The sequence below is a fragment of the Streptococcus oralis genome (assembly GCF_016028255.1).
GTDB lineage: Bacteria > Bacillota > Bacilli > Lactobacillales > Streptococcaceae > Streptococcus > Streptococcus oralis_AC.
In genome coordinates this window covers 1,327,057-1,384,727 of record NZ_CP065707.1, presented here as the reverse complement: position 1 = coordinate 1,384,727, position 57,671 = coordinate 1,327,057, and the positions used below count along the sequence as shown (strand labels likewise).

The window sequence follows — 57,671 nt, the reverse complement described above, 5'->3', positions numbered from 1 at the left end:
GATATCTTGCCAATTTTCTTCCTCCTGAAAATTATTAAGACTTATTTTATCAAATTTTCAGAAAATTACAACCCTTTTTGTGAAAAAATTGAGATTTTTTTCACAATCTTGATCCTTCAAATTATTTGAAACTTAATTCTACTCTTCATTAAAAATCTCATAAATGACAAAAAGGATTAGATAATCTAACCCTTTTTACTACATTAATTTATGAGAGCACTTTTAAAACTGCGACACTAATATCATCAATAACATTTTCTCGTTTTGAACGACTGTTGGTAAGGAACATTTCAAGCTTACCTGCATTTTCAAAGTAGAAGGAGGTTCCCTTAGCATTAAATACCACTAATAGATGTTCTGATCCACCGTGAATCTCGTAAACAATCCAGCCACTATTCTCAGCAGCTGTATGGACAAAGACATGACGGTAAATTTCTTCATATGTTGGATAAGAGAAGGCACTGATTTGCGTTTTTAGGCGGATAATCTGACGAATAAACTCAATGCTGTCTTGGCGTTCATTGATCAGATCCCAGTTGACTTGGTTAACACTGTCCGGAGCATTATAGCTATTCATAGCACGTTCTCGGTCTGCAGGAGTTAGTTCTCCATGTTCACCAGTTGGAATCAACTTAGTTCGTCCAAACTCTTGACCTAGTTCTATAAAGGCCATTCCTTGCATGAGAAGATTCATAGCTGTCGCTGTCTCAACCTTGCGCATAATCTGGTCGGAACTCTTATCAGGATGAAGGGTTGCTAGCAAGTCATGAAGATTGTAATTGTCATGAGCTTCAACATAGTTGAGAACCTGGTTTGGACTGAGATAAGATCCCAACTCTCGGCTACCAAGAATGGCCTTGGCGACGATTGGTTCTGTAGCAGCACCACTCACAAATCCTGATTTGATTGCTCCATAAACTTCTCCTCCTTTGATCGCATCACGCTGATTATCGTTAAAGAAACCTATATTTGGCATCTGATAGGCGTTATCCTTCTTAGCCTTGTCATAAGGAGCAAGACCTGTTCCCATATCCCAGCCTTCTCCATAAGTGAGAATACGCGGATCGACCTCATCCAGTGCCCAACGAATTGCCTGCATAGTTTTGACATCATGAATGCCCATCAAGTCGAAACGGAAACCGTCAATATTGTATTCTTTCACCCAATAAAGGATGGAATCAATCATATACTTGCGGAACATCTCGTGTTCACTTGCAGTTTCATTTCCTACTCCCGTACCGTTTTGAAAAGTTCCATCACGATTCATACGATAGAAATAATCGGGAACAGTTGTCTGGAATGGAGCGTCAACTGTTGAAAAGGTATGGTTGTAAACGACATCCATAATGACACCGATTCCTGCATCATGATAAGCCTGAATCATGGTCTTGAGGTCTCGAATAACTTGTCCAGGATCATCTGGATTGCTAGAGAAACTCGTTTCTGGTGCGTTGTAGTTTTGAGGGTCATAACCCCAGTTATATGTTACATTTCCGTTCTCGTCATATTCCTTATGGTGATCAAATATCGGTTGAAGTTGAACATAGTTGCATCCAAGTTCTTTGATATAGTCAAAGGCGGTTGCTTGGCCGAATTGGTTAGTCGTTCCTGTCTGTGCAGCCCCAAGGAAGGTTCCGCGGAGTTCTTCAGGAACACCAGATGTAGGCGATTTGGTAAAATCACGAATATGCATTTCACAGATAACTGCTTTACATGGATTCTCCAAACGCCATGGAGCTTCTGTCCCATGTTTGACTTTGAATCCTTCTACTTGTCTGTCTTGATGAGAAAGAATTACGGAACGTTTTCCGTCAGGACTTGTAGCAATCGTGTAAGGGTCTCTCGTCAAAGTCTGGTGGTGAGGAAATTCAATTTGATACTGATAAGCCTTACCAGCAAGATTTTCATCTAAGTCTAGACTCCAAACACCAATGGTATTGTACTTATGACTGTATGAATAGCTATTACCACGCTCTAGATTAAAGGTTTTCCAAATCGGTGCATCGTTACTAGTGTTTTCATAGACAACCACCTGAACAGCTGTAGCTGTTGGAGCCCAAAGTTTAAAGCTTGTCTGATAATCTGAAAGGCTGTAACCTAGTTCTCCTTGGTATCCCCAGTGATGATCAAAGCTTGCGCTATGGATGGCTTTATCAAAGGCAAATGGATTCTGATCCTTATAATATGGACTAGCAATAGCTGGATTTTCTGAGTAATACACAGTCTCGTCTCCCTCTAAAATCCATGCTTCTGTCAGCAAGGGATAGTAGTTAAAACGTACAAGATATTCTTTTAATACACCATCTATCTCGGCTTTGAAGGTGAAACTATCCACCTTCTCCTGACTGGTCACGGTAAAAGAAAACTGAAGACCAAAATAAGTGGTCTCTGAAGTTAAAGAGCTTTTGTTTTCATCTCGGTCTGTGCTGAATGAGCAAGCTGTATAATCTCCATTTTTTCTATGAAAATGGAGAAGAACGGGATAATTGTACATGTTTTTTCCTAATTTCTAATTTCTATTTTAATTTTATTTGATTCTGATGGATTCAGTTGGCATTTCATCACGATGGACAACAGATTTTAACCATGTCAAAACACATCAGGAGAGACAGTTCCAGACTATCTAACATCTAGTTTTCAACTATTCTTTACAAACTTTCTAGCCAAGCTTCATCACGAACCTCGATACCAAGTTCTTGCGCTTTTTGGAGCTTGCTTCCTGCATCTGCTCCTGCTACGACAAGATTCGTTTTCTTAGATACACTGCCTGTGACTTTGGCACCCAGACTTTCGAGTTTACTTTTGGCTTCAGAGCGCGTGAGACGTTCCAATTTCCCCGTTAGCACAACGGTCAAACCTGACAAGGCTGCATCTGCTACTACTGTCTGTCCTTTGTAGTCCAGATTAACTCCAGCTTCTTTCAACTCGTCTAAGAGAATCTTCGATCCTTCTGTTGCAAAATAAGTCTGAAGACTTTGAGCAATCACCCCACCCAAGCTCTCGATACTTGCTACTTCCTCTGGATCAGCTTGGGCTAGATTTTCAATAGAGTGGAAATGTTGGAGCAAGAGCTGACTAGCCTTGCTTCCAACATGGCGAATTCCCAGACCAAACAAGAGCTTTTCAGCAGAGTTTTCCTTAGATGCTTGAATGGCCTGATACAGTTTAGAGGCAGACTTTTCCTTGACACCTTCTAAAAGGAGGAAATCTTCTTCTTTCAAACGGTAAATATCCGCCACATCCTTGACTAGATTGGCAGCAAAAAGTTTTTCAACGATAGATGGACCAAGTCCTGTAATATTCATAGCATCTCGAGAGGCAAAGTGAATCAAACCTTCCATGATTTGAGCAGGACAGCGAGGATTGATACAACGAAGAGCCACTTCATCTTCAAAATGAAGCAATTTACTGTCACAACTTGGACAATCAGTCGGAATATCTAGTTTTTCTTCAGAAACACGCTTGGACGCTACCACACGCAAAACAGCAGGAATGATGTCCCCCGCCTTATAAACGATAACTGTATCATCTTTGCGGATATCCTTTTCAGCAATATAATCTACATTGTGCAGTGTTGCACGGCTAACAGTTGTCCCAGCAAGCTGAACAGGTGTTAGATTGGCAGTTGGAGTCACAACACCCGTACGACCTACTGTCCAGTCAACTGAAAGGAGCTGGGCTTCTTTTTCTTCAGCAGGAAATTTGTAGGCTACAGCCCACTTAGGCGCTTTAACAGTAAAACCGAGCTCTTCTTGACCTGCTAGGTCATTGACCTTGATCACCACTCCATCAATGTCATAAGGTAAATTATCCCGTTCTTGTCCAACTTCTTGGATGAAATCCCATATCTCATCTATGCTTTCAGCCAGAATTCGTTTAGGATTAACTACAAATCCAAGCTGTTCAAGATGCTTCAAGACTTTTTCTTGGCTATCACGAGTAGAAGGGCTGGCTTCTTGATAGAGGAAAGTGGCAAGATTGCGCTTGGCTACTACTGCTGTATCCAGCTGACGCAAGGTTCCCGCTGCCGCATTACGAGGATTGGCAAATTCAGGCTCCCCATTTTCTTGGCGAGCTTGGTTGACCTGATCAAACGAAGCGCGTGGCATATAACACTCTCCACGAACGGTGATATCTAGTTCTTCTGGCAAGGTCAAAGGAATGTCCTTGACACGCTTGAGGTTCTCTGTGATATTCTCTCCAATAGAACCATCCCCACGTGTCGCACCGACAACCAAAATCCCCTTTTCATACGTGAGCGAGATAGATAAACCATCGATTTTCAGCTCACAGATATAGATTGGATGGGGTAATTCCTTTCGAACACGCGCATCAAAAGCTTCTAACTCTTCACGTGAAAAAGCATCCTGCAAACTATAAAGAGGATACTGATGACTGTATTTTTCAAAACCATCTAAAACCTTACCACCAACACGATGAGTCGGACTGTCCGCTAAAACTTGATCTGGATAGGCAGCTTCCAACTCGACTAACTCTCGGTAGAGACGATCATACTCGCTATCTGACACCGAGGGATTGTCACTCGTATAGTACTCGGTCGCATAGCGGTTGAGCAAGGCAACTAACTCATTCATTCTTTCATTCATAAAACTATTCTACCATAAATCAAGCCCTCCTCACAATAGAGAAGGACTGAAAAATGATTCGTAGTGAAATATTTTCTTAAAAAAAGAAATTATAACTCTTTTTTAAAATGACTTCGCACATAAACGAGGGATAAACAAGACAAGATGATAACACCGCTTCCAATTATCAGAAAAGAAGAGAGATGTACACTTGGTAGCACTGTCATAAAGCCTTTTGCAATCGGCATAAATAGGATGGCTAAGGTAAAAATGGTGCTTAGTACTCTTCCCAAGTATTCCCCCTCAACCTTTGTTTGCACCTGAGTAAAAAAGTGAATATTAAATATCGTCATAAACAGTTCACAAACTAAATTTCCAGAAAAGGAAAGAAAAGTTGGCAATGGTAACCCCATCATAAAAACCCCAACTCCAGTCAAGGCCAATAGAATCAAAAGATTATAAACACCTGCCTTTATTTTGCTAGCTAGAAGAGCTCCGATAATCGAACCAATAGCGCCCATAGTCAAAATAGTTGCATAAGCTCCTTCTATCCCGTATAGTCGATTTGAAAAAGGGAGGAGAAATTCAAAAGCTGCAAAAAAGAAATTAACACTGGAAGCAACTACCAAAAGGAAAAAGATTTCTTGCTGGTGCCAGATATAGCCGAGTCCTTCTTTCATATCAGCAAAAATATTTTTCCAGCTGAAAGTCTTTTTCTCTTGTTCCTGAGTCTCTTTTTTGGGGAGAAAAGCTACTAAGGTAAATGCGATGAAAAAACTAATGGCATCTAAAACGAGCGTAATATGGAGACTGGCAAATTGTAAAACGATGAAAGAAAGTACAGGGGAGCTAACACCTACAACCTGCAAAACTAACTCCAAGCGAGAGTTATAGGTCACTATCTCGTCTTTCTCTACAACCTCAGTTATAATGGCTTTGTTGGCTGTACGAGAAAATGCAAAGGCAACCGCCTGAACAATATTGGCAAAAATCAAGGCAGCAATCATCAAGTTATCATCTCTGATGAAAGAAATAGCTAAACAGAGAATGCCGCAAATCAAGTCCGTCGTCATCAAAATTTTGCGACGCGAAAAACGGTCTGAAATCACTCCGCCAAAGGGATTGACCAGAATCGATGTGACGAGTTCAGAAATCTGATAAATCCCAAGAACAGTCTGTCCTATCGTTCCCATTGACGCCAACCAAACACTGTTTCCATAATCATAGAGCATATTCCCTATCTTATTAATAGCCCCACGACTAATCAACTGGATTGCATGTCGATTCATATAAAAAGCTCCTCTCAAATTTTGAAACTATTGTATCAAAACTGAAAGGAGTCTCTTTATTTTTCCCTTATTTGGGAAATTTAAGCATTTACAAATTTTTCATAATGTTCCTGATAGTAAGCCACTTGCTCTGGAAGTCCAAGCACATCAAAAATATGCATAGCCTCCTGCATCTGACTACAACCCTCTTCTTTCAAGTCTCTCTGGTAGAGGGCGAAACCTTTGAGATAATGGAAGATATTGCGCTCATAAAGCTTGATACCATTTCCAATCAACTTCTCCACATAGCCCTCAAAATAGTCCGCATCCGTAAAGGTACGGTTTTCCAAACAATGCTGGTAACAGTTAAGAGCTAAAATCAAAACAAGTTTTCGATGCCGACCAATTTCTTTGTAGTAGTCTTCTCGCTCCATGACTTCTCTGCCAATCCGAGCCACATAGTCCACATTGTAGAAAGTATAGAGATTTCCGAAAAGAATCAACTCATACATAGTCCATTCTTCTGTTTGAAAAAGATAATCTGCTACCTTTTCCAAATCACTCTGCCTCATCGCGTAACGAGAATCTCTTTGGCAAATCAGACCTTGTAGCAGAATCCAATTCAGCTCAAAATAGAGGGGATTGGTCGAACTCTTCGCTTTCTTGAGCTGTTCATTTTGAAGTTTTTGAAAACCTGCAATATCATTTGAGTAGTAAAGCGGAATAATCTGTGCCATCAAGGCAACATGTTCATGATTTTGAAAATCCCTAGCCTTGTCCATGAAATTTTCAATAGTCACATGAATATTATCCAGTATCTCAAAGAAACGGGAAACTGCTAGATCAGACTCCCCAAGCTCGAAGCGAGATAACTGAGATGTTGAACACGATTCACCTGCCGCCTCTTTCAAGGAGTACTTCCCACTTGTTCGAAATTCGCGAAATACCTTTCCAAGATGTTCCATTTCTTACACCTGCTCCGATAATTCTTCCCATTCAAGCATAGCCTCTTCCTGACGGTGACTGATTTTGTCCAGTTCAGCCTGCAACTCCATGAGTTTTTCAGCATCGTTGGTTTCCAGCATTTGTTCAGAAATAGCTTGACTTTGAGTTTCTAACTCTTCGATTTCAGCCTCTAAACTCTCTATTTGACGCATGAGCTTACGGGCTTCTTTTTGACTTTCTTTCTGAGCTTGGTAGTCATTAACTGAACTTGTTTCTTTTGCTTGATTACTAGTTGAAACTTCTTCTGTCTGGCTGACTTCCATTTCAGCCTTTTTATCAACATAGTAGTCATAATCTCCCAAGTAAAGAGTCGAACCATTCTCAGACAATTCCAGAACATGAGTGGCGACACGATTGATAAAGTAACGGTCGTGGCTGACAAACAGCAAGGTCCCATCAAAGTCAATCAGGGCATTTTCTAACACTTCCTTGCTATCAATATCCAAGTGGTTGGTTGGCTCATCCAGAATCAAGAAGTTATTGTTTTCCATTGAAAGTTTGGCAAGCAACAAACGAGCTTTCTCGCCACCTGAAAGCATGCCGACTGACTTTTTAACATCATATCCTGAGAAAAGGAAGGCACCAAGGCGGTTGCGAATTTCAACTTCTGGTGTTAGTTTAAAATCATTCCAGAGTTCGTCTAGAACCGTATTGCTTGGTGTTAACTTGCTTTGGGTTTGGTCATAGTAGCCAACCTCAACATTGGCACCAAAACACTTTTCTCCCTTGATAAAAGGAATCTGATCCACAATAGACTTGATAAAGGTTGACTTTCCAATGCCGTTTGGTCCGACAATCGCAACAGCATTCATCTTACGAAGGTCTAGGTTGATAGGTTCTGACAATATTTCCCCATCATAGCCAATAGCCGCATTTTCAACAGTCAATACAACATTACCCGACGTTTTTTCTGACTGGAAGGTCATGTTGGCTGATTTCTTACCAGCTTCTGGCTTGTCCAAACGCTCCATTTTTTCCAGTTGCTTACGCCGAGATTGGGCACGTTTGGTCGTTGAAGCTCGTACTAGATTGCGATTGACAAAGTCTTCCAGAGCAGCGATTTCCTTCTGCTGCTTTTCATAGTTTTTTGCCTCAGTTGCTAACTTTTGCTCTTTTTGTTCAACAAAACGAGAGTAATTCCCCACATAGCGATCTAAGGAATGCTTAGTCAAATCAAGTGTAACCGTCGCAACCTTATCCAAAAAGTAACGGTCGTGACTGACAATAATGAGTGCACCGCTATAGTTCACCAAGTAATTCTCCAGCCAGGCAATGGTTTCGATATCCAAGTGGTTGGTTGGCTCATCTAAGACCAAAAGATTTGGTTTTTCAAGGAGCATTTTGGCCAAAGCCAGACGGGTATTTTGACCACCTGAAAGCTCAGCAATTTTCATCTGCCACATAGATTCATCAAACTTGAAACCATTCAAGATCGCTCGAATATTAGCTTCGTAGGTAAAGCCACCAGCCTGACGGAAATTCTCTGATAAACGATCATAATCCACCATCAGTTTATCCAAATCCTCACCAGACTTTTCACCCATTTCCAATTCCATCTGACGTAGTTGTGTCTCTGTACAACGTAAATCATCAAAAACATGTAGCATTTCATCGTAGATGGTATTTTCAGACTCAAAACGGCTATCTTGGGCTAGGTAAGACAGAAAAACATCTTTTTTCTTATTGATTTCTCCACTAGTCGGCTCCTCTTCTCCAACTAAAATCTTCAACAGAGTCGACTTTCCTGCACCATTTTTCCCAACAAGAGCAATTCGGTCTCGTTCATCTACTTGCAGGTTTATATTATCAAACAAAAGCTCGCCTGCAAAAGAACGTTCAATTTTATTGGCTTGTAAAATAATCATATAGGTAGTATAGCATGTTTCCCTAAGGGGTTCAAGACTATAGAATCCATTTCATTTCAAACCTTTTCAGAAAGTTATGCTAACGTTTTACTAAAATGATAAATCGTGATATAATGAAAGCGATTAAAAGAATTTACAAAAAAGGAGACACTTTATGACTTACCAAGAAAATTATCAAAAATGGGTCGATTTTGCTGACCTTCCAGACTACCTTCGTCAAGATTTGGAAAATATGGATGAAAAAACAAAGGAAGATGCCTTCTATACCAATCTTGAATTTGGTACTGCTGGTATGCGTGGATTGATCGGAGCTGGTACAAACCGCATCAATATCTATGTTGTCCGCCAAGCAACTGAAGGTTTGGCTCGTTTGATTGAGTCAAAAGGTGGAAATGAAAAAGAACGCGGTGTGGCGATTGCATACGATAGCCGCCACTTCTCTCCAGAATTTGCCTTTGAATCTGCTGCAGTTCTTGCAAAACATGGTATCAAATCTTACGTATTTGAAAGCCTCCGTCCAACTCCAGAACTTTCATTCGCTGTTCGTCACCTCAACTGTTTCGCAGGTATCATGATTACTGCCAGTCACAACCCTGCTCCATTTAACGGTTACAAGGTTTACGGTGAAGACGGTGGACAAATGCCTCCTCACGATGCAGATGCTTTGACGACTTACATCCGTGCAATCGAAAATCCATTCGCAGTTGAAGTTGCTGATGTGGAGGCTGAAAAAACTTCTGGCTTGATTGAAGTCATTGGTGAAGCTGTTGATGTAGAATACCTTAAAGAGGTCAAAGATGTTAACATCAACCCAGCCTTGATCGAAGAATTTGGTAAAGACATGAAGATTGTCTACACACCACTTCATGGTACTGGTGAAATGTTGGCTCGTCGTGCTCTTGCCCAAGCAGGATTTGACTCTGTTCAAGTTGTTGAAGCGCAAGCAACTGCTGACCCTGACTTCTCAACTGTTAAATCTCCTAACCCAGAAAACCAAGCAGCCTTTGCACTTGCTGAAGAACTTGGTCGTCAAGTTGGTGCTGATGTGCTTGTCGCAACTGACCCTGACGCTGACCGTGTCGGTGTCGAAGTTCTTCAAAAAGATGGTAGCTACCTCAACCTTTCAGGTAACCAAATCGGTGCCATCATGGCTAAATACATCTTGGAAGCCCATAAAAACGCTGGAACACTTCCTGCAAATGCAGCCCTCTGCAAGTCTATCGTATCAACTGACTTGGTAACGAAGATTGCTGAAAGCTACGGCGCAACTATGTTTAACGTCTTGACTGGTTTCAAATTTATAGCTGAAAAGATTCAAGAATTCGAAGAAAAACACAATCACACTTACATGATGGGATTTGAAGAAAGCTTCGGTTACTTGATTAAACCATTCGTACGTGATAAAGACGCCATCCAAGCCGTTCTTGTCGTTGCTGAGCTTGCTGCCTACTACCGTTCACGCGGCTTGACTCTTGCTGACGGTATCGAAGAAATCTACAAAGAGTACGGTTACTACGCTGAAAAGACTATCTCTGTAACTCTCTCAGGGGTTGATGGAGCTGAGCAAATCAAAGCGATTATGGCTAAATTCCGTGACAATGGTCCGAAAGAATGGAACACAACAGCTATCACTGTCGTAGAAGACTTCAAGGCTCAAACTGCTACTGCTGCTGACGGTACTGTTACAAACTTGACAACTCCTCCAAGTGATGTGTTGAAATATACACTTGCTGACGGTTCATGGATTGCCGTTCGCCCTTCAGGTACAGAACCAAAGATCAAATTCTACATTGCCGTTGTGGGTGAAAGCAACGAAGATTCACAAGCTAAGATTGCCAACATCGAAGCAGAAATCAATGCCTTTGTAAAATAAAAATCTATATAAGATGAGACCAACCAATCTCATCTTTTTTTCGTATCAAATCTAAGCATTTTTGGAAACTTTATGGCATACTAGACTTATCAATGAAAGCGAGGTAATCTCATGGAACAATTTTTAGAAAACATCAAAGACCTTGAAGTCACTACAGTTGCGCGTGCGCAAGATGCTCTTGATAAAAACGAAACTGCGACCTTCTTTATCGGTCGCAAAACTTGCCCTTACTGCCGTAAATTTGCCGGTACTTTGGCTGGCGTTGTAGCTGAAACCAAATCCCACATCTACTTCATCAACAGTGAAGAACCAAGTCAGTTGGAAGCCTTACAAGATTTCCGTTCACGCTATGGAATCCCGACTGTTCCAGGATTTGTTCATGTTGCAGATGGCCAAATCAAAGTCCGTTGCGACTCTGCAATGTCAGCACAAGAAATCAAAGATTTCGCAGGATTGTAAAAGGCTGGGTGATAATTCAACTTTTTGAAATTATACTCAAATTAAAATCAAAGTGCACTTTTTTGTTAACAGACTTGTTTAAGAAATATCGTGGTCCAAGTATTACCTTGGAATTTTACCAGCTAATCAATGTACTCTACTGTATTCTAGAAGATCAACGAAAGGTTTTTAGCAAAAAATATAATATATCTGTTTGCTCGGTGAAAATTTCTGCTCTTTTTGATTTTAAATGAGTATTAATCTAATAAGTATGTTCACGAAAAAACGCATAACATCAGAGCGGTAAGCACCTGATGTTATGCGTTTTTAGGATTACGAAAACTTTTTTGAACCTCGTATTATCAAAATTAAATTTTGTTATCTTGAATTCCCCAATAGAAAAGACGCTATTAAATTTTAAATAATGGTATTACAAAAAATAAATTATCTATAATTAGCATTAAGAGTCGTATTCTCAAGTTTTTTAAAGTTTGTCCCATAAGTAATGTTTTTCCGCCAATTAATTTTTAATATATTGCCCTCAATTGAACTAAAGCTATTATTTGGTCCTCCAACAAAAATCCTAAATTCTTTTTGATTTTTATAAGAATCTTCCTTTGCCAGTATTAAATAGTTTGGGTCTTGTTTAATTTGATTAATAGTAAAAGGATACTTATCCCTTGCATAATACTCTATTGGCCCACAATTAAGATTGGGATACTTTCGAAATAGTTTACCTAAAAGAGGTGGTGGCAACATTATCCAGGGTCTTTCTTTCTCATTTTCATCATAAGCTATACTTCCTCTTTCTGAATCTCTTTTTTTTAAAGATTCCAAAAACTCCGTTTTTAATTTTCTATCTAGTGTTATATCATTCTCAGTAATCATGACAAAACAACATATCTTCCAATTAGCACTATCACTTTGAAACTTGATGTTAATTTTATCGAATTCATAATGATTTTTTGATTCGTCTTTTTTTTTATAAACTTCAGGATAGATAACAACATCACTATCTGGGAAGAGTGTACTCATAATCTCTTTCACCTTATCCTTTTTAACTAAATCTCTTTCTCTTAAGGAATATAGCATTGTAGAATTAATTATAATTTCTTCAGAACTCTTATATTTTATTCCAATAGGATTTACCATTGAATATCTTGGATTAATCGTTACAGAACTTCCGGCAACTTTTAAAAATTCAACTCTTTCAGCACTTCCTTCTTTTGCCATCTGTGCTTTTGTACCATTTTCTCCAAACCATGAATAATTGGCAAAAAAGAGTTCACCATCTATCAGTTTCTCAAAATGATTTTTTTTACATCCTTTTTCAACATTAAAATCCGAAAATTTTAAAAAACCTATTACTTTTTCTTTTTCCATTCATTTCATTTCCAGTCTATATATCTGTCAATGGTGTTGCGGTATCTGGAGAAGTGTCGTAAACCTTAAAGTCAACTCCGACTCCCAGATCAGCTTGTGCTAGCTGGTTGACCATAGTCATATGAGCCAGCTCCTTAATATTGTTCTCTTTGGACAAGTGACCAAGATAGATTTTCTTGGTTCGATTTCCCATTGCACGAATCATGGCCTCAGCACCGTCTTCGTTAGAAAGGTGACCGATATCCGATAGAATTCGCTGTTTGAGTCGCCAAGCATAAGAACCTGCTCTCAAGATTTCCACATCGTGGTTGGACTCGATGAGATAACCGTCAGCATTCTCGACAATCCCTGCCATACGGTCACTAACATAACCTGTATCGGTCAACATGACAAAACTCTTGTCATCTTTCATAAAGCGATAAAACTGAGGTGCGACTGCATCATGGCTAACACCAAAACTCTCGATGTCGATGTCACCAAAGGTTTTGGTTTTACCCATTTCAAAAATGTGCTTCTGCGATGAATCCACCTTGCCGAGGTACTTGCTATTTTCCATAGCCTGCCAAGTTTTCTCATTAGCGTAAAGGTCCATACCATACTTACGAGCCAATACACCGACTCCATGAATATGGTCGGAATGCTCATGCGTAATCAAAATCGCATCCAGATCCTCAGGTTTGCGGTTGATTTCACTCAAGAGACTGGTAATTTTCTTACCAGACAAGCCTGCATCCACTAAGATTTTCTTTTTTGGGGTTTCCAGATAAAAGGAATTTCCACTGGAACCTGATGCTAAAATACTGTATTTAAAGCCTATTTCACTCATTCTAGTCTTCTATTTCGTCCTCCCATATTTCTTCTTTTACGGCATCCTTATCATAAGGGAGCACTATGGTAAAGGTTGAGCCCTTACCGTATTCACTTTTGGCCCAAATAAAGCCATTGTGTTGTTTGATGATTTCCTTGGCGATAGCTAGACCTAGACCAGTTCCACCTTGAGCACGACTTCTTGCGCGATCCACACGGTAAAAACGGTCGAAAATCTTCGGCAAATCTTGCTTTGGAATACCTAGACCTTGGTCTTTTATGGATAAAATCATCTGGTCATCAGTAGTTTTCATGCTGACAGTGATTTTTCCACCATCTGGTGAGTACTTGATGGCATTGTTGAGAATATTATCAATCACCTGGGTCATCTTATCAGTATCGATTTCGATCCAAACTGAATTGATTGGGTAATCTCTAACCAGCTCATATTTTTTCTCTTCATCCTGGCTCCTCATCTTATCGAAACGATTGAGGATAAAGGTGATGAAGGCTGTAAAATTAATCAATTCCACATCCAATTGAGTGGTCGCATTATCAATACGAGAGAGATGCAAGAGATCTGTCACCATCCGCATCATACGGTTGGTTTCATCAAGCGAAACCTTGATAAAATCAGGAGCAACAGGATCATATAAGGCTCCCTCGTCTAAGGCTTCAAGATAAGATTTAACACTCGTCAAAGGAGTCCTCAACTCATGGCTAACATTGGACACGAAGAGTCTCCGTTCGCGCTCCTCCTTCTCCTGTTCGGTCGTATCGTGCAAAACGGCAACCAAACCAGAGATGAATCCAGACTCACGACGAATGAGTGCAAAACGCACACGAAGGCTAAGATATTCTCCATTAGCATTTTGGGAATCAATCATCAATTCGGGAATCTGTGTAATGAGGTCACGCAGTTCATACTCTTCCTCTATCTTAAGCAATTCGAGGATGCTTTTGTTCAATGCTTCTTCTTTTACGATACCCAGCTGTTTCTTAGCCATATCGTTAATCATAGTAATCTGACCACGGCGATTGGTTGCAAGAACTCCATCTGTCATATAAGAAAGAATACTGTTAAGCCTTTTTGTTTCTTGCTCCAGATTTTCCTGCGTTAAACGAATGACCTCAGACAAATCATTGAGGTTATTGGTGATGTTGGTAATTTCAGAGCTTCCCTGCATATCCAAAACTCGAGAATAATCTCCTGCAATTAAATCTTTAATCTTTTGATTAATCTGCTTTAGTCGAATATTATCACGGCGATTTTCTAGCAATAGCAAGGTGACCACCAAGATAAAGCCCAGCAAAATCAAAATAAAGATAAAATCACTGGTCAGAATCGTTTGTCTAATATCTTCAATCATTATTTCTCATATAGTACCCCACACCACGACGTGTTAGGATGTATTCTGGACGGCTTGGAGCATCTTCAATCTTTTCACGCAAACGTCGGATGGTCACGTCTACTGTACGAACATCACCAAAATAATCATAGCCCCAAACAGTCTCAAGTAAGTGTTCACGAGTAATGACTTGTCCAATATGGGAAGCCAAGTGGTACAAGAGCTCAAACTCACGATGAGTCAACTCTAATTCCTCACCATATTTTTTGGCTACGTAAGCGTCCGGCAGAATTTCCAAATCGCCAATCTGTAGGGGTTGGGATTTCTTTTCATCAGACTCTTGACTATCAGCTGAAGCGAGATCTGTACGACGGAGTAATGCCTTGACACGCGCCTGCAATTCACGGTTTGAGAAAGGCTTTGTGACATAATCATCTGCACCTAACTCCAAACCAATAACCTTGTCAAACTCACTATCCTTGGCTGAGAGCATAATGATAGGCACACTACTCGTCTTACGAATGGCTTTGGCTACTTCTAAACCATCAATTTCAGGTAGCATCAAGTCTAGGATAATAATGTCTGGTTGCTCTGCCTCAAATAGCTCGATAGCTTCTCTACCGTTAAAGGCCGTTACAACCTCATAACCTTCCTTGGTCATATTAAACTTAATAATATCTGAGATTGGTTTCTCATCATCTACAACTAATATTTTTTTCATATGTTCACCTTTTCTCTATCTATTATAACAAAAAAATGTAAAGAAGGCACAAATGGCTAATTCCAGCCCTCATCTTCAAGAACTGTTTTATAAGCCTGCCAAATCTTTTGTTGAGGTTTAGCAAATGGATAATCAGAAAATTCCTGAGAAGAAACCCAGCGAATTTCTCTGTCAGAAAACTGTTTTGATTCTGTCACCTGACCCGCTAGGATTTGAATATGCCATTTCCGATGACTAAAGACATGCTTGACTTGATCAAATACTTGATGGGACCAATCAACTTCTAAATCATAATCTTGCTCAAAACTTTCTTGGGGTGTTGGACCGAAAGCAACGCTTTTTTCAGCGACCTGAGCAAATAGATTCAGCTGTTCCTCTTCCTGTGAAAACTCCTCTACTTCTATCAAGGGGAAATGCCAAAAACCACCTAGCAGTTTCTCACTTTCGTTTTTCTCAAGTAGATATTGACCGCGGCCATTGCGCACAACCAAAGCCTTGAGATAGATTGGGAGAGGCTTTTTCTTGGGTTCTTTAATCGGATAAATATCCATTGTGCCATTCTGATAGGCTGCGCTAAATTCCTTAACAGGGCTTTCTTCTGGTCTAGGATTAACTGGTGCCTCTATGTCAGAACCCAAGTCCATCAAGGCTTGATTAAAGTCACCTGGCCGTTCTGGATCAATCAAGATTTCCATCATAGCTTGGAAGATCTTTCGATTGCTGGGAACTCCGATATCATGATTAACCTCAAACAAGCGAGACAAAACTCGCATGACATTGCCATCAACTGCTGGCTCGGGTAAATTAAAAGCGATACTGGAAATTGCTCCCGCAGTATAAGGACCAATCCCTTTCAGACTGGAAATTCCTTCATAGGTGTTTGGAAATTGACCACCAAAGTCAGCCATAATCTGCTGAGCCGCAACCTGCATATTACGCACTCGGGAATAATAGCCCAGCCCCTCCCATGCTTTTAGCAGACGCTCTTCAGGCGCATTAGCCAAACTTTCCACAGTTGGAAACCAGTCCAAGAATCGTTCGTAGTAGGGAATAACTGTATCCACTCTGGTCTGCTGGAGCATGATTTCAGATACCCAGATGTGATAAGGATTTTTACTTCTCCGCCAAGGCAAATCTCGCTTGTTTTCATCATACCAGTTGAGGAGTTTCTCGCGGAAAGAGGAAATCTTCTCCTCCGTCCACATGTCAACACCGTATTCTTTCAAATCTAACATATATCTAGTATAACATAGAAGCTTCTAACTGTCCTTTTCTTTGTGCTAAAAAAGCCTCTTCTACTAGAGGAAGAGACTCCATTTCTTTATTGATTGATCGCCTGAGCTGCTGTGATGAGAGTCAATTTGTAAACATCATCTGGGTTACATCCACGTGATAGGTCGTTGACTGGTTTATTCAATCCTTGTAGAACGGGACCGATAGCTGCAAAACCACCTAGACGTTCAGCTATTTTGTAGCCGATATTTCCTGCTTCGATACCTGGGAAGATGAAGACATTTGCTTGACCTGCTACATTGCTACCTGGAGCTTTTAGTGCTGCTGTTTCTGGGACGAAAGCTGCGTCAAATTGCAATTCCCCATCAATCTCAAGGTCTGGACGTAGATCGTGTGCTAATTTAGTTGCTTCAACCACCTTATCAACACTATCACCAAAACCAGAACCTTTTGTAGAATAGCTTAGCATAGCGATTTTGGGTTGAATCCCAAACATTTTGGCAGTAATTGCAGAGTTAATAGCAATTTCAGCCAAAGCTTCTGCATCAGGATTAATATTAAGGGCACAGTCACCAAACAAGTAACGTTCTGTACCACGCACCATAAGAAAAGCTCCTGAAGTACGAGTTACATTTGGACGCGTTTTGATAATTTGAAGAGCAGGACGAACTGTTGAAGCTGTTGAGTGAATAGCACCTGATACCATTCCATCTACCAAGCCCATATAGACAAGCATAACACCAAAGTAGTTGACATCTTCTAGTAAAACCTGACGTGCTTCTTCTTCCGACATTTTTCCTTTACGACGTTCTACGAGTGCAACCACCATGTCTTCAAATTGAGGATAATGATGTGGATCAATCACTTCATAACCATCCATGATCCCTTCGATTTCAAGATAAATTTTAATTTTTGCAGGGTTTCCAAGCAAAACAGGAACAACTTCCGTTTCTTTTACTAAGCGTTTTGTTGCTTGAAGGATACGTGGTTCTTCCCCTTCAGGTAGAACAATACGAGCATTTTTGCCAACTAAACTGGCTTTCAGACTTTCAAAAACTTCCATGAGTTTCTCCTTTAAGATAATTAATTATACTCAAAATAGATTTTAAAGAGTATTAGTTGATAACTGAATAATAAGATTGTTAAAATCATCTGGCAAAGGGCTTTCCAGCTCCAGCTGACGCCCTAAGAAGGGATGATAAAAGGATAAGGAATGGCAATGCAGAGCCTGGCGTTGAATACCATCTTCTAGGCTGCCACCATAGAGATCATCTCCCAACAAAGGAAAGCCGATATGAGAAAAATGCACTCGGATCTGATGAGTTCGACCAGTATGCAGGCGAATATCGACTAGGTGAATATTTCCATAAGACGCTACAACTTTGTAAGACGTATGAGCGTATTTCCCACCTTTGGCGACCCGTCTCGTGATAATGGAGTCCACATCACGCGCAATCGGGGCAATAATTTCCCCTTCTGGCTCCAAAAACCCATCGCCCTTAACCAAAGCGAAATAACGTTTTTCGATAGACTTTCGTTGCAGTTGCTTGTCTAAACGTGCATGAGCATAGCCGTGCTTGGCAAAGAGCATCAATCCAGAAGTATCTCTATCAAGCCTAGTCACGATATGAACCTGCTGGTTTTCATATTCCCGCTTGACATAGTAGCCCTTGATGAAATTTGCAATGGTATTAGAGTGATTGACACTGGGGATGGAAGCAACTCCATAAGGCTTATTTAAAACCAGAAAATGGTCATCTTCATACAAGATATCTAGAGGACGATCAATGGCTTCAAGAGTTTCAAAGCCTTCCTCTGCTGGAATATCAATGGTAACCCTGTCTCCAACATCTAAGAGATAAGTTGCATTTTGAGGTTGATCATTGACCAGAATATCCCCACCTCGAAACTTTATCTTAGCCAACAGTCCTTTAGAAACCTCGTGTTTCTTCAGAAAAGTTTTGACTTTGACATGTTCATCTGTGATAAATTCGAACCTCATTCGTCCACCTCGCCGATGAAGGCATCTTTGACGCGATTCCAGAAACTAGTGTGACTTGGCGTCGCTACGAAGTGTATCTTGTGATGGTCGATTTGGTACTCAATCCGTTCTATATTTCGGAAAGAATAGATGCTATTGTCAACCGATAACGTGTGATAGTCATTACGAGTCGGTAAAAGCTCGATTTTATCTTTCTTCGGAACGATTATCGAAGAACCAAGTGTTCGATAAACTCGGTTGTTTAGACTCGCAATTTCAGTCAGTTGCAAGGCTTCAATAGTAGGATGCAAGACAGTTCCTCCCAAGGACTTGTTATAAGCAGTGCTTCCAGTCGGGGTTGAAACAGTCACACCATCTCCACGAAATCGCTCAAACGGAACGTGGTTAATAATGATATCCGCAACCATGGTGCGATCAGACCTGCGGATGCTGGCTTCGTTTAATGCACGGAAGGTCTTAACTTCTCCGTTTTCAAGTGTCACCTTGACATTCAAAACAGGATAGGAAACCTTGGCACCAGTATCCAGTTGGAGATTGGTAACCAACTGATCCAACTCAAAATCGCGATAATCTGTGTAAAATCCCAAGTGTCCTGTATGTACGCCAATAAATCGAACTTTATCTAACTGATTCTCATACTTGTGAAAAGCAGACAAAAGCATCCCATCCCCACCAATTGATATGACGATGTCAGGATTGGTGTCGTTGAGTATAAAATGATGTTTTTTCAACTGGTCTTTCAGCTCATACAAAACCTTTTGACTCTGGGGTTTTCTATTTGCAATCAGATCAATTCGTTTACCTGTATTCTTCATCTGTATCGTCACTATTTCCTACACCGTCGTTTAGTTTTCTACTTAAAGGATCAAAGAGAGCCTGTGCTTCCTGAATATCATCACGGATTTTCCCCATTTCTTCATCCAATTGATGAGAAATTCTAGCTGTAATCTCCAAACGTTTCTTGATCTCCTCTGGGAAATCCCCCTGATACTTATAATTGAGCGAATGCTCAATCGTAGCCCAAAAATTCATGGCTAAAGTCCGGATTTGAATTTCCGCCAGAATCGTCTTAGCCCCGTTAATTGTATCAACCGTGTATTCGACAACCACGTGATAAGAACGATAGCCCGAAGCCTTCCGATGCGTGATGTAGTCACGTTCCTGTACTACTCTCATATCATGGCGTTTGCGTAAAATCGCAACAACTTCCTGAACATCATCGACGAACTGCACCATGACCCGCAAACCCGCGATATCCTGTAAGTCATGCTCCAAAGTATCGTAGCCAATACCTCTGCGATTCATTTTTTCCTTAATACTTTCAATCGGCTTCACCCGTCCAGTAACAAACTCTATCGGAGAATGCTTGTTTTGTTTACGATACTGTTTGCGAATCCCACGAAGTTTAATCTTCAATTCACCAACAGCTTGAATGTAAGGATCTAAAAATTCTTCCCATTCTATGGTCATATTTTCTCCCTTTTGGTATGTGATTGTGTTGTTGAAAATTTTTGATTTTTTCACTACAATCATATACAATAAATACATTGTCCATTATACCATAAATCGCTTTCAAAGATAGAAAAAAGGTTAGAAAAATGAAACATTTAGAAATTGAACTGAAAACACTACTGAAAAAAGAGGATTACGATCATTTAAAAGAACAGTTTTCCCATATCCAACCCGTCCTTCAGAAAAACTACTACATTGATACACCTGATTTTCAATTGCGTGAAAAAAAGGTTGCCATGCGCATTCGCACCTTTTCAGATTGGGCGGAGTTGACCTTGAAGGTGCCACAAATTGTAGGAAATATGGAATACAATCAGAAACTGAATCTTCCAGAGGCTGAATCTTACCTAGAAAAACAAATACTTCCTCAAGGACTTGTTCTAGAGGAACTTGCTAAGATTGGTATTGAAAGCCAAGACTGGTTTGTTCTGGGTTGTCTTGCAACTATTCGTTACGAAATGGAAACGTCGATTGGTCTAATGGCACTAGATGAAAGCCACTACTTTGATCATACAGACTACGAACTGGAGCTAGAAGTTACTGACCACGAGAAAGGAAAACGAGATTTTCAGCAATTTCTTTCAGAAAATAATATCACTTACCAAAAAGCTCCTTCAAAATTAATTCGTTTTATTAAAAGCATGAAAAAAAGCTGAAATAATCTCCTTTTTTTGGTAGAATAGAAAAGATAAAAATAAAAGAATCTCCCTTTGAAAAACAGAACTTTCTCAAAGGAGATTCACAAAGTTTACAGAGGACGGTCTATAATGTCAGATAGAAACAACATGAAACTTTTCACCCTAAACTCTAACCCAGAAATCGCTCAAAAGATTGCGGATACAGTTGGTGTACCTCTCGGAAAATTATCTTCTCGCCAATTTTCTGATGGTGAAATCCAGGTCAATATTGAAGAAAGTGTCCGTGGTTACGATGTTTACATCATCCAGTCAACCAGCTACCCCGTTAGCAACCACCTAATGGAGTTGTTGATCATGGTTGACGCTTGTGTACGTGCAAGTGCTCATAGTATCAACGTTGTCCTTCCTTACTTTGGTTATGCTCGTCAGGATCGTATCGCTTCTTCTCGCGAACCCCTCACTGCAAAACTAGTTGCCAATATGCTTGTCAAGGCTGGTGTAAGTCGTGTTCTAACGCTTGACCTCCACGCTGTTCAGGTTCAAGGTTTCTTTGACATTCCTGTGGACAATCTTTATACAATTCCTCTTTTTGCTAAACACTATTGTGACAAGGGCTTACTTGGACCAGATGTGGTTGTTGTTAGTCCTAAAAACTCTGGTGTCAAGCGCGCTCGTAGCTTAGCCGAATACCTAGATGCACCAATCGCAATCATCGACTATGCTCAAGATGACTCAGAGCGGAGCCAAGGTTATATCATTGGAGATGTTGAGGGCAAGAAGGCTATCTTAATTGATGATATCCTAAACACTGGCCGTACTTTCTCAGAAGCGGCAAAAATCGTTGAGCGTGAAGGTGCAACTGAAATCTATGCGGTATCCAGTCATGGTCTCTTTGTAGAAGGCGCTGCTGATCTTCTTGATGCTACTAACATCAAAGAAATCCTTGTGACAGACTCAGTAGCCACAAAAGAAAGAACTCCGAAAAATGTGTGCTACATTACCGCTAGCGAATTGATCGGTGATGCGATCGTCCGCATCCACGAAAGAAAACCAGTCAGCCCACTCTTTGCATACAACAAAAAGAAATAAGGTGATTCTTTGATTTATTTGGACAATGCTGCTACTACTCCTATGTCAGCGACAGCCATAACAGCAATGACCAAGGTCATGCAGGAAACCCATGGGAATCCTTCAAGTATTCACAGTCATGGCCGCCGTGCTGGTAAACTGCTCCGTGAAGCCCGTCAGGAGTTGGCTCACTTACTTGGAACCAAGCCACAACGAATCTTTTTCACATCTGGCGGTACAGAAAGTAACAATACCGCTATCATCGGCTATTGTCTCCGTCATCAAGAACGTGGAAAACACATCATCACGACAGCTATTGAACACCATTCCGTGCTTGAGACTATCGATTACCTAGTTCAACATTTTGGCTTTGAAGTGACCATTATCCAACCAGTAAATCAAGAGATTACAGCGGGGCAGATTCAAGAAGCCTTACGTGACGATACCATCCTAGTTTCTACTATGTATGCCAATAATGAAACGGGCAGTCTCTTACCTATCGCTGAAATTGGACATATTTTAAAAGAGCATCCTGCTGCTTATCATGTTGATGCTGTTCAAGCTATCGGAAAAATCCCTGTCCATCCTGAAAAATTAGGAATTGATTTCCTCAGTGCTTCTGCCCATAAATTCCATGGGCCAAAAGGAATCGGCTTTCTTTACGCTTCGTCTGTGGACTTTGACTCTTACCTTCACGGTGGCGATCAAGAACAAAAGAAACGGGCTGGAACAGAAAACCTTGCTGCCATAGTCGGTATGGTTGCTGCCCTCAAAGAAGACTTGGATCATCAGGCTGAGCATTACCAAAAACTAGAGGGATTAAAATCTGCTTTTCTAGGAGAAATTGCAGGTCTCAACTACTATCTCAACGAAAGCAAACACCAACTTCCTTATGTTTTCAACATTGGCTTCCCTGGTCAAAAAAATGACTTACTCTTGCTTCGGTTAGACCTGGAAGGAATTTCAATCTCAACTGGTTCAGCCTGTACTGCTGGTATTGTGCAAACGAGCCATGTCCTAGAAGCTTTTTATGGAGCGGATTCCCATCGTTTAAAAGAGTCTGTCCGTATCAGTCTGTCCCCTCTTAATACTGATGAGGAACTGAAACAACTGGCACAAACCTTAAAAAATATTATTGGAGATTAACCTAATGGCATTCGAAAAAACCATTAAACTACAAAACTGCCGCTACGACTATACACTTAGTCCATCTGTAAAAAAATTCACACTAAAAGACAATACTTTCTTTGAAACAAAGGTAGGAAACTATGAACTGACTCGTCTACTTGAAAAAGTTCCTAATAGTGGTGAAGGTTTCCTACTAAAAATTATCATCAACAAAGAGCTTACAGGTGTTAAAATTAATATCACTGACAAATCAGGTCTTCGTTTGGTCAATATCTTTAAATCTGAAGAACACCATATCCACCAAGAGAAATTCTACTTCCTCATGGACAGTCTTGTAGAACGCGGAATCTTCACAAAAGAAGAGAGATGATTGGCTATGTTTCGTTTGACTTATAAAGATAACTATCACGTAGAACGTACACTTGAGTTTGCTGATTACGAAGAACTCATGTTATCCCTATCAGGCTGTGTGACCCTGCCCGACACTCTCCTAATCAGCTCCTTAACACTGAATGATAAAGTGATTTATCAAGGATTAGTTGGCGATCTCTACCGTTTTTTATCACAAACTAATTTTTCAGATTAAAACTAAGAATTCTCTTAGTTTTTTCTTGTTTTTGTTGATTTTTTCACAATGTTTCTATAAAATAGAAGAATAGAAAGGTTGTGATTTTGTGAAAGATAAACAGTCTGCTATTCCAAAAGCAACAGCAAAAAGACTCTCTCTTTACTATCGAATTTTCAAGAGATTTCATGCAGAAAAAATCGAACGTGCCAACTCTAAGCAAATTGCAGAGGCTATCGGTATCGATTCTGCGACTGTCCGTCGAGATTTCTCCTATTTTGGCGAACTAGGTCGTCGTGGTTTTGGTTATGATGTCAAAAAATTGATGACGTTTTTTGCTGATCTCCTAAATGATAACTCGATTACTAATGTTATGTTGGTTGGAATTGGAAATATGGGGCATGCCCTTCTCCACTACCGCTTCCATGAGCGCAACAAGATGAAAATTATCATGGCCTTTGACCTAGATGACCATCCAGAAGTTGGCACCCAGACACCTGACGGGATTCCAATCTATGGCATCTCTCAGATTAAAGAAAAGATCAAAGAAGCAGATGTCAAAACTGCTATCCTAACTGTTCCAAGTGTTAAATCACAAGAAGTTGCCAATCTTTTGGTCGATGCGGGTATAAAAGGTATTCTTAGTTTTTCACCCGTCCATCTCCACCTTCCAAAAGATGTAGTCGTTCAGTATGTCGATTTGACAAGCGAACTCCAAACTCTCCTCTATTTTATGCGTAAAGAGGATTAGAAAGCGAAAGCATTTATGAAAAAACCAGTTATTGGGATTACAGGAAATGAAAAAGCTCATCCAGATGATGATGTCATGATGAGCTATGCGGCAAAAGGCTTTGTTGAAGGAGTCAAGGACGCTGGCGGAATTCCCATCATCCTTCCGATTGGTGATCAAGAAATGGCAAGCCATTACGTCGCTATGATTGATAAACTCATCCTTACGGGTGGGCAAAATGTTGATCCAAAATTCTATGGTGAACCTAAAACCATTGACAGCGATGACTACCATCTTCAAAGAGACCAGTTTGAATTAGCCCTTATCAGAGAAGCCATCAAGCAGAAGAAACCAATTTTCTCTGTTTGTCGGGGTACCCAGCTTTTCAATGTCGCTATGGGAGGTACGCTTCACCAAGATATCGAGGATCATTGGCAGGACTGTTCAGCCGAATACACGACCCAACGCCTCGTAACGGAGCCTGATACAATTCTCCGAGAAATCTATGGAGAAATCTCTCATATCAACTCCTTCCACCACCAGAGCATAAAAGATCTAGCTTCAAATCTTAAGGTTGTAGCACATGATCCTAAAGATGGAATCATTGAGGCTGTAATAACTACGGACGGCTTTCCTTATCTTGGTGTTCAATGGCATCCTGAATTTCTCTTTGAAAATCGTCCCAAAGATAAAACGCTATTTGACTATGTTGTTAACGAACTCTAAATCAAATCCGTCTTTTCACGGTAACTAAAGTAATCAGAGTGAGAGACAATCAGATGATCCAGAAACACCAGCCCCATCAGTTCACAGGCTTCCTTGACTAGCTTAGTGACATGGTCATCATTTCGACTGGGTGCTACAGCGCCTGATGGATGGTTATGAACGAGAATCACAGAGGTGGCCATATGCTTGATGGCATAGTGAAGGATTTCCCGTGGTTCAGCAATACTGCGTGTTGCAGATCCGATAAAGATGGTCTGCTGATGAATGATTTGATTTTGAGTATTGAGATAGAGCGCCACTAGGTGCTCTTGTTTTTTATCGCCAAGTTCATGTTGCATTTTCTTGGCCAGCTTTTGACTGCTGAGAATACTTTCCATCTCAAGTGTTTCATGTTTGTGAATACGATGCCCTAGTTCAATCACAGCTTGTAATTCAATGGCTTTAATACGTCCAATACCCGAAAGGCTCTGCAATTCCTGCAGGGTCATTTTTTTTAGATCAGTTAGACTATTAAGGCTATTCAAGACTTTCTGAGCGATTTCAAAAACATTAGCCTGACGCGTTCCGGTTCTGAGCAGAATAGCTAGTAGCTCTTGATTGCTCAGAGCCTCTACTCCTTCTTTAACCAGTCTTTCTCTCGGTAAAAGTGAATCTTCTTGGAATGAAATACTATACATAAAAATCCTCCTCACTTTATTATTCGTGAGAAGGATGGAAAATTAGATTTTTTTCTCAATTGGGGCTACACTGGCTAGGAGTTTTTTCAGCCCTACTTCTGGGAAATTGATTTTTAGTTCCTGAGTATCCCCACTACCTGAGACTTCAAGGACCGTTCCCTCACCCCACTTCTTGTGAAGGGCAATATCTCCAATAGACCAGTTTGTATTGCTTGAATCTTTTTTATTTCCTGCTGCAAATTGTCCAAATGGAAGACCACTTGACTGGATAGAACTTGGTGCAGCATTGCGTTTCCGTTCTTGAAGAGCCTGAGCCAAACTCATTCCTTGACCGAAAGCAATCCCACCACTGCTATAAGATGCCTTGAAGCTGGTATTAGCTGGACGAGCCAAACCTTGATACTCAAGCAAGTCCGAACTAATTTCATTGATAAAACGGGTCGGACGATTGTAGTTGGTACGTCCAAAAAGCAAGCGTGAGTTGGCATTGGTCAGATAGAGAATCTTTTCTGCACGTGTGATACCGACATAGGCCAAACGGCGTTCTTCTTCCAGCTCATCCGGATCCTCAGCTGCTCGGCTAAGTGGAAAGACATTTTCCTCCATTCCAATGATAAAGACAACTGGGAACTCGAGACCTTTGGCAGCATGCAGGGTCATTAAGGTCACTTCTGATGTCTCCTGACTGCCAGAGTCAGTGTCCGCAATCAAGGCAAGGTCATTCAAGAAACGACTGAGTTTGTCCAAACCAGTTTCTTCTTCTTGACCATCAGGATTGTCATCAAAGTTCTTGGTAACAGAAAGGAATTCCTCGATATTTTCAACCCGAGCCTTGCTTTCCAAGGTCGCTTGGGCATTGAGAATATCGATATAACCTGTTTTTTCTAAAACAGCCTCAACTAACTCTGTAATGGTTAACTGGTCCAGTTGCTCGCGTAAATCAAGTATTATATTGGCAAAATCCCAGATAGACTGGGCTGCCTTGCCTTTGATACCAGATAACATGATATTGGCTGAAGCATCTAGCATGGACATATCTTGCATATTCGCAAAATCACGGATTTTTTCAACGGTTCCTGGGCCGATTCCGCGTTTTGGCTCGTTGATAATGCGCTCAAAACTGATATTGTCACTCAAATTAGCAATAAGATTAAGGTAGGCAATAATATCGCGAATTTCCTTACGGCTGTAGAACTTGGTCCCACCAACCATAGTATAAGGGATATTGGACTTGAGGAGGGCCTCCTCAATAGTACGTGATTGCGCATTGGTTCGATAAAGAACTGCAAAGTCTTTGTGAAGGAAGTTTTGGCTGCGACCGAGTTCATCAATGGTTTTGGCAACAAAAACAGCCTCATCTTGTTCGTCATTAGCACGATAATAGACAATTTCGTGACCATCTTCATTCTGGGTCCAGAGATTCTTAGGACGGCGGTTTTTATTATTTTTAATAACATCATTGGCGGCTTGCAGAATAGTTTTAGTTGAACGGTAATTTTCCTCCAACAAAACAACCTTGGCTTGGGGATAGTCTTTCTCAAAATCCAAGATATTCTGCATATCCGCACCACGCCAACCGTAGATAGACTGGTCCGCATCCCCAACCACACAAATATTTTTAAAACGGGAAGCTAAGAGTTTGACCAGTTGGTACTGGGCATGGTTGGTATCTTGGTACTCATCAACGTGGATGTATTGGAACTTTTGCTGGTAGTAGGTCAGAACATCAGGATTTTGATCGAAAAGACGCAGGGTCAACATAATCAAATCATCAAAGTCAACGGACTCAGACTGACGAAGCTCTTTCTGGTAAGCCGTGTAACACTGAGCCACAATTTGCGTGTACATATCGCCAGCTTGGGCAGTATAAGCCACATCATCAATCAAGTCATTCTTAGCATTAGAAATAGTCCCCAAAATGGTTCGTTCATTCCATTTTTTGGGATCCAAGTTCAACTGCTTTAGAATTCGTTTCATGAGAGTTCGTTGCTCTCCTGGATCCACTATAGTGAAGTTACGATTGTAGCCAATATGATCCGCATCGCGACGCAAAATACGAACGCACATGGAGTGGAAAGTCGCAATCAGACAGTCCTGAGTGGCTGGATTGAGACCATAAGCACGCTCTTTCATCTCACGTGCCGCCTTATTGGTAAAGGTAATGGCCAAGATATTCCAAGGATTAACCATTTTTTCATCAATCAAGTAGGCGATACGATGAGTCAAAACTCGAGTCTTCCCAGAACCAGCCCCCGCCATGATCAACAAGGGGCCTTCTGTCGTTTGCACCGCCTCAGCCTGACGGTCATTCATTCCATTCAATAATGCGTTCATCTTCTCTTCCTTACTCTTGAAGTCAATGTTTCTATTATATCAGAAATCGGGGAAAATATCTTTACCTAGACTGATTGCGTGTGGAAGAAAACTCTCTCATCAGCTGAATACAACTCCTTATATCTAGATAAGAAAATGAGCTTGGAAAGCATTTCCAAACTCATTTAAAGTCAATTTCAATATACTAGAACAATCCTAGAACAGTTCCATCACTTTCAACATCCATATTGAGAGCCGCTGGTCGTTTTGGAAGTCCTGGCATGGTCATAACATCACCAGTTAAGGCAACGATGAAGCCTGCACCTAATTTTGGTACCAATTCACGAATGGTAATTTCAAAGTTTTCAGGTGCTCCAAGTGCATTTGGATTGTCTGAGAAACTATATTGAGTTTTAGCCATACAGATTGGCAATTTGTCCCAACCATTCTGAACGATTTGGGCGATTTGCGTTTGGGCTTTCTTTTCAAAGTTCACTTTTGTACCGCGATAGATTTCAGTGACAATCTTTTCAATCTTTTCTTGTACAGAAAGGTCATTGTCATACAGACGAGTGTAGTTTGCTGGATTTTCAGAGATAGTCTTAACAACCGTCTCAGCAAGCGCTACTCCTCCTTCTGCGCCATCAGCCCAGACACTTGCTAGTTCAACTGGTACATCGATTGAGGCACAAAGTTCCTTCAAAGCTACGATTTCAGCTTCTGTATCAGTTACAAATTCATTGATAGCTACGACTGCTGGAATACCAAACTTACGGATATTTTCAACGTGACGTTTCAAGTTGGCAAATCCTGCACGAACCGCTTCAACGTTTTCTTCTGTCAAAGCATCTTTAGCGACGCCACCGTTCATCTTGAGAGCACGTAGTGTTGCGACAATAACTACTGCATCTGGAGATGTTGGCAAGTTTGGCGTCTTGATATCAAGGAATTTCTCAGCACCAAGGTCTGCACCAAAACCAGCTTCAGTAACAGTATAGTCAGCCAAGCGAAGGGCTGTACTTGTTGCCAAAACAGAGTTACATCCATGAGCAATATTGGCAAAAGGACCACCGTGTACAAAGGCGGGTGTACCGTAAATTGTCTGAACCAAGTTCGGCTTAATAGCATCCTTCAAAATCAAAGCCAAAGCACCTTCAACTTGTAAATCACCTACAGAAACAGGCGTACGGTCATAGCGATAACCAATTACAATATTAGCCAAACGACGTTTCAAATCTTCAATATCAGTCGCCAAGCAAAGAATGGCCATGATTTCGGAAGCAACGGTAATATCGAAACCATCCTCACGAGGAATACCATTTAGAGGACCACCAAGTCCAACGGTCACATGACGAAGGGCACGGTCATTCAAGTCCACAACACGTTTCCAAAGAATACGACGTTGGTCGATTCCCAGCTCATTTCCTTGGTGTAAGTGGTTGTCAATCAAGGCAGAAAGAGCGTTGTTAGCAGTTGTAATGGCATGCATATCCCCGGTAAAGTGAAGGTTGATGTCCTCCATTGGCAACACTTGGGCATAACCACCACCGGCTGCACCGCCCTTAATCCCCATGACTGGACCAAGAGATGGTTCGCGGATGGCAATCATGGTTTTCTTACCAATCTTGTTCAAGGCATCCGCAAGACCAATGGTAATGGTTGACTTCCCTTCACCCGCTGGTGTTGGGTTGATGGCAGTAACCAAGATCAATTTCCCAACTGGATTGTTCTCAACCGCACGAATTTTATCAAAACTAAGCTTAGCCTTGTATTTTCCGTACAACTCCAAATCATCGTAAGAAATCCCAAGTTTCTCCACAACATCCACGATTGGCTTTAACTCAATGCTCTGTGCGATTTCAATATCTGTTTTCATAGCAAACTCCTCTAACCTCTAATGTGATAATTCATTATAACACAAAAAAAGATTTTTAACACCCTTAAACTCTCAAAACGTTCGTAAATATCAATATTTCAGGGGTTATAATAGCGCTTTTTAAAATTTTATATGCTTTTATAGTTTTAGACTATAGTATTCCTGCGTTTTAGCAAAATTTTATCGCTTTCATTTTACTTAACGTTTATTTTTGTGTACAATAGTCCTATGAAAATTTTAGTTACGTCGGGCGGTACGAGTGAAACTATTGATAGCGTCCGCTCTATTACGAACCATTCCACAGGTCGCCTGGGGAAAATCATCACAGAAACCTTGCTTGCTGCGGGACACGAAGTTTGTTTGATAACGACAAAACGAGCTGTGAAGCCAGAAGCTCATCCCAAACTAAGCATTCGAGAAATTAATAATACCAACGATCTTCTAGTTGAGATGCAAGAACGTGTTCAGGATTATCAGGTCTTAATTCACTCAATGGCTGTGTCTGACTACACTCCTGTTTATATGACGGGGCTTAAGGAGGTACAGGCTAGCCCTAATTTAGAAGAATTTTTAAGCAAGCAGAATCATCAGACTAAGATTTCTTCAACTGATGAGGTTCAGGTTTTATTCCTTAAAAAGACACCCAAGATTATCTCTCTAGTCAAAGAATGGAATCCTGCGATTCATCTGATTGGCTTCAAACTGCTAGTTGATGTCTCTGAGGATTATCTCATAGAAATTGCTAGACAGAGTCTTGTCAAGAATCAGGCTGACTTGATCATAGCAAATGACCTTACTCAAATCTCAGCAAATCAGCACCGAGCAATTTTTGTTGAGAGAGAGCATCTTCAAACTGTTCAAACCAAAGAGGAAATTGCAAGCCTCCTCCTTGAAAAAATTCAAGCATACGATTCTTAGAAAGGAAAGCCATGGCAAACATTCTGATCGCAGTGACAGGTTCCATTGCCTCCTATAAATCAGCTGATCTCGTCAGTTCTTTAAAAAAACAAGGCCATCATGTCACTATCCTAATGACTGAGGCAGCGAGAGAGTTTATCCAGCCTTTGACACTACAGGTACTCTCACAGAATCCAGTTCACCTTGATGTCATGAAGGAACCCTATCCTGATCAAGTCAATCATATCGAAAGAGGCAAAAGGACTGACCTTTTTATTGTAGCCCCAGCTACTGCTAATACCATTGCCAAACTTGCGCATGGTTTTGCGGATAACATGGTTACGAGTACAGCTCTTGCCCTGCCAGACCACGTCAAAAAGTTAGTCGCACCAGCCATGAACACAAAAATGTATGACCATCCGGCAACTCAGGCTAATCTAAAAACATTAGAGACCTATGGTTATCAGATTATCTCTCCAAAGGAATCTCTACTAGCCTGTGGCGATTACGGAAAAGGCGCCCTAGCTGACCTGAATACTATTTTAGAAAGAATAAAGGAAACCCTCAATGAAAAAACGTTCTAATATTGCTCCAATTGCTATCTTTTTTGCAGTTATGCTCGTTATCCACTTTTTAACTTCTCTCCTATTTAACCTTTTCCCATTTCCAATCAAACCAACTATCGTTCATATTCCAGTAATCATTGCTAGTATCATCTATGGTCCGCGAGTTGGAGTTACACTTGGTTTTCTTATGGGGCTATTGAGCTTAACGGTAAACACGATTACCATCCTTCCAACCAGCTACCTCTTCTCACCATTCGTACCGAACGGAAACATCTATTCTGCGATTATCGCTATTGTCCCTCGCGTTTTGATTGGGCTGACACCTTACTTGTTTTATAAACTGATGAAAAATAAAACTGGGCTAATCCTAGCTGGTGCTCTCGGTTCCCTTACCAACACCGTCTTTGTCCTTGGGGGAATCTTCTTCCTTTTTGGAAATGTCTTCGACGGCAATATCCAAAAACTCCTAGCAACTGTCATCTCTACAAACTCAATCGCTGAATTGATTATCTCAGCCATCCTAACTGTAGCAATTGTCCCACGTCTCGAAACCTTGAAGAAATAAAAAACAACTCCACTTTCGTCCTGAAGGTGGAGTTTTAGTTTTCACCAGTAAAGGATCATCTTCTATTCATAAATGGTTATTTACCAAGGAGTCATTAGTTCAAAATTTTGAAAATATATGAAAATCCTTTGAATCTACCACCTATACTTTTGAAAATTTTCAATAAAATCAAAATAAATTCTTGACATGTCTATCTATTTATTGTACTATACTTGTGTATATACAGTTAAATGGAGGTTCTTATGGATATACGGAAAAAAACGCAGTTTATGACCATGACTGCACTACTCACAGCCATCGCGATTTTGATTCCAATCATTATGCCTTTTAAAATCGTCATCCCACCAGCTTCTTACACTTTAGGAAGCCATATCGCCATCTTTATCGCCATGTTCCTATCACCTTTGATGGCTGGTTTTGTGATCATCGCTTCCAGTCTCGGCTTCCTGATGGCAGGCTACCCTATGGTTATCGTTCTGCGCGCCTTTTCTCACATCGTTTTTGGTATTTTGGGAGCATTTTACTTAAAAAAATTCCCTGAAACCTTGGATAAACCAAAGGCATCTTGGATTTTTAACTTTGTTTTGGGTGTTGTTCACGCTATTGCTGAAGTGCTAGCTTGTATTATTTTCTATGCTACTTCAGGGACAAATGTTGAAAATATGTTTTATGTTCTCTTCGTCCTAGTTGGATTTGGCACAATTATCCATAGTATGGTAGACTATACATTGGCACTAGCTGTCTTTAAAGTGCTTCGAAAACGTCGCTAAAAGGAAAAACTATGACAAAGGATCGCAAACAAACTCTTCTCAAACTTTTAAAAGAGTCACCAAAAGCTCTCAATGGTCAAACCTTGGCTGAACACTTTCATGTCACACGCCAAATCATCGTCCAAGACATTGCCATCTTGCGAGCCGATGGCGCTCCTATCTTGTCAACCAATCGTGGTTATATCTACAAAGAAAATGATGCCAACCCCTACGTCCACAAACTCTTTAAAGTGAAACATGAACTGGAAGAAATTGGTCAGGAACTTTTGGCTATAGTAGATAATGGCGGACGCGTTCAAAATATCTTAATCGATCATCCCGTTTATGGTGAAATTGAAACTCTGCTCAAACTCACCTGTCGCCGAGATGTCCAGCATTTTCTGGAACAAGTCGAGAATTCTGACTTTAGACCACTTTCTGAATTGACAGACGGCATCCATTACCACCTTGTTGAAGCTGAAACACAACAAGACCTCCACTATATCGAGGAGGCCTTGGATCAGTTAGGTTATTTAGTAAAAGACTAGAAAATTTCTTTCTCCCAGCCGTCCTCTGTACGGTGGCGATAGAAGAACTCTGACTTGTCAGGTGCTTCCATCATTTCCATCAAGGGTAGCATATCATAGGCCAGATCCAAGTTTGGAATCTGGTCTTTTTGCACCCAAGATACTTCTCCTTCTTCTGAGGATTGAAGATTTCCAGTAAACTCTGTCGCCTTATAACAAATGACAATATAGCGCTCACCTGTATCTAGTGGCCAATTTTTAATGCCGACAAGTTGAGGATTTTGGATATTCAATCCTGTTTCTTCATAGATCTCACGAATGACAGACTCTGCGAAAGCCTCACCATTTTCTACATGACCTCCAGGAAAGGCATAGCCAGACCAGCGATTGTTTTCAGGAGAGCGATATTGCATGACTACTCGCTGATTTTTAAGGTCTTCAATCAGACAAATGTTTGTTAAAATCGTTAATTGGGAACGGGACATAAATTTACTCACTTTCTAATTTATTATAGAATTTTTTTAGACTTGATGTCAGATTTCATGATGAAGGGATTAATCAGCTCATGATAATAGTATACATCATGAAGCAAATATCCTTTTGTTATGACAATTTCTTGTTCCCTAACTTCATAATCAATAGTGATTGGAACAGGAGGATTTGGAATAAAAGCGAAGACGACAATTACAAATAACCAAATATAAAAACTACAAATCGCACTGCGCACTCCTTCAAGGAAGCGATATTTCCCCTTTAAAAAGTAAATAAAAATATGCAAAATAGAGAGGATAATTGGAACAAAAAGCCTTGTATTCCACGCTATGGGAATAAATTTCAGTCCAAATATCCCAAATAGAAGATCAAGAATTGCAAAGGACCTCAAAAAGCGAATAAATAGAGTAAAAATTAGAAGAAAGAGCCAAATATTCCAAATAATCGGAGTAAATGATAAACCAAATGACCATAATATGAAATGAGCGATAACAAATGCTATCAGTAAGGAATATAGGACAGTATAAATAAGCTTGTTAAAAGTACTTGAATTTTTCACTATTTATTTCTCCTTTAAATTCAAACTACTAACTAATGACTAATATCTATCACTTTTAAATTATCTCGTCTATTATTTTAACATAAATTGTTACATATAAAATTTTTAGTTAAAATTACTTCCATAATAGAGCATCTTATGGTTTTGAATCTTTAAAGAAACACTACTACCTGAACGATATCCTTTAGCACCATAGTAGTAAGAAACCTCATAAAAGGCATCTGGCAACTCGGCATTATCTATCCCATTTGAAATAAATCCTGTCAGTCCGCCTTCACTATCAAAATAATCTTTCTCACCCTCTTCTAAAACAGTATCGCGATAGATGATGTATCCTTTAATCATTTCTTTTTCCAAGAATTCATCAATAGGAATATCATACAAACCTTGAAAAGCTTTTCCTTCCTTACGGTTCTTTTCAATGAGGGCATAATAGTCTTGAATATTCCCAGATTCAGTATCGACACTCCAGTAACTATTCACATATTCTAGATTTGGATTTTCATATTGCTTAAAAAAATTCTCTACCTTCTCTTTGTGAGAAATACTGACAGGATGCTGGTTAAGTAGTTTATGAGCCATGTCTGAAAATTCTTGTAACATGGTTCTCGTAGTCCCATCATAGGCTAGTTCTTCATCAGTCTTTTGGGGATTGTATTTTGAGGACTTTGGACGATAAAACAAGGCATGACTCACAGTGACTCTACTTCCATCAACCTCTTCACTATAATCGTATTCAATTTTGTATTTTTCAGAAGTCCATTTATCTCTAGAAAACTTCGTAACCTTCATATCTCCTTTAAAACCATACAAATCAAGGGTTCTTCTTACTGCTGTCTCTACCTCCGATTGATTTGCTTCAGGGAAAATGTCATAAGTTGTTGTAAAGAAAAGGAAGGCAAAACGTAGAATAAAGAATAAAGGGACAATATTTACAATGAAGAAAATTAACAGTAAAATTTTTTTCATTACTAGCTTCTCCTTATTAATAAAAGATTATAATTTCTTTGAAGCTTTAATTTTTTCTAAACTCAACGATAAGGGATTTTCGAACTTTCTATCTCTATATCAGGATTGGCAAGTTTGAGATAAGGAGCAATATAGTCTGCATCTGTAACCTTTGGACCTAGAATAACTTTTGAGTATTTCAAAGGTAATAGATTGATGTATACAAATAAAGCATATCTGCCATTATCTTTTGGGCTTAATACGATATACTTCCTAAAATCATTATAGTTAACTTTATCAAAAGTTTCTAACCCAATCTCCTCTTTCTTCAAGTAATTCTCATTTAATAAATCCTTACCTTTTAATAAATCCTTATTTTTATCTAAACTTTTATTATGCTTTGCAATAAGTTTTTTTACAGAAGTATCATCTAGGTTGATTAGAATACGATACTCCATCTCATATTCGTAATCTTTTACTTTAAAAAGATAAGAAATCTTTTTTAATTTTTCCGCCAAGTCACTTAGTGGAGTTTTACCTTCAAACTCTTGTATTTTTTCAAAAATTTGTTTTAGATTATCTAGAGCTTTACCAACATCTGATTCATCTTTAGCGCCAGAATTCAAATCTAAGTAGTGAATTTTAACAAATTCAATAGATTGATGAGCAACAATATGTTCAAGATAACTCATGTCATATTCAAGGAATGCTCCTTGACACGAATCTGCGTATTCTTTCCACATAGGTAGGCTATCAGATACTGTAGTTAGAGAAGATATAAAGACATTAGAAGTTTGGTATTGCTGGAAAAATGTATTATCCATCCCTAAATAATCGTGGATTGCCCTTCCTTCCATTGGGTCGTTTAACTGTTTTAGATTAGTCAGTCGTAAAAATGGAGGTTGAGTTTCAGAATTATTTTCATTTTTCCAGTCTGCTTTTATGAGGAAGTTTGTTAAAGTGTCAATTTTAGTATAATGTCCAAAAGATCCGATTGTTTTTAAATCTTTAGAATTAACAATCAAATTAGAACGAATATCATCAATAATAGATTCTGCTTGCTTCAAAAGTTCCTTGTAATTTTCAGACAGTATAAATCCAGAATCACTCTCCTTTTTTAAAATGGCGCCTTCATCACTACTATTACGCTCATCATACATTTTAACTAATTTAATTGCTTGATCTCGAATTATATCAGAATCATTTTCTTCTGCTATCTTTCGAACAACATCAATCGAATTTTTAATTACAACATCAAAGTGTCTTGACACAAAATCCAAATATTTCCCAACAGAATCAGATTGAGGGTTATTGATATAATAGCTACTAATTATTTCGAGATGTTCAATTTTAAAAATAGAAACCAACTCATCTAATTCAAAATACCAATAACAAACCACACTATTAATATCGTGATTTTCAAATATAAATCTGAATAATGATTCTAATTCACTCTTAAAATAGATTCTTTTTTCTTCTGGTAAACTTTTTAATTCAAAAAGTCGGACAAAAACTGGAAGTATGTGAGCATCAAGTAAATAAACGTCCTCTAAATCATCATTAAATACTAATTCAAGAATCCTTGAAAAATAACTTTCATTTTCAAATAATATAGAACATTCTTCATATTCCTTTGTTTGAGATAAATATTTATATAAAACATTTAAATATTCAAAGTTTTCAAACCAACTATATGAATGCCCATTTTCAAATAATACTTTATTTAATGTAGCTAAAAGTCTTCCAAGTGTGATCTTATCGATTTCTTCAACGAACATCATACAAACATACAGAAAATCGCTTGCATATTTTAATTGTTTTTCTCTAGATAACTTTAAATATTGATTAGTAAAGTTTTCAAGTTCGTATTTCAGTTTATTTTCGTCCAACGAATCAAAATACTTCTTTAATTCAAAGTCCCTAAATTTACCTGTAAAATAATTTAAATTTTCCATTTCATCTCCTCCTAATACCCTAATCCAACGCCTTGACTTCCAGCATCATATCGCGGATCTGAGCAGCGAGTTCAAAATCAAGCACTTCGACGGCTTCTTGCATTTGTTTTTCGAGTTTTTTGACGAGTTCCTTGCGCTCTTGTTTGTTGAGGCTATTGATATCGACTTCCTTGTCCTCTTCCTTGGCAACTGCCTTGGTTACGGCGATTAGGTCACGGATTTCTTTCTTAATGGTTTGTGGAACGATACCATGCTCTTCATTATAAACCATCTGAATTTTCCGACGGCGGGCCGTTTCATCGATAGCACGTTGCATAGACTGAGTCATCGTGTCAGCATACATGATAACATGCCCTTCGCTATTACGAGCTGCACGACCAATGGTCTGGATGAGGCCGCGTTCGTTACGAAGGAAACCTTCCTTGTCAGCATCGAGAATAGCAACCAAGCTTACTTCAGGAACGTCAATCCCTTCACGGAGCAGGTTGATTCCGACCAAGACATCAAAGACACCCAAGCGCAGGTCACGGATAATCTCCGTCCGCTCCAAGGTCTTGATGTCCGAGTGCATATACTTGACCTTGATGCCCATTTCTTTGAAGTAGTCGGTCAAATCTTCTGCCATTTTCTTGGTCAAGGTTGTAATAAAGGTACGCTCATTCTTTTCAACACGGGCATTGATTTCACCTAAGAGGTCATCGATTTGTCCCATAGTTGAACGGACTTCAACTTCCGGATCCAAAAGACCTGTCGGACGGATGATTTGTTCAATCACGGTATCAGTTTGTTCCATCTCATAATCACCAGGAGTCGCTGAAACGTAGACAATCTGATGAACATGACTTTCAAACTCTTCACGACGAAGGGGACGATTGTCTAGGGCAGACGGCAGACGGAAACCATAATTCACCAACATTTCCTTACGAGAACGGTCTCCATTGTACATGCCCTTGATTTGCCCCATGGTCATGTGACTTTCATCAATCATAATCAAGAAATCATCTGGGAAGAAGTCAAGAAGCGTATAAGGAGGCTCTCCTTCACTACGACCATCCATGTGACGAGAGTAATTCTCAACCCCATTTGTATAACCCATCTCACGCAGCATCTCGATATCATACTCTGTTCGCTGTTTCAAACGTTGGGCCTCCAGCAGTTTGCCTTCCTTCTCAAAGACAGCTAACTGCTCCTCCAACTCCGCTTGAATCTTGGCAATAGCAACCTCCATGTGCTCATCATTGGTCACAAAGTGAGTGGCTGGGAAAATCGCCAAATGATCCACTTCTCCCAATACCTGACCTGTCAAAGCCTCAACTTCACGGATACGGTCAATCTCATCCCCGAAAAACTCAACACGAAAGGCATGTTCATCACGGGAAGCTGGGAAAATCTCCACCACATCCCCACGAACGCGAAATCTTCCCCGTTGGAAATCAATATCATTGCGTTCAAACTGAATATCAACCAAGTCATTCAAGAGTTTATCACGAGAAATTTCAAGACCTGGACGGAGACTCACCACACTGTCAGCATATTCCTTTGGCGAACCCAGACCATAGATACAAGAGACAGAAGCCACAACGATGACATCATTGCGCTCCAGAAGTGCTGAAGTCGCAGAGTGTCGAAGCTTGTCAATCTCATCATTGACCGAGCTATCCTTCTCTATATAGGTATCGCTTGAAGGGACATAGGCCTCGGGTTGATAATAATCATAATAAGACACAAAGTACTCAACAGCATTTTCAGGGAAAAATTCCTTAAACTCCCCATAGAGCTGACCAGCTAGGGTTTTGTTATGGGCAATGACTAAAGTTGGTTTATTAACTTTAGCAATGACCTGACTCATGGTATAGGTCTTCCCTGTACCAGTCGCCCCCATGAGGATTTGAGCCTTCTCTCCACCCTCGATATTATCGACCAACTGCTCGATTGCTTGTGGTTGATCTCCTGAAGGTTCATATTTTGATACTAGTTTAAATTTATTATCTGTAATCCGATTGATCATAATTGCCTCGCATGCCTTTTATTTCTTCTATTTTACCATAAATTCCACTAGATTCTTTATCTATTGATTTTTACAAATCCACACCCTTATGTTATATCTTCTTACATAAAAATCATTAAAATTTGCCTTCTGGCTTTTTTTCTGTTATAATTAAAAAATATTCAGAAAGGAGACTAAAAATGAAGAAAAAAATCCTAGCATGTTTGCTTATTTTGTTTCCCATTTTCTCACTAGGAATAGCAAAAGCTGACACTGTTAAATCAAAGTATATTATTGCAAGTGATTCATCTTTTGCACCTTTTGTATTTCAAAATTCAAATAACGAGTACACTGGTATTGATATGGACTTGATTAAAGCTATTGCCAAAGATCAAGGTTTCGAAATTGAGATTACTAACCCAGGATTTGATGCAGCCATTAGTGCTGTTCAAGCAGGACAAGCTGATGGTATTATTGCTGGTATGTCTGTGACGGACGCTCGTAAAGCCACATTTGATTTCTCTGATTCCTACTACACTGCTAATACGATTCTCGGTGTAAAAGAATCAAGTACCATTGCTTCTTATGAAGACCTCAAGGATAAAACTGTCGGTGTTAAAAACGGAACTGCTTCTCAAACGTTCCTTACTGAAAACCAAAGCAAATACGGCTACAAGATTAAAACTTTTTCAGATGGCTCATCTATGTATGACAGTCTCAACACTGGAGCTATCGATGCCGTGATGGATGATGAGCCCGTTCTCAAATATTCTATCAGTCAAGGACAAAAATTGAAAACGCCAATCGCTGGAACTCCAATCGGTGAAACAGCCTTTGCCGTTAAAAAAGGAACAAACCCTGAATTGATTCAAATGTTCAATAAGGGGCTTGCTAACCTCAAAGCAAACGGTGAATTTCAAAAAATTCTCGACAAGTATCTAGCTAGCGGAGCAACAACTACTTCTACAAGTACGGTTGACGAAACAACTATCTGGGGCTTGCTTCAAAATAACTACAAACAACTTCTTAGTGGACTTGGAATCACTCTTGCTCTAGCACTTATTTCATTTGCAATTGCCATTGTCATCGGGATTATCTTCGGTATGTTTAGCGTTAGCCCATACAAATCTCTTCGTCTGATCTCTGAGATTTTCGTTGACGTTATTCGCGGTATTCCCTTGATGATTCTTGCAGCCTTCATCTTCTGGGGAATTCCAAACTTCATCGAGTCCATTACAGGCCAACAGAGTCCGATTAACGACTTTGTAGCTGGTACTATTGCCCTCTCACTTAATGCAGCTGCTTATATCGCTGAAATCGTTCGTGGTGGGATTCAAGCTGTTCCAGTTGGGCAAATGGAAGCCAGCAGAAGCCTAGGTATCTCCTACGGAAAAACCATGCGTAAGATTATCTTGCCACAAGCAACTAAATTGATGTTGCCAAACTTCGTTAACCAGTTCGTTATCGCTCTTAAAGATACAACCATCGTATCTGCTATCGGTTTGGTTGAACTTTTCCAAACTGGTAAGATCATCATCGCCCGTAACTACCAAAGTTTCAAGATGTATGCAATCCTTGCTATCTTCTATCTTGTAATTATCACGCTTTTGACTAGACTAGCGAAACGCTTAGAAAAGAGGATTCGTTAATGGCAAAACTAAAAATTGATGTAAATGATTTGCATAAGTATTATGGAAAAAATGAGGTTTTAAAAGGCATTACTACTAAATTCTATGAAGGAGATGTTGTCTGTATTATCGGTCCTTCAGGTTCTGGTAAATCCACTTTCCTCCGTAGCCTTAACCTTCTCGAGGAGGTAACGAGCGGCCACATCACAGTAAATGGTTATGATTTGACTGAAAAATCAACCAATGTCGACCATGTTCGTGAAAACGTGGGAATGGTCTTCCAACATTTCAACCTCTTCCCTCACATGTCCGTCCTAGAAAATATCACTTTTGCACCTATTGAACACAAACGGATGACCAAAGAAGAGGCTGAAAAATTGGGGATGGAGTTGCTTGAAAAGGTTGGACTAGCAGATAAAGCTAATGCTAACCCAGATAGCCTTTCAGGTGGTCAGAAACAGCGTGTAGCTATCGCTCGTGGACTTGCCATGAATCCTGATATTATGCTCTTTGATGAGCCAACTTCCGCTCTGGACCCTGAAATGGTTGGAGATGTACTAAACGTTATGAAGGAATTGGCGGAACAAGGCATGACCATGATCATCGTAACCCATGAGATGGGATTTGCTCGTCAGGTGGCCAACCGTGTTATCTTTACAGCTGATGGTGAATTCCTGGAAGATGGAACTCCAGATCAAATCTTCGACAACCCGCAACACCCTCGACTGAAAGATTTCTTGGACAAGGTCTTAAACGTATAAAACAAAACTGTAAGGATAATCTTACAGTTTTTTAATTACGTATTGGATTTTTTGATTTTTTTGAAAATTATGATAAAATAAAAACTATGACAATGAGGAAATCTCATCCCTAGTCCAACTAGGAAAAAATATAGAAATTAGGTAGCTAGATGTCATCAAAGGTTATTGTTACAATTTTCGGTGCGAGTGGAGATTTAGCTAAACGCAAACTCTACCCTTCCCTTTTCAGACTCTATAAATCAGGCAATCTCTCTGAGCATTTTGCAGTTATCGGAACAGCTCGTAGACCTTGGAGTAAGGAATATTTTGAATCTGTAGTTGTCGAGTCCATCCTTGATTTGGCAGATAGTACCGAACAAGCCCAGGAATTTGCTAGCCACTTCTACTATCAAAGCCATGATGTGAATGACACGGAACATTACATTGCTTTGCGCCAATTACAAGCTGAGCTAAATGAAAAATACCAAGCTGAACACAATAAGCTCTTCTTCTTGTCTATGGCACCTCAGTTCTTTGGAACCATTGCCAAGCACCTCAAATCTGAAAACATTGTCGATGGCAAAGGTTTTGAGCGCTTGATCGTTGAGAAACCATTTGGTACAGACTACGAAACAGCTAGCAAACTCAATGAAGATCTCCTTGCTGCCTTTGATGAGGAGCAAATCTACCGTATCGACCATTACTTAGGTAAAGAGATGATTCAGAGTATCTTTGCTGTTCGTTTTGCCAACATGATCTTTGAGAATGTTTGGAATCGCGAACACATCGATAATGTTCAGATTACCTTTGCAGAGCGCTTGGGTGTTGAAGAACGCGGTGGCTACTACGATCAATCTGGTGCCCTTCGTGATATGGTGCAAAACCATACTCTCCAACTCCTCTCTCTTCTAGCCATGGACAAACCAGCTAGCTTTACAAAGGATGAGATTCGTGCTGAAAAGATAAAGGTCTTTAAAAACCTCTATCATCCAACTGAGGAAGAACTGAAAGAACAGTTTATCCGTGGTCAATATCGCTCTGGTAAAATCGATGGTATGAAATACATTTCCTATCGAAGCGAGCCAAATGTCGATCCTGAATCCACAACAGAAACCTTTGCATCTGGTGCCTTCTTTGTAGACAGCGATCGCTTCCGTGGTGTTCCCTTCTTCTTCCGTACAGGGAAACGCCTGACGGAAAAAGGAACTCATGTCAATATCGTCTTTAAGCAAATGGACTCTATCTTTGAAGAACCACTTGCTCCAAATATCTTGACCATCTATATTCAACCAACTGAAGGATTCTCTCTCAGCCTCAATGGGAAGCAAGTCGGTGAAGAATTTAACCTGGCACCAAGCTCTCTGGATTATCGTACAGATGCTACTGCTACTGGAGCCTCACCAGATCCTTACGAGAAATTAATCTACGATGTCTTGAACAACAACTCAACCAATTTTAGCCACTGGGATGAAGTGAGTGCTTCTTGGAAATTGATTGACCGTATCGAAGAGCTCTGGGCTGAAAACGGAGCTCCACTCTACGATTATAAAGCTGGAAGCATGGGGCCACAAGCTAGCTTTGACTTACTTGAGAAGTATGGAGCTAAATGGACTTGGCAACCAGATATCGCCTATCGTGAAGATGGCCGTTTAGAATAGCAAAATAATCCTGCAAGCTACACTTGCAGGATTATTTATTTTCTATTAAATCAAACCCTCTAAAAGACCCTTCATAAAGTTTTCAGAGTTAAATTCACCGATATCATCGATTTTTTCACCGAAACCGATCAATTTTACAGGGATATTGAGTTCTTCACGAATTGCCAGAACGACACCACCACGGGCAGTTCCATCAATTTTTGTCAATACAATACCGGTAACAGGGGTAATTTTCGAAAATTCTTTAGCTTGTACCAGGGCGTTTTGTCCAGTTGACGCATCGAGTGCTAAGAAAGTTTCATGGGGTGCTTCAGGAACGACACGCTTGATAATGCGACCAATCTTTTCCAACTCGGCCATAAGGTTGTCCTTGTTTTGCAGACGACCTGCTGTATCAATCATGAGAATATCAATCCCTTCTGCTACGGCGCATTCCATCCCATCAAAGACCACACTTGCTGGATCAGCCTTTTCAGGCCCCGTCACAACAGGAACATCCACACGACGGCCCCATTCAGCTAGCTGGGCCACTGCCCCTGCACGGAAGGTATCTGCCGCAACCAGCATGACTTTCTTGCCAGCTTGTTTGTAGCGGTGAGCTAGTTTCCCGATAGAAGTTGTCTTCCCAACACCGTTAACACCAACAAAGAGCATGACTGTCAAGCCATCTTGAAAATGAATTTGTTCATCGTAGTTGCCATCCTTCTCATAGAGTTCAACTAATTTCTCAATAATGACACGACGAAGTGCGTCAGGCTTCTTAGCGTTTTCTAATTTGGCTTCATAGCGTAGTTCTTCTGTTAAGTTTGAAGCGACTTGCACACCGACGTCGCTCATGATGAGCAGTTCTTCCAATTCCTCGAAAAATTCTTCATCGACAGAACGAAAGTTGGCAAAGAAGGCATTCAAACGAGCTCCGAATCCCGTACGCGTTTTCTTGAGACTGCGGTCATATTTTTCCTGAACGGTTTCTTCAACCTGAGGAAGTTCTTCTTCAACTACTTCAGAAGCTAACCCTTCTTCGAACTCTACAGTTTCTTGCTTCTCTTCTTCTAGAGCTTCTTCTGTCTCTTGGAATTGTTCCAATTCATCAGCTTCTAGCTCAAGCTCTTTCTGAGCAGTTTCTTCGACTGCTTCTGGTTCAATAACTTCTTCTGTCGAGATCTGAGGAATTTCTTCTTGAGCAGGTGTTTCTTCCACTTTGTCCGTCGCTGTTTCTTCGACTGCCGCTTGGCTTTCTTCAACCTCTTCTGACAAATCAAGATTTTCCAGTGCTTCTTTTACAACATCTTCGATTTTCGGCTCTTCTTTTTTCCCGAATAGACGGTCAAATAATCCCATATTCTAATTCTCCTTTAGCACGTATTCTTCGATAGCCCATGCAACGGCTTCCTCGTCGTTGGTCATAGGGGTAATCACATTGGCAACTTCCTTAACAGCAGGAACTGCATTTTGCATGGCAACTCCCAGACCTGCCCACTCAATCATAGAAAGGTCATTGGCCTCGTCCCCACAAGCCATGACTTGGCTTTGGTCGATTCCCAAGTGTTTAATTAATTTCGCTAAACCTGTTGCCTTGTGGACGTTTTTCGGCGACCATTCCAACAGCATTTCACGCGATTTGAAGATTTCATATTGGTCAAACAATTCAGGAGAAATCTGTTGAATGGCCGCGTCCAAGGGTTCTTGGGCAAAGGCGGTCACACATTTATTATATGTCATCTGACTAGATAGATCTTCAAAAGCGACTGGCACGAAAGTCAGGGCAGGGTTGAACTTAGCATAGAGACTTTCGTGGTCCGACTGGATTTGATAGACTGTTCCTTCTGAAATGGCATCTAACGGAAGTCCGAGTTTTTCAGTTTCCTCGTACAAGCGTGCCACATCGTCGATTGAAAAGACTGTTTTATCGAGAATCTCTCCTGTATTTTTCTGTACCAGACCACCATTAAAGGTGATAGTGTACTCATCCTCCTGTTCATCTGTTCCCAACTCATGGAGAAAGAAATCCATAGCCTTCAGAGGACGTCCTGTTGTCAGTACGACCTTGATGCCACGATCACGCGCAGCTTTGAGGACTTTCTTAGTTCGATCTGTCAGCTTTTTATCCGTTGTCAGCAAGGTGCCATCCAAATCCAATGCAATCAATTTAATATCTGCCATTACAAGCCCTCCATATAAGCCATCACTGACTGGTCCTTATGGTGGCCAATCACTGCTTCTGCTAATTCTAAAATCTCTGGTCGCGCATTTTCAGGAGCGATTGGGTGTCCCACAACCTGCATCATGTGAAGGTCATTGAGATTGTCGCCAAAAGCCATAACCTGATCCATGATAAGCCCCAGTTTTTTTGCCAGCTCAACAATAGCCACTCCCTTATCAACATAGTCCAAGACAATATCGATGGATTCAAAACCTGTGGTCATGGCTTTTACACCAGGAACATTTTCGTTGACCCAGGCCTCACCAGCTTCTATCGTTTCTTCTGTGAAGTTCGTAGTGAATTTAAAAATCTCATCCGTGATATCTTCCAAACTCGCTACTTTTTGAATGTTTTCATTGTAGTGACGGCTAAACATGAGATAGGTCTCATCAACTGTATCCAATACATAACAAGCTTTTTTCCCAGTCAAGAGCATTTTTCTTTCATCAAAATAAGGCGATTTCTTTAAAGCTTCAAAAGTGCTCAAGTAAAAATCCCGAGACATCGTAGCCTCGTATATATCCTCACCATGAAACTCAACATAGCTCCCATTTTCAGCTATAAAAATCACTTCATCACGTACATCCGCAAATAGCTTTTTCAGCGACAAGATACCGCGACCCGAAGCCACTGCAAAATAAATCCCCTTTTCCTTATAGGAAACAAGTAAGTTTTTGAGGCGTTCCATATCAAACTGACCCTCTCCGTCTAGAAAGGTTCCATCCATATCGGTTGCTACAAGTTTAATCATAAAATCCTTCATACTCCAATTGATAAATCTACCTTTTATTATACCATAGATAAGCTGAAAATGAACTAGTACAGTAGGGTTGGCTATTGGATAGCAGGTCTTTTTCGATAAATGAAGTAGAAAAGAATGTTTTTAATTTAACCCAATAGACCAATAAATATTCGCGACACTGTGAAGTAACAAAAAACTGATCAGCCATCTAACTTAAGCTCTATACTATCTGTGGTTGAAACACGGAAAAACTCTCCTACTATGTACTGACCCCAAAAAGTTAGATTTTTTCTGTCTAACTTTTGGGGTGCAGGTCACTAAGAGAGTTTTTCTTGATAATTCTTACAAAACAAAAGGCGAACAAATTCTCATGCTTCCCAGCAGACATGAATTTGCTCGCTTTTTTGGTGCCTTGGAGACAGACAAAGACACACAGCCAATTCCTTATAGGTAAGGTATAACATGCTGTTGCTTTTGGCATTCTCGACAATCTCGCAACAGTTTACTCAATGTCTCAATTCCTTATAGGTAAGGTATAACCGAGGAACTCTAAATCCAAAACTTGCCTTAAAAGAGGGCGCGTCTCAATTCCTTATAGGTAAGGTAGAACGAAAGGTGACTCAATTGTCATTGATTACACTCGTCTTTTCGATGGCAAACAGTCTCAATTCCTCATAGGTAAGGTAGAACTGTGATAATTGTGGATACCAATCTCCACGTTCTTTTGGGTTGTGTGTCTCAATTCCTTATAGGTAAGGTAGAACAACAGCATTTTCGCTGTTTCTAGATTGATTGTATCAAAAAATAGGGCTTTTTTCAAGATTTCAAAATCTTAGGCACGCGCTTGTGATGAACATCGTATGTCCAGATAATATACATTTATTCTCGCTTTTTGAAATAGATGAAAGCAATTGTCAAAAGAGGAATAAGCAAAGTAAGCCAAGATGAATACGTCAGGCTCAGATTGCAAATCGTCAGACAGTGTTCCTGCAGTTCTTTGATATTCGGAATGATTGCTAATGCAATACTTAAAACGGTTAGTACTAATACTCTGTCATTCAATTTATTACTTGCTTCCGTCTGGCTGATATCATGCAGTTCTCTGATTTGACTATCTAGGAGATTGATATGCTTCTCGATATAGAGTGAGGTTTGCAGCAATTCGTAGATTTCAATCGCCTGCTCCTGCGGGCAAAGTTCCGGAAGCAGGTATTGATTTTTAAAGGTCGTGTAAGCCTTCTGCAGCTTTAGTTTATCAGAAACTCTAGCATTGACCCTATCCCCCGCATCCTTAGAATACTTCAGAATACCAATCCTCTGGCTGAGCGTAATCAAAGCCAAGTCCAGATATTCCGACAAAAAGTAACCTTTTAGGAAAAATTCAGGAAAAACAGAACCACTCATAAAAATCATGGAATGCTGGCTGGCCATATAAAGGCTTCCCTCAGCTGACCACCTCGTATAGAGAAGCTTTTCCAGCTCTGCCTTCAGCATATCTCGACTCAGACATGTTGAATCTCCCTTATCAACGTATAAAATACTAAAAAGAAGCTTCATCTTTTCTAAACTTTGATCCGAATCATCAAAATTCGCCCAATTCGCCGTTTTATAAATCAAGTCCTTTACATCAGGAACCATCATGTAGCTCACCACATACATGCGGTCATCAATGATGATCTCCAGATGAGGCTTAGACTCAAACTGCGAGATATCCTCTGGGAATATCGCTTCCTCAGGCAAGCCAAAGAAATCCTGTAAGATTTCTTTCGGAGCCGACATGATCCCATATGAAGAAATTAAGCCAGATGGCTGTGGAGCCTCATCAATTTTTTCGCTCTTAATCAGCTCAATATTATTAGGTGAGACTAAATCACACAGCAATGGAGTCAAAAAAGGAGCATAGAGATGACGACCATACTGGTTGATGTTTTTAATATCTTCCAATTTATCATAGAGACGATTTTCCATTGAGAAAATCAGGAAACCTGCTTCTAAATTTGGTAAATAACGAAGCATGATATAGTCAAGCGTCAGGTCATAACACTCAAGTTTGTCAATTTGATTATAATAAGAAATCCGATACACATCACCTTTTTCTAAGCCAGTATAAGCATAGTTTGTGACTAGCTCAGGATTGCGGAAAATCAGCTCCTCTGCTTCTTTATTAAAATATCGGCGATAAGCGTACTTTAATCGCTCGCTTTTTTCACCATCTTCTACGTTCAGATAGGGGAGTTCATTGGCATCTTGGCTGAGTTTCTTCCAATTGGAAGACTTCGGAAAAGACTCCAGCCCCTTGGCCGCAAAGGGCAAAACAAAGATATGGTGACTATATACAGATTGACTCTCAGACATAAACAACCTCCGATAAAGACATTCAACATGAAAGCACTTCCAATATACCACAAAAAACTTGCTCTCGCAAGTTTTTTCAGTTGAAGCAACCAATTCCTTATAGGTAAGGTATAACGATCAAGAGGAGCTAGAATATCTTCAAGGTATTCTAAATAAAGTCTCAATTCCTTATAGGTAAGGTATTACGTTCCAATGGAAGAACGAATTGCAGTCAAATCAGAATTGACGGCCTCAATTCCTTATAGGTAAGGTATTACGTAGTATTGCTATTTACACTCATTGGAATTTATCAGAAAAAAGTCTCCATTCCTTATAGGTAAGGTATTACAGATGACTCATTAAAGGCAGGCAACTTTCTTTCAGAAACAGAGTCTCAATTCCTTATAGGTAAGGTATTACTATTCCGAGAAGGTGCTAGTAAATATCTTGGGACTCTAACGTCTCAATTCCCTATAGGTAAGGTATTACCTATTATATCACAAAGGAGACAGAGAGTGAGCAACTCAATTCCTTATAGGTAAGGTATAACGGAAGTAAACCCTTGGGTGGCTGAGAAAGTTATTCCACAAATGGAAGTCTCAATTCCTTATAGGTAAGGTATAACGACAAGAACAAGATCAAAGAAGATAAGATCCGTCCAATCATCAAAGAGTCTCAATTCCTTATAGGTAAGGTATAACTATAAAATTCAAGATGAAATTTCGAAAAAAGAACGTATTCGTCTCAATTCCTTATAGGTAAGGTATAACAGATGAAGAGCCATCGTTTTTAGCAAGAATTCATGATATCCTAATAGGTCTCAATTCCTTATAGGTAAGGTAGAACAAGAACATTCACAAGTTGATAGATTTGATTTAAAATCTGGATATCTGTCTCAATTCCTTATAGGTAAGGTATAACTTATCGCAAAATCGGCGAAAATGAAATTTGGTCACGGCCAAAAGTCTCAATTCCTTATAGGTAAGGTACAACAATCTTGTAATTGCTGTTCCAGGAGCTATTAGCTTTGCGATTAGGTCTCAATTCCTTATAGGTAAGGTATAACTTGACAGTCTGAATATTTCCAAAGGATATTTTGTCGATTTAAAGACAATGTCTCAATTCCTTATAGGTAAGGTAGAACGAAATATACGGTTTCCTATATCCTGTCTGTCAAAAGGGGAGAGTCTCAATTCCTTATAGGTAAGGTATAACTTGGAACGGTATCACTGCTGCTAACGAATCACCTGTCTCAATTCCTTATAGGTAAGGTAGAACAAAAGGAGAAAATGCTAAATTAAGATATTTAACAGTAAAGTCTCAATTCCTTATAGGTAAGGTATAACTTTATCAAGAGAATTTCCCACAACGTGCTGAGAAGGAGAAATTTAAGTCTCAATTCCTTATAGGTAAGGTAGAACTAGAGAAATTTATGTTTTAATTGAATGTCTGGGTGATGAGATTGGAATGTCTCAATTCCTTATAGGTAAGGTAGAACAGGAACAGAATATACGGCTGAAACAGACCTTACATTGTCTTATGACGTTATGTCTCAATTCCTTATAGGTAAGGTAGAACCAGAAAAAGGACTACCTAAAACTGGTGAGAAGGATAGTTCCTTGTCTCAATTCCTTATAGGTAAGGTAGAACAAAAATATTTTTTGGAGGTGGTTTGTATGACCGCGAAAGATTTATTGTCTCAATTCCTTATAGGTAAGGTATAACCCATGGAGTTTCTTCCGGGAAGAGCTGGTAAAATACCAAATATTGTCTCAATTCCTTATAGGTAAGGTATAACAATCAAACTATTTAGCTTTGACGCAGAAACCAACGGTCTCTGGGGTCAAGCGTCTCAATTCCTTATAGGTAAGGTATAACTTTAGATGAGCATAGTAGAGAAATAGCACCTATGTATATTGGGGTTCTAAACGTCTCAATTCCTTATAGGTAAGGTATAACATAATACCTTGTTGCTTTACAAGATTCTCCGTGGCGACTCAGCTGATGGTATGTCTCAATTCCTTATAGGTAAGGTATAACCCGGGATGAGCTAATGAAATATCGATTGCCTTATAAGCGTCTCAATTCCTTATAGGTAAGGTATAACTGATTTTTTAACGATTAGCACTTTTCGAAAGTTAAAACGTCTCAATTCCTTATAGGTAAGGTAGAACGAAATATACGGTTTCCTATATCCTGTCTGTCAAAAGGGGAGAGTCTCAATTCCTTTTAGGTAAGGTAGAACTCTGAAGATTGATAACCTTCCAGAAATCAAGAAAATGCAACGCTTTAAGTCTCAATTCCTTATAGGTAAGGTATAACACTTAAATATGAAGATACCAATTCATACAGTCCTTCTGTCTCAATTCCTTATAGGTAAGGTAGAACAAAAACAGCTGGAAGTTGAATACCATAAGGCTTACGTTAAGGAAAAGTCTCAATTCCTTATAGGTAAGGTAGAACAACAGCATTTTCGCTGTTTCTAGATTGATTGTATCAAAAAACAGGGCTTTTTTCAAGATTTCGATGGAAAAAGTCGGTCGATCTTTTTGTACCCATCGCTATCGCAAACTAAGATTGAACTCCTATCCCTGTACGATAGCTGACTTCACTTGTTTCTAAACTCTTTGTAAATGCTGCCTTATATTCAGACTCCTTAATCTGAACAAGCTCCTCTATACCTTTTCGAGCTATTTGAGTTGCGCAAGTCCCTCAGATACGATTTGTAAATCCCCTTGTCGATTGAGCTCTGCTACTCTAACTGTCCGAAACCAACATTCGTTTTGGCGCCAATACCTACATCAGTCAAGATGCTTTTAAATAACTCTATTTTTTGTTCAACCGTAACCTTCTTAACTCCGTCTGAAAGCTGACAATCTTTCAGATAAAAGCCAAATTCAAAAGAGATTCCAGGTTTAACTTTCAGACAATTGATTGGAATAGGATTCTTGATTATATCACTATGAGGTGTAATGAATTCCAATGCTAGGCACTGTTGCTTCGTTTTATTTTTAGAAGTTGGATAAGCATCTAAAAAGACATCATTATCTTCAAAAATATTATCTTTCAAGCCATAGATTTCTTCATCAGAAAGTTCTGGTTTAAGAAGTGACTTAATATACTTCATCTTTTGTTGATTAATATCATCTTTGGTATCTTCTTTCCTAGGAAAGACGCTTTTCAGTACCCCTTTGACTGAGGAGCCAGGTATATAGGGCAGTCCAGTCACATAATCAAAAGAAAAACCAGAATAAATAGAACCCTTTGATTTCAAATCATGGGGATTGCCCGTTCCTATCATGAGACCAGGATAAATAGTTTGCAAAGAAAAGGTTTGAACACTTGCTACACCTTTTGAAGCATGTTTCAAATGCTCCAGAGGTGATAGAGAAATGTCAAATTTAAAATCCTGCAAAGCCTTATTTCTCTCACGAAATTGATCTTCACTAGATTTTAATCCCCCCAGTTCATAAACTAGACCCGATTGTTCTCTCCGCTCTTCTAATCCTTCAAAATATTCATGATAGTAGATATAAGACATGTTTTTTGAACTAAACATCATCCTTACCCTCCATTTTTCTCGTCTTCCTTGGCTTTTTCATCTTTTGACTCAATTTCAAACAAGTTTAACCCTAGTTTTATCGCAATTGCTGCATGCAATACATCTTCTTTGATAGCGAAACTCTCATTATCATTTTTGAACGCTGTCACATACTCAAACAAGGTGGTAGCCGTAATATCTGTGTTTTCTTTCTTCAAAACTTCCAAAATCATGACAGGTAGCTTGGTACGATCTTCTTTGGCATTTTTTGATTTAGCCGAATAGTAGGCAACTGCTGCTGAGAGGCTTCCCATTGTAATAGCAGCTCCAAAAGAAGCAATATAGCCTCTAAACTCATTTGGAATTGGCTCCGTAAGCTCCTTTTCAATCACCTCAACAGCAATAGGAAGCAACCGATTAATTCTGTTCTTGTCCATTGTTTGCTCCTTCTTCATTTCCTGAAATCACTTTAATAACCTTGCAAAGTCCATAACCTACAGAAGCATTTGCACCAAACTGGATGATTTTCTCTCTCACCGAATCTGTAAAAATCTCTAAAAGGTTTTCTGACTCATTGGTTGAAGCCACCACTGCAAAATAGAAAATCGATTTGTGGGGCACAACCTCCTCATACCACAAATTAGTTTGTTCTCCGACACTATTTCGAGCAATTACTGGTAAACCATATTTTTCAAAGCAAGAATTATCTGCGTCTAGAGTTATCACCTCATCTCCACCCTTTATATCTTCTATTGAAACATCTTCTAATTGCAAATTTTTAAGCATTTTCTTGAAATCTTCACAAGCTGTTTTCGGAGCATGTATTGAATAAGGCTTATCCTCACCACTTATCGAACGAATTGGCAGGGCTAGTAGATTCGCGCTAAGAAATTTTAATGCGCCTGAAGTAGTAATCTTACTACTTTCCGAACCGAATATTTCATCAATGTTCGACAAGTCGTTTTCTTCAAAGAAGGCCCTCAGAGCACCTTTAACGCCTGAGGAGTTAATCGTCGGAAATCCCGTCACAACATCGCGCTCCACTTCGTTATCAATGATGTTAAAATTAACATCTCCATTTCCTACATGCAAATTTGTTAAACATTCAATGACAAAAATTTTTGCTTTCATTTTTTACTCCTTACTTCCTTCAATTTTGCAAATAACATTATAGCCTGCTGCTTCTATGCCAGATTTTAACGGAATTTTATCATCACCATAAAAGACACTGCCCGCCTTGTATAGAAGGTGATGGCCTTGCAGACTGAGACCTTTCAGACGATTTTCCTTAAGGTCTGTATGAAGCTGACGAACTAGTTTTTCCTCTAAGATCGCAAAGCCTGTCACATCATTTAAGAGGCACACATCTGAGAGGCAGTATTGCCAAGTCTGACCTTTTGGAGTATGTTTCTGGAAATGCTTTGTGATTTCACTTTCTAAATTATTTTCAGATTTTTGAACAGAAACCTTAAAAAGGGTGCCTTTCTGTCCCATAGGAACGATACCATCTTTTAATATGAAATTATCCTTAACCTTTACATAGACAGCAAATTCATAGTCCTTATGTAGCTGATGTACCTCTCGCTTAAATAGGCGGTCAGCATCAAAATTTTTGGATAGTTTTTCTAATTCTTCTTGAAAGTGATTTTTTTCCCCTTTGTTGTACTTTTCTAACCAATTCATAAAATCATTTATAAACTCGGTTAAACTAAGATTGCTATTCCTATCTAAATTAGAAACTTCCTGTTTCATATCTTCATTCACAAACAACTTACACAAATCTCGAATATTTATCTTCAGGTTCTGCAGATCCTTCTGCGTAACACGCCTTACACCAGTCGCTACCTTAGTCATAAAAATATCTTCGATTCCTTCTAGACAGCCTGTATTAATATTATAATAGCCATCCCCATACCCTTCTTTAGGATTATATTCCTTAGATTTGGGCAGAGCGATTTCACCAAAACTAGTTGGCAGTGTAATTTCTTCCTCTAGTATTATTGGTTCAAACTGATCAATCCCCTCTCTCCCCTGCTTGTTGTTAAAAGGATTTGGTATGACGACTTCCTTACTATTTTTACGCAAAAAGATTGGAGAGATTTTTTCTAATTTTCCGAAACTTTGTACACCTCCATTTAGAGAAAAGCTCTTCTCTCCGATTAGAGCTTTGATTTTATCTCGCGTATTCTCATCATACTGAAAATCCTGGTTCAACTGAATCCCATTGCTGACTAAGATAAGATAGCGTATCATCCCAAAGACTGTGGACTGTTCAGGAACGCGATTAGTGCGGATAAAATAAGGAGCGTATTCATCCTCCGAATAGTTATTTTTACCGACAAAGCTAAAGCGTCTATCTGAACCAAAAGAATAGTCTCCTAGCGGTCTAAACGTCACAAGATAGTCTGTCATCACTTACCTCCCTGCCAAAACTTTACCAAAAATAAAATAGCCTGCAACTCCTTGGTATAGTATTCCCCTATACTTATGTTTCGTTTTGTACAAACCCCATCAACCTTTACTTTCGTAACTGGCTTATGATACTCTTTCAAATAGTTGTCATAGAAACATTTAGCTATTTTTCCCAGATAGTCATGATAGGCCAACTGGTTAGGATTGTTAAAGTTATTTAAAAATCTGGTTTTATATTCTTGAAGGTCAAATGCATTCTGTGCGGTCTTCTCAAATAACAACTTAAAAATAATTTCTGTATCTTGCAGATTATAGAGAACCGATTCCAGTGCTTGATCGTTCGTAGTCGCTCGATAGTTTATCAGATGATCAATGACATCCAACTTCTCGTTTTCTACCATCAATTGAACAGTTTTCCCACTGTGCTTGACTAACTCTATCCCCAGACGATTACCGCAACTTTCTTTAGCCTTATAAAGTTGAACTCTAGCTCTTTCCAGCGCTTCATATAGAGGATATTTGACATACTGAACAGCAACACCAAAAGACAAGCTGACATTGATGCTATCATCTGGCAGATCTACTTCTTCCAGACCTTTTTTCAATGTTTTTTTGAACATTTCGTCCAATTCACTACATAAGGATAAAAGAGAATGAACAGGAGCAATAAACAGTAAATCATCCCCACCAGCATAAATCGTCATCCCCCCATATTTTCCGACAAGTTTAGCCGCTTCACCAGCATAGTCTAAACAAGCCCTCGAAAAAATGTTTATTCTATCAGACTGTTCAGAGATTTCTACATCTTTACATAAAGCTTTCAAAAGAGTTCCGACCTTATCCCCATCTGAATTAACGACTGCGTAGTATTCGCTTCTGGTCGGTGTTACCTCACCATCAGGAATCTCTTCAGAAGAGTTTTCCTCTTTCTTTCGAGATAGAGCAATGTCTTCAATTGATTTTAAATCAGAATCACGATCTGGATGTTTTATAACCAACTGACTATTTGGTTTGGTACCTGTAAATAGCTTACTTTCTTTAATATAGATATTCCGATTGCCTTTCTTGCCTGCAAAGAACGAAGCAAATAAGTTCATATCTGTTCTCCCCTTACCCGCTGCCATCAGCTCCAATGCATCCAAAGCATCATTCAGTATTATAGCTATATTATTTCCAGCTTTTTCACTTTTTCCTATAATTTCGATAGTTTTTTCATTAAGAATAACAAAATCAATTCTCAGATAGTTATCGACAAAAATACTAAAATCCTTTGTATTAAACAGTCCGAATTTCTCAGCCATTTCCTTCTTCGCTTCTGAAATTATATTCTGCAATGCTTCCTCAGTTACTGTATTACCATCAACTGAAAACAAAATCCGATCATGGTAACGACCAATACCATCTTCTTGTGGGTTTTGATTACTATCAGAATCATAAAACGGTGAAAAAATCTTAACAGTTGGAATCTCAACAAGCTTTTCACAGAGTTTCTTTGTCACCGTTGAGAAAAAATAACTGCCGAACCACAAACCTGCCGGAGAGATTGCCTCTCCAATAGTTTTAAAAATCGGACCGATTGTTATACCTACATATTTCATTTATTCATCTCCTTTGGTGTGGTATTTAACTATTTGTGGACCTTTGATTTTATTCACTTCTTTATTATAATAACTAACGGCCTCTTCTAAAAAATCTTCTAAACAAAATTCATTTGAATCTGGAGTGTATAATTCTAGTTCCTCTGGTTTAACTTTCGGATCGATACCGTTACTATTCTTCACATCCTTACCAAGTTCATAAGTGAAAATAAATTTTTGGTTCCATATCTGCTCATCAATTTTTTTAGGAATAATATAAATAATCTTATTAATAACCTTAAACGTTAAAGGAGAAGGGAAACGTTCGATAGTTTCATCAGCATGTGAAATTTTAATATTCACATCAACTGCACCACCTTTTTGCCTTCTTTGATCCTTAAAAGCAAAGGAAGAAGATAGACCAAGCAATGCTCTAACGTAACACTCTTTATGGCTATTAATTTTGGGTTCCTGTTTTACTTTGTTTTGATTTGAAGCGTATGGATGATCTATTATTTCTGTTTTTAAAACAGCTTTTTCATTTTTTATTCCCTTCTCATTCATATGTATAAACAAAAAACCTTTTATATATTCCTTATGATTAATCCCTCCTTTAATAATCTTATAGAAGTTTTCAATAATCCTAAAAATCTTTTTTATTGCTTCAAACTTAGCTAACTTTCCAACTAGCTTATTACAATCTATCTTATATAATGTTTTTAAGCCAAACTCTTCCATTAAGATTTTTTCAATATTTTCTTGCTCAACCTGATCATTTTTCTCAGAATCAATTGTGAAACTACCATATCCTTTTCCTTGGGCAGCTCCAAAATTTGTCACTATGAAAAAGTTTTTGATATGCTTAACTATCAATTTCTGAAGAGTAGGATCAAAACAAGTAATGACTATTTTAGGATTAGTTATAACCATTCTTTTTTGGTCCTTAGCATAATAGAGAGGGATATCAACATATTCATCTGCAACTTTCTCATCTATCACCTCTTTATTTTTTGCTATAAACTTCATCTTATAAGGTAACAGTTTATAGGTTGCAAGTTCCTCAGGTTCCTTCGTCCAAAGATATTTATCAAATTTCGGCTTCACTTCACTAGCTCTAAGAGTAGCTCCTTTAGCATTAGCACTAGGCTGGAAATGAATAATTGGCGCATGACATTTTAAGTCAAGTTCTAACTTACAATTTCTAAATTCCATATCCACTCTATCCTCCTATTCTTCAATCACAAACATTCCGAATCCCATCGAATTCTTCTCACCAAGTCCAACTTGATAGAGGAAATCCAACACCTCCGCATCTCCTCTTATCTCAAATTCTCCTTTCCAACCCGTTATGAGATAGTCTTTGTATTTGGTAACAAATTTATTTTTTAAAGAAAAATTTATCGGCTCTATATCAAATCTACCTGTCGGTACTTTATGATAATAAGCTTGATATTTTCTCTCAAGATTCTCCATGATTCTGCTCTTAAATTCCGTATCAAATGGATTGTAATACAATGTTTTTTTAGTCTCAGGATCTGTAGAACGAACCACCAAGGGAGAAATCATCCGAATCTTATAAGAAGTCCCCATTAATTTCTTCTGTTCAATTTTTACATTTAAAATTTTTACAAGGTTTCGACCAATTCGCAATTCATCTAGATTTGACAAAGCCTCTGCAATAGTGAATAAAATGGATTGATCAATCGTTCTAATTTCAAAACGCACCTTATCAAGAAACTCTATTCGTTTTCCTCGCATTTTATATTGACCTTGCAATAGTGAAAATGTAAAAAGCTTAAAATGTTTGTCCTCAAACTGATGACCTATC

The 57,671-nt window shown here is 39.4% G+C and carries 51 protein-coding genes and 1 CRISPR repeat array (2 of these 52 only partly in view); of the genes, 17 read left to right on the top strand and 34 right to left on the bottom strand.

Annotated features, from left to right (window positions below):
- The 6 genes from I6G42_RS06745 to I6G42_RS06720 form a co-directional block, all read right to left on the bottom strand.
- Window positions 1-13 carry the 5' end (the start) of an NADP-dependent glyceraldehyde-3-phosphate dehydrogenase gene (locus I6G42_RS06745; protein ID WP_038805212.1) on the bottom strand. 1,412 nt of this gene lie to the left of the window's left edge, so the window shows 13 of its 1,425 coding nt (coding positions 1-13); it begins with the start codon at window positions 11-13; its stop codon lies off the left edge, out of view.
- 195 nt (window positions 14-208) lie between these two features.
- Window positions 209-2,494, bottom strand: a complete 2,286-nt coding sequence (pulA, locus tag I6G42_RS06740; protein ID WP_038805211.1) for a type I pullulanase — start codon at window positions 2,492-2,494, stop codon at window positions 209-211.
- 154 nt (window positions 2,495-2,648) lie between these two features.
- Window positions 2,649-4,607 (bottom strand): NAD-dependent DNA ligase LigA, encoded by a 1,959-nt coding sequence (gene ligA, locus I6G42_RS06735; RefSeq protein ID WP_038805210.1) that lies wholly within the window; start codon window positions 4,605-4,607, stop codon window positions 2,649-2,651.
- Window positions 4,608-4,696: 89 nt separating this feature from the next.
- Window positions 4,697-5,875, bottom strand: a complete 1,179-nt coding sequence (locus I6G42_RS06730; RefSeq protein ID WP_038805209.1) for an MFS transporter — start codon at window positions 5,873-5,875, stop codon at window positions 4,697-4,699.
- A gap of 80 nt (window positions 5,876-5,955) precedes the next feature.
- The gene (locus tag I6G42_RS06725; RefSeq protein WP_038805208.1) at window positions 5,956-6,819 is read right to left on the bottom strand and encodes an XRE/MutR family transcriptional regulator; all 864 of its coding nucleotides are present in this window, start codon (window positions 6,817-6,819) and stop codon (window positions 5,956-5,958) included.
- 3 nt (window positions 6,820-6,822) lie between these two features.
- Window positions 6,823-8,724 carry an ABC-F family ATP-binding cassette domain-containing protein gene (locus I6G42_RS06720; RefSeq protein ID WP_038805207.1) on the bottom strand — a complete coding sequence of 634 codons (1,902 nt, stop codon included), beginning with the start codon at window positions 8,722-8,724 and terminating at the stop codon, window positions 6,823-6,825.
- A gap of 154 nt (window positions 8,725-8,878) precedes the next feature.
- Here I6G42_RS06720 and I6G42_RS06715 point away from each other — a divergent pair, with 154 nt between their 5' ends.
- Window positions 8,879-10,597, top strand: a complete 1,719-nt coding sequence (locus I6G42_RS06715; RefSeq protein ID WP_038805206.1) for a phospho-sugar mutase — start codon at window positions 8,879-8,881, stop codon at window positions 10,595-10,597.
- 111 nt (window positions 10,598-10,708) lie between these two features.
- Window positions 10,709-11,056, top strand: a complete 348-nt coding sequence (locus I6G42_RS06710; RefSeq protein ID WP_038805205.1) for a thiol reductase thioredoxin — start codon at window positions 10,709-10,711, stop codon at window positions 11,054-11,056.
- A 423-nt stretch (window positions 11,057-11,479) separates the two neighbouring features.
- Here the strand turns inward: I6G42_RS06710 and I6G42_RS06705 are convergent, their stop codons facing one another.
- The 9 genes from I6G42_RS06705 to I6G42_RS06665 form a co-directional block, all read right to left on the bottom strand.
- Window positions 11,480-12,418: a hypothetical protein gene (locus I6G42_RS06705; protein WP_125415224.1), complete on the bottom strand. Its 939-nt coding sequence runs from the start codon at window positions 12,416-12,418 to the stop codon at window positions 11,480-11,482.
- A 16-nt stretch (window positions 12,419-12,434) separates the two neighbouring features.
- The gene (locus tag I6G42_RS06700) at window positions 12,435-13,244 is read right to left on the bottom strand and encodes an MBL fold metallo-hydrolase (protein WP_038805202.1); all 810 of its coding nucleotides are present in this window, start codon (window positions 13,242-13,244) and stop codon (window positions 12,435-12,437) included.
- A 1-nt stretch (window position 13,245) separates the two neighbouring features.
- Entirely contained in the window at window positions 13,246-14,595 is a 1,350-nt protein-coding gene (gene vicK, locus I6G42_RS06695; protein ID WP_000568724.1) for a cell wall metabolism sensor histidine kinase VicK, read from the bottom strand.
- Entirely contained in the window at window positions 14,588-15,295 is a 708-nt protein-coding gene (gene yycF, locus I6G42_RS06690) for a response regulator YycF (protein WP_038805201.1), read from the bottom strand. Before yycF ends, vicK begins: the two co-directional genes overlap by 8 nt.
- A 56-nt stretch (window positions 15,296-15,351) precedes the next feature.
- Entirely contained in the window at window positions 15,352-16,530 is a 1,179-nt protein-coding gene (mutY, locus tag I6G42_RS06685) for an A/G-specific adenine glycosylase (protein WP_038805200.1), read from the bottom strand.
- Window positions 16,531-16,616: 86 nt separating this feature from the next.
- On the bottom strand, window positions 16,617-17,591 hold the full coding sequence (gene pta, locus I6G42_RS06680; protein ID WP_000451592.1) for a phosphate acetyltransferase: 975 nt from the start codon (window positions 17,589-17,591) through the stop codon (window positions 16,617-16,619).
- Window positions 17,592-17,633: 42 nt separating this feature from the next.
- Window positions 17,634-18,530 (bottom strand): RluA family pseudouridine synthase, encoded by an 897-nt coding sequence (locus I6G42_RS06675; RefSeq protein ID WP_038805199.1) that lies wholly within the window; start codon window positions 18,528-18,530, stop codon window positions 17,634-17,636.
- Complete coding sequence (locus tag I6G42_RS06670; RefSeq protein ID WP_038805198.1) at window positions 18,527-19,345, bottom strand: NAD kinase; 819 nt, start codon at window positions 19,343-19,345, stop codon at window positions 18,527-18,529. Before I6G42_RS06670 ends, I6G42_RS06675 begins: the two co-directional genes overlap by 4 nt.
- The gene (locus I6G42_RS06665; RefSeq protein ID WP_038805197.1) at window positions 19,329-20,000 is read right to left on the bottom strand and encodes a GTP pyrophosphokinase; all 672 of its coding nucleotides are present in this window, start codon (window positions 19,998-20,000) and stop codon (window positions 19,329-19,331) included. Before I6G42_RS06665 ends, I6G42_RS06670 begins: the two co-directional genes overlap by 17 nt.
- A gap of 128 nt (window positions 20,001-20,128) precedes the next feature.
- Here I6G42_RS06665 and I6G42_RS06660 point away from each other — a divergent pair, with 128 nt between their 5' ends.
- The 7 genes from I6G42_RS06660 to I6G42_RS06630 all read left to right on the top strand — a co-directional run bounded on the left by I6G42_RS06660 (window position 20,129) and on the right by I6G42_RS06630 (window position 24,897).
- Window positions 20,129-20,698, top strand: a complete 570-nt coding sequence (locus I6G42_RS06660) for a CYTH domain-containing protein (protein WP_038805196.1) — start codon at window positions 20,129-20,131, stop codon at window positions 20,696-20,698.
- 111 nt (window positions 20,699-20,809) lie between these two features.
- Window positions 20,810-21,769, top strand: a complete 960-nt coding sequence (locus tag I6G42_RS06655; RefSeq protein WP_038805195.1) for a ribose-phosphate diphosphokinase — start codon at window positions 20,810-20,812, stop codon at window positions 21,767-21,769.
- Window positions 21,770-21,778: 9 nt separating this feature from the next.
- Complete coding sequence (locus tag I6G42_RS06650; RefSeq protein ID WP_038805194.1) at window positions 21,779-22,894, top strand: cysteine desulfurase family protein; 1,116 nt, start codon at window positions 21,779-21,781, stop codon at window positions 22,892-22,894.
- A 4-nt stretch (window positions 22,895-22,898) separates the two neighbouring features.
- Window positions 22,899-23,246, top strand: a complete 348-nt coding sequence (locus I6G42_RS06645) for a DUF1831 domain-containing protein (RefSeq protein WP_000863520.1) — start codon at window positions 22,899-22,901, stop codon at window positions 23,244-23,246.
- 6 nt (window positions 23,247-23,252) lie between these two features.
- Window positions 23,253-23,462, top strand: coding sequence for a DUF4649 family protein (locus tag I6G42_RS06640; protein WP_038805649.1), 210 nt, complete (start codon window positions 23,253-23,255; stop codon window positions 23,460-23,462).
- An 88-nt stretch (window positions 23,463-23,550) separates the two neighbouring features.
- Window positions 23,551-24,192, top strand: a complete 642-nt coding sequence (locus tag I6G42_RS06635; protein ID WP_000653419.1) for a redox-sensing transcriptional repressor Rex — start codon at window positions 23,551-23,553, stop codon at window positions 24,190-24,192.
- Window positions 24,193-24,207: 15 nt separating this feature from the next.
- The gene (locus I6G42_RS06630; RefSeq protein ID WP_038805193.1) at window positions 24,208-24,897 is read left to right on the top strand and encodes a gamma-glutamyl-gamma-aminobutyrate hydrolase family protein; all 690 of its coding nucleotides are present in this window, start codon (window positions 24,208-24,210) and stop codon (window positions 24,895-24,897) included.
- Here the strand turns inward: I6G42_RS06630 and radC are convergent.
- The 3 genes from radC to I6G42_RS06615 form a co-directional block, all read right to left on the bottom strand.
- Window positions 24,894-25,574, bottom strand: a complete 681-nt coding sequence (gene radC / locus I6G42_RS06625; protein WP_038805192.1) for a RadC family protein — start codon at window positions 25,572-25,574, stop codon at window positions 24,894-24,896. The two genes, I6G42_RS06630 and radC, sit on opposite strands and share 4 nt — an antisense overlap.
- Before the next feature lie 42 nt (window positions 25,575-25,616).
- Window positions 25,617-27,908: a DNA helicase PcrA gene (gene pcrA / locus I6G42_RS06620; RefSeq protein WP_038805190.1), complete on the bottom strand. Its 2,292-nt coding sequence runs from the start codon at window positions 27,906-27,908 to the stop codon at window positions 25,617-25,619.
- A 184-nt stretch (window positions 27,909-28,092) separates the two neighbouring features.
- Window positions 28,093-29,763 carry a formate--tetrahydrofolate ligase gene (locus I6G42_RS06615; RefSeq protein WP_038805189.1) on the bottom strand — a complete coding sequence of 557 codons (1,671 nt, stop codon included), beginning with the start codon at window positions 29,761-29,763 and terminating at the stop codon, window positions 28,093-28,095.
- 228 nt (window positions 29,764-29,991) lie between these two features.
- On the opposite strand from I6G42_RS06615, the gene coaB reads away from it, so the two are divergent.
- The 5 genes from coaB (at window position 29,992) to I6G42_RS06590 (ending at window position 33,088) form a co-directional block, all read left to right on the top strand.
- Window positions 29,992-30,681: a phosphopantothenate--cysteine ligase gene (gene coaB, locus I6G42_RS06610; RefSeq protein WP_038805188.1), complete on the top strand. Its 690-nt coding sequence runs from the start codon at window positions 29,992-29,994 to the stop codon at window positions 30,679-30,681.
- Window positions 30,682-30,692: 11 nt separating this feature from the next.
- Window positions 30,693-31,244, top strand: a complete 552-nt coding sequence (gene coaC / locus I6G42_RS06605; protein WP_038805187.1) for a phosphopantothenoylcysteine decarboxylase — start codon at window positions 30,693-30,695, stop codon at window positions 31,242-31,244.
- Window positions 31,228-31,791, top strand: a complete 564-nt coding sequence (locus I6G42_RS06600; RefSeq protein WP_038805186.1) for an ECF transporter S component — start codon at window positions 31,228-31,230, stop codon at window positions 31,789-31,791. The genes coaC and I6G42_RS06600 overlap by 17 nt, the downstream gene beginning before the upstream one ends.
- Window positions 31,792-32,033: 242 nt before the next feature.
- Window positions 32,034-32,561, top strand: coding sequence for an ECF transporter S component (locus tag I6G42_RS06595; protein ID WP_038805185.1), 528 nt, complete (start codon window positions 32,034-32,036; stop codon window positions 32,559-32,561).
- An 11-nt stretch (window positions 32,562-32,572) separates the two neighbouring features.
- Entirely contained in the window at window positions 32,573-33,088 is a 516-nt protein-coding gene (locus I6G42_RS06590; RefSeq protein WP_038805184.1) for a transcription repressor NadR, read from the top strand.
- Here the strand turns inward: I6G42_RS06590 and I6G42_RS06585 are convergent.
- The 5 genes from I6G42_RS06585 to uvrB form a co-directional block, all read right to left on the bottom strand.
- A complete protein-coding gene (locus I6G42_RS06585; protein ID WP_038805183.1) occupies window positions 33,085-33,552 on the bottom strand; it encodes an 8-oxo-dGTP diphosphatase in 468 nt (155 codons plus the stop codon). The genes I6G42_RS06590 and I6G42_RS06585 overlap by 4 nt on opposite strands.
- 23 nt (window positions 33,553-33,575) lie before the next feature.
- Window positions 33,576-34,118: a hypothetical protein gene (locus I6G42_RS06580; protein ID WP_038805182.1), complete on the bottom strand. Its 543-nt coding sequence runs from the start codon at window positions 34,116-34,118 to the stop codon at window positions 33,576-33,578.
- A 105-nt stretch (window positions 34,119-34,223) separates the two neighbouring features.
- Entirely contained in the window at window positions 34,224-35,087 is an 864-nt protein-coding gene (locus I6G42_RS06575; protein ID WP_038805181.1) for a hypothetical protein, read from the bottom strand.
- Window positions 35,088-35,149: 62 nt separating this feature from the next.
- Entirely contained in the window at window positions 35,150-37,021 is a 1,872-nt protein-coding gene (locus tag I6G42_RS06570) for a DUF2971 domain-containing protein (RefSeq protein WP_038805180.1), read from the bottom strand.
- Window positions 37,022-37,040: 19 nt separating this feature from the next.
- The gene (gene uvrB, locus I6G42_RS06565; RefSeq protein ID WP_038805178.1) at window positions 37,041-39,029 is read right to left on the bottom strand and encodes an excinuclease ABC subunit UvrB; all 1,989 of its coding nucleotides are present in this window, start codon (window positions 39,027-39,029) and stop codon (window positions 37,041-37,043) included.
- Between the two features lie 179 nt (window positions 39,030-39,208).
- On the opposite strand from uvrB, the gene I6G42_RS06560 reads away from it, so the two are divergent.
- The 3 genes from I6G42_RS06560 to zwf all read left to right on the top strand — a co-directional run bounded on the left by I6G42_RS06560 (window position 39,209) and on the right by zwf (window position 43,034).
- Window positions 39,209-40,657 (top strand): amino acid ABC transporter substrate-binding protein/permease, encoded by a 1,449-nt coding sequence (locus I6G42_RS06560; RefSeq protein WP_080641293.1) that lies wholly within the window; start codon window positions 39,209-39,211, stop codon window positions 40,655-40,657.
- Window positions 40,657-41,397: an amino acid ABC transporter ATP-binding protein gene (locus tag I6G42_RS06555; protein WP_038805176.1), complete on the top strand. Its 741-nt coding sequence runs from the start codon at window positions 40,657-40,659 to the stop codon at window positions 41,395-41,397. The genes I6G42_RS06560 and I6G42_RS06555 overlap by 1 nt, the downstream gene beginning before the upstream one ends.
- A gap of 149 nt (window positions 41,398-41,546) precedes the next feature.
- A complete protein-coding gene (gene zwf, locus I6G42_RS06550) occupies window positions 41,547-43,034 on the top strand; it encodes a glucose-6-phosphate dehydrogenase (RefSeq protein WP_038805174.1) in 1,488 nt (495 codons plus the stop codon).
- 45 nt (window positions 43,035-43,079) lie between these two features.
- Here zwf and ftsY read toward each other — a convergent pair whose 3' ends face one another.
- The 11 genes from ftsY to cas6 form a co-directional block, all read right to left on the bottom strand.
- Window positions 43,080-44,375 (bottom strand): signal recognition particle-docking protein FtsY, encoded by a 1,296-nt coding sequence (ftsY, locus tag I6G42_RS06545; protein WP_038805173.1) that lies wholly within the window; start codon window positions 44,373-44,375, stop codon window positions 43,080-43,082.
- Between the two features lie 3 nt (window positions 44,376-44,378).
- Window positions 44,379-45,197 (bottom strand): Cof-type HAD-IIB family hydrolase, encoded by an 819-nt coding sequence (locus I6G42_RS06540; RefSeq protein WP_038805172.1) that lies wholly within the window; start codon window positions 45,195-45,197, stop codon window positions 44,379-44,381.
- On the bottom strand, window positions 45,197-45,988 hold the full coding sequence (locus I6G42_RS06535) for a Cof-type HAD-IIB family hydrolase (RefSeq protein WP_038805171.1): 792 nt from the start codon (window positions 45,986-45,988) through the stop codon (window positions 45,197-45,199). The genes I6G42_RS06540 and I6G42_RS06535 overlap by 1 nt, the downstream gene beginning before the upstream one ends.
- Before the next feature lie 870 nt (window positions 45,989-46,858).
- Entirely contained in the window at window positions 46,859-48,334 is a 1,476-nt protein-coding gene (locus tag I6G42_RS06530) for a hypothetical protein (protein ID WP_038805170.1), read from the bottom strand.
- An 86-nt stretch (window positions 48,335-48,420) separates the two neighbouring features.
- Window positions 48,421-50,772: direct repeats of the CRISPR family, unit length 25 nt; unit sequence GTCTCAATTCCTTATAGGTAAGGTA.
- A gap of 293 nt (window positions 50,773-51,065) precedes the next feature.
- Window positions 51,066-51,875, bottom strand: a complete 810-nt coding sequence (cmr6, locus tag I6G42_RS06525; protein WP_038805169.1) for a type III-B CRISPR module RAMP protein Cmr6 — start codon at window positions 51,873-51,875, stop codon at window positions 51,066-51,068.
- A gap of 2 nt (window positions 51,876-51,877) precedes the next feature.
- Complete coding sequence (locus tag I6G42_RS06520) at window positions 51,878-52,291, bottom strand: type III-B CRISPR module-associated protein Cmr5 (RefSeq protein ID WP_227698182.1); 414 nt, start codon at window positions 52,289-52,291, stop codon at window positions 51,878-51,880.
- Window positions 52,272-52,985, bottom strand: a complete 714-nt coding sequence (locus I6G42_RS06515) for an RAMP superfamily CRISPR-associated protein (RefSeq protein WP_038805165.1) — start codon at window positions 52,983-52,985, stop codon at window positions 52,272-52,274. The genes I6G42_RS06520 and I6G42_RS06515 overlap by 20 nt, the downstream gene beginning before the upstream one ends.
- 3 nt (window positions 52,986-52,988) lie before the next feature.
- Window positions 52,989-54,068: a hypothetical protein gene (locus I6G42_RS06510; RefSeq protein ID WP_227698181.1), complete on the bottom strand. Its 1,080-nt coding sequence runs from the start codon at window positions 54,066-54,068 to the stop codon at window positions 52,989-52,991.
- 197 nt (window positions 54,069-54,265) lie between these two features.
- Complete coding sequence (gene cas10, locus I6G42_RS06505; RefSeq protein ID WP_038805162.1) at window positions 54,266-55,864, bottom strand: type III-B CRISPR-associated protein Cas10/Cmr2; 1,599 nt, start codon at window positions 55,862-55,864, stop codon at window positions 54,266-54,268.
- Window positions 55,865-57,061, bottom strand: a complete 1,197-nt coding sequence (locus I6G42_RS06500) for a hypothetical protein (RefSeq protein ID WP_038805161.1) — start codon at window positions 57,059-57,061, stop codon at window positions 55,865-55,867.
- A gap of 9 nt (window positions 57,062-57,070) precedes the next feature.
- A protein-coding gene (gene cas6, locus I6G42_RS06495; RefSeq protein WP_038805158.1) for a CRISPR-associated endoribonuclease Cas6 crosses the window boundary here: on the bottom strand, window positions 57,071-57,671 show its 3' portion. 128 nt of this gene lie beyond the right edge of the window; only the last 601 of its 729 coding nucleotides appear in the window; its start codon lies off the right edge, out of view — the gene reads right to left on this strand; its stop codon occupies window positions 57,071-57,073.

What these genes read in the sequence shown, in the direction of transcription:
- pta (WP_000451592.1), bottom strand. Translation starts at nt 17,591, where the DNA reads ATGGAAGTTTTTGAAAGTCTGAAAGCCAGTTTAGTTGGCAAAAATGCT.
- I6G42_RS06590 (WP_038805184.1), top strand. Translation starts at nt 32,573, where the DNA reads ATGACAAAGGATCGCAAACAAACTCTTCTCAAACTTTTAAAAGAGTCA.
- radC (WP_038805192.1), bottom strand. Translation starts at nt 25,574, where the DNA reads ATGTATAGTATTTCATTCCAAGAAGATTCACTTTTACCGAGAGAAAGA.
- I6G42_RS06615 (WP_038805189.1), bottom strand. Translation starts at nt 29,763, where the DNA reads ATGAAAACAGATATTGAAATCGCACAGAGCATTGAGTTAAAGCCAATC.
- I6G42_RS06725 (WP_038805208.1), bottom strand. Translation starts at nt 6,819, where the DNA reads ATGGAACATCTTGGAAAGGTATTTCGCGAATTTCGAACAAGTGGGAAG.
- I6G42_RS06670 (WP_038805198.1), bottom strand. Translation starts at nt 19,345, where the DNA reads ATGAAGAATACAGGTAAACGAATTGATCTGATTGCAAATAGAAAACCC.
- I6G42_RS06705 (WP_125415224.1), bottom strand. Translation starts at nt 12,418, where the DNA reads ATGGAAAAAGAAAAAGTAATAGGTTTTTTAAAATTTTCGGATTTTAAT.
- I6G42_RS06555 (WP_038805176.1), top strand. Translation starts at nt 40,657, where the DNA reads ATGGCAAAACTAAAAATTGATGTAAATGATTTGCATAAGTATTATGGA.
- cmr6 (WP_038805169.1), bottom strand. Translation starts at nt 51,875, where the DNA reads ATGATGTTTAGTTCAAAAAACATGTCTTATATCTACTATCATGAATAT.
- I6G42_RS06515 (WP_038805165.1), bottom strand. Translation starts at nt 52,985, where the DNA reads ATGAAAGCAAAAATTTTTGTCATTGAATGTTTAACAAATTTGCATGTA.
- coaB (WP_038805188.1), top strand. Translation starts at nt 29,992, where the DNA reads ATGAAAATTTTAGTTACGTCGGGCGGTACGAGTGAAACTATTGATAGC.
- I6G42_RS06600 (WP_038805186.1), top strand. Translation starts at nt 31,228, where the DNA reads ATGAAAAAACGTTCTAATATTGCTCCAATTGCTATCTTTTTTGCAGTT.
- I6G42_RS06535 (WP_038805171.1), bottom strand. Translation starts at nt 45,988, where the DNA reads ATGATTAAACTTGTAGCAACCGATATGGATGGAACCTTTCTAGACGGA.
- I6G42_RS06595 (WP_038805185.1), top strand. Translation starts at nt 32,034, where the DNA reads ATGGATATACGGAAAAAAACGCAGTTTATGACCATGACTGCACTACTC.
- yycF (WP_038805201.1), bottom strand. Translation starts at nt 15,295, where the DNA reads ATGAAAAAAATATTAGTTGTAGATGATGAGAAACCAATCTCAGATATT.
- I6G42_RS06560 (WP_080641293.1), top strand. Translation starts at nt 39,209, where the DNA reads ATGAAGAAAAAAATCCTAGCATGTTTGCTTATTTTGTTTCCCATTTTC.
- coaC (WP_038805187.1), top strand. Translation starts at nt 30,693, where the DNA reads ATGGCAAACATTCTGATCGCAGTGACAGGTTCCATTGCCTCCTATAAA.
- ftsY (WP_038805173.1), bottom strand. Translation starts at nt 44,375, where the DNA reads ATGGGATTATTTGACCGTCTATTCGGGAAAAAAGAAGAGCCGAAAATC.
- I6G42_RS06710 (WP_038805205.1), top strand. Translation starts at nt 10,709, where the DNA reads ATGGAACAATTTTTAGAAAACATCAAAGACCTTGAAGTCACTACAGTT.
- I6G42_RS06730 (WP_038805209.1), bottom strand. Translation starts at nt 5,875, where the DNA reads ATGAATCGACATGCAATCCAGTTGATTAGTCGTGGGGCTATTAATAAG.
- I6G42_RS06585 (WP_038805183.1), bottom strand. Translation starts at nt 33,552, where the DNA reads ATGTCCCGTTCCCAATTAACGATTTTAACAAACATTTGTCTGATTGAA.
- vicK (WP_000568724.1), bottom strand. Translation starts at nt 14,595, where the DNA reads ATGATTGAAGATATTAGACAAACGATTCTGACCAGTGATTTTATCTTT.
- I6G42_RS06700 (WP_038805202.1), bottom strand. Translation starts at nt 13,244, where the DNA reads ATGAGTGAAATAGGCTTTAAATACAGTATTTTAGCATCAGGTTCCAGT.
- I6G42_RS06530 (WP_038805170.1), bottom strand. Translation starts at nt 48,334, where the DNA reads ATGTCTGAGAGTCAATCTGTATATAGTCACCATATCTTTGTTTTGCCC.
- I6G42_RS06655 (WP_038805195.1), top strand. Translation starts at nt 20,810, where the DNA reads ATGTCAGATAGAAACAACATGAAACTTTTCACCCTAAACTCTAACCCA.
- pulA (WP_038805211.1), bottom strand. Translation starts at nt 2,494, where the DNA reads ATGTACAATTATCCCGTTCTTCTCCATTTTCATAGAAAAAATGGAGAT.
- cas10 (WP_038805162.1), bottom strand. Translation starts at nt 55,864, where the DNA reads ATGAAATATGTAGGTATAACAATCGGTCCGATTTTTAAAACTATTGGA.
- I6G42_RS06715 (WP_038805206.1), top strand. Translation starts at nt 8,879, where the DNA reads ATGACTTACCAAGAAAATTATCAAAAATGGGTCGATTTTGCTGACCTT.
- I6G42_RS06520 (WP_227698182.1), bottom strand. Translation starts at nt 52,291, where the DNA reads ATGGACAAGAACAGAATTAATCGGTTGCTTCCTATTGCTGTTGAGGTG.
- I6G42_RS06665 (WP_038805197.1), bottom strand. Translation starts at nt 20,000, where the DNA reads ATGACCATAGAATGGGAAGAATTTTTAGATCCTTACATTCAAGCTGTT.
- mutY (WP_038805200.1), bottom strand. Translation starts at nt 16,530, where the DNA reads ATGTTAGATTTGAAAGAATACGGTGTTGACATGTGGACGGAGGAGAAG.
- I6G42_RS06720 (WP_038805207.1), bottom strand. Translation starts at nt 8,724, where the DNA reads ATGATTATTTTACAAGCCAATAAAATTGAACGTTCTTTTGCAGGCGAG.
- ligA (WP_038805210.1), bottom strand. Translation starts at nt 4,607, where the DNA reads ATGAATGAAAGAATGAATGAGTTAGTTGCCTTGCTCAACCGCTATGCG.
- I6G42_RS06540 (WP_038805172.1), bottom strand. Translation starts at nt 45,197, where the DNA reads ATGGCAGATATTAAATTGATTGCATTGGATTTGGATGGCACCTTGCTG.
- I6G42_RS06640 (WP_038805649.1), top strand. Translation starts at nt 23,253, where the DNA reads ATGTTTCGTTTGACTTATAAAGATAACTATCACGTAGAACGTACACTT.
- I6G42_RS06645 (WP_000863520.1), top strand. Translation starts at nt 22,899, where the DNA reads ATGGCATTCGAAAAAACCATTAAACTACAAAACTGCCGCTACGACTAT.
- I6G42_RS06570 (WP_038805180.1), bottom strand. Translation starts at nt 37,021, where the DNA reads ATGGAAAATTTAAATTATTTTACAGGTAAATTTAGGGACTTTGAATTA.
- I6G42_RS06675 (WP_038805199.1), bottom strand. Translation starts at nt 18,530, where the DNA reads ATGAGGTTCGAATTTATCACAGATGAACATGTCAAAGTCAAAACTTTT.
- I6G42_RS06630 (WP_038805193.1), top strand. Translation starts at nt 24,208, where the DNA reads ATGAAAAAACCAGTTATTGGGATTACAGGAAATGAAAAAGCTCATCCA.
- I6G42_RS06575 (WP_038805181.1), bottom strand. Translation starts at nt 35,087, where the DNA reads ATGAAAAAAATTTTACTGTTAATTTTCTTCATTGTAAATATTGTCCCT.
- zwf (WP_038805174.1), top strand. Translation starts at nt 41,547, where the DNA reads ATGTCATCAAAGGTTATTGTTACAATTTTCGGTGCGAGTGGAGATTTA.
- I6G42_RS06660 (WP_038805196.1), top strand. Translation starts at nt 20,129, where the DNA reads ATGAAACATTTAGAAATTGAACTGAAAACACTACTGAAAAAAGAGGAT.
- uvrB (WP_038805178.1), bottom strand. Translation starts at nt 39,029, where the DNA reads ATGATCAATCGGATTACAGATAATAAATTTAAACTAGTATCAAAATAT.
- pcrA (WP_038805190.1), bottom strand. Translation starts at nt 27,908, where the DNA reads ATGAACGCATTATTGAATGGAATGAATGACCGTCAGGCTGAGGCGGTG.